Below are 57533 nucleotides of genomic sequence, written 5' to 3'. Positions count from 1 at the left end.
AGCTGGCGCACGGCCTGCCGGACGGCGCGGTCGGCGGCCGAGGAGTGGGGAGCCGTCGTGCGGTGGTTCGCGGCGGCAGCCGCGGTCGCATCGTGGCCGTCGGGTGCGGCGGCGAAGGCCGGGCTCCGGGGGACAGTAGGGTCGCGGCGACGGTGGCTGCACCGAGGGTGGCGGCAATCCACCCGGCACGGGTGTGCTTCGGGCGCGCCAGGGTGCTGGTGGGACTGGTCAAGGGGTTTCTCCCGGAAAGCGGAGGGGATCTCAGCCGGTTGCGGCTGATCGCTGTGGCACCAGCCTCCGTGGTCTCCGGCTCCGGGAAGTCGTCCACTCGGACCGGCTTTCCGCTCCTCCCCAGGGCGGAGGGCAGCGTACGGCTCCGCCGGTCGGACGAGCCCGGGCCGGGACGCGTGGTCTCGGTTCGCAGGCGGCTGGCCGGGGACCGGACGGTGCGGATGCTCGGACGGGCGGTCGGAAACAGCCGCCCAGCCGGGCGCGTAGCTGCGCGAAGACATTGCGGCTCATGCGGCCACCGGCAGGTCGCTTCAGTGCCTGCCGCGGCATGGCGTCGTGTGTAGTGCCGCCGTGGGGAGCGGCGACGGGTACGGGACGTGAGGGCGGCGAAAGGACGGGCCGCGAACGGTGTGGCGGGGGCGGCGCAGGCGGCTGCGAAGGGAGCGCAGACGGTAGGACGCATGGAGAGGTCCCTCGAAGGCAAAGGAGGCGGCTCAAAGGCGACGGGGCAGACCTGGTGCCCGCCCAGCCTCGACGGCGCAAGGTGACCGTCACTTCACCGTTCGGGGGAGGTGAGGCAGAGGCCGAACCGATCCCCGGACGGAACGCCTCGGGAGGCTGCTGGCCACCCGGAGTGGGTGGCCCCTGTCCGCGCGCCACCGGATACCTGGCGCGCCACGCACGTAGTGTCGGAAATTCTGCTGCACAGGGAGTGGTCATGGGTCTGGCGGACGCCTCGGCTCGGGCACCGGATGGCGGGTGGTGCCCCTGGCTGCCTGACGCGGCCCGCGAGTTCGCACTGACGACCGTTCTGATCTTCTGCGTGGTCACCGGGGTCCGGTGGTTGGTGGCGCCCGACTCAGCGGTGGCAGTCGGCGACGCAGCTGCGGCCGCCGCTGCCAACGGCCTGCTGGTGGGGCTGGTGCTGGTGGTGCTCATCACCTCCCCGCCCGGGCGTCGCTCCGGCGCCCATCTCAACCCGGCCATCAGCGTGGCGCTCTGGCTGATGGGAGCATTTCCCGGACGCATGGTGACACCGTACGTATGTGCCCAGCTCGCCGGGTCGGTGGCGGGAACAGCACTTGGGCGGCTGGTGTGGGGGTCCGTGCTCTCCCGGCTGCCGGTGAACTATGCGGCGGTGCGCCCGAGGGCCTCATGGAGCACCTTGGTGCTCGCGGGCACGGAGTGCGGCTGCCTGCTGATCGTGGTGCTGACGGTGGGCTTCTTCCTGGCGCATACGGCTCTGAGCCGCTGGCTGCCTTACATCGTCGGAGCCCTGACGGCATCCATCGTCACCGTCCTGAGTCGGTACAGCGGCGCCTCGGCGAACCCCTCGCGCCAGTTCGGCCCGGCACTGCTCGCCGGGGAGACCCGATTGCTGTGGGTCTATCTGCTCGCGCCCCTGCTGGGTGCGGTGCTCGGTGCCGGCGTGCACCGGCTGTTCCAGCACTGCCTCCACATTCGGCGGCCCGAGGGCTATCGACTGTGCGGCCAAGACAAGGCCGGTGCCTGAGCGAGTCAACGGGCAGCGGCCTTATCAGGGCATCGCCGGCGCCGGACCGCTGCCGGCGCTGCCCGTGCCGGTCACCGATCTGAGGCAGATCGCCCGCCTCGACATACGACGACACGAACGCCTCGGCTGTGAGTGTGGGCCAGTCGGCCGACGTGGTCCTGTGCCTCACCCGCCCCACCGAGCGTAGTCAGACCCGCCCCCGGCGCGTGTTCCGGCGCCATGGCCCGTCCACCGCAACGCGGCTTCCGTCCTTGTCGCCGCCGACGAAGACGCGGCCCTGCCCCTGTGTGCATGCTGCTCCCGCGCCTCGTGCCCCGCGCTCCCGGCGGAGATGACATGGGCGGGGCGCCCCCGAGAGACACGACATCCTGGAAGGGGTCAGCGCCATGAAGGAGACCACGACGACGGTCGGCGGTCCGCCCAGCGGGCACAACGGGGCCCAGACCGGTCCCGAGGAGGTGCGGCGCGCCATGGCCGAGGCGTTCACGGCGGCCGGATCCGCGGGGTTCGTCCACGCCGTCGACATCGACAGCGGTGTGCAGTTCGAGTACGGGGCGGACGACCCGGTGCTCCTGGCCAGTGTCTGCAAGATCCCGGTCCTCGTGGAGCTCCACGCCCGGGCCGACGAGGGCACGATCGACCTGAGCAGCCGGATGCTCCTCCCGCAGGCAGGCCGGTCGCCCGGTCCGACCGGGTTGTCGGTCATGGTCGACCCGGTCGAGGTCTCGCTGCGCGACCTGGCCTACTGGATGATCAGCGTGAGTGACAACGCCGCGACCGACGTCCTGTGCGAGCTGCTCGGCATCGACGCCGTCAACGCCCGGATGGCGGGGCTGGGCTTGAAGGAGGTGCGTCTGGAGGGAACCTGCAAGGACATCTACGACGCGTTCGACGAAGTACTGGGCGGCGCCGATGTCACCGAGCTCAGTGCTGCGGAGATCGAGCGGCTGCGGGGCTCCCGCGCGCTGGACATCCCGTCCGGCACCCGCGGGACGGCCCGCTCGCTGACCGCCCTGCTCTCGATGATCTGGCAGGACCAGGCGGCGTCGGCCGAGTCCTGTGCGGCGATGCGCCGCATCCTCGGGCTGCAGGTCTGGCCGCACCGGCTGCGCAGCGGCTTCCCGGACGACTCGGTGACCGTCGCGGGCAAGACCGGCACCCTGCCGTTCGTCCGCAACGAGGTCGGCGTGGTGGAGTACCGGGACGGCGGCCGGTACGCGGTCGCCGTGTTCACCCGCCCCGATTCGTCGGCGTACGCGAACCCGCCGGCCGACGCCGTGATCGGCACCGTGGCCCGCATCGCCGTCGACCACCTTCGCGGCTCGCAGTCGACCGGCTGACATCCCGACACCTCGCGCGACAGCCGGCCCCGCCCGGGGCCGGCTGCCGGCGGTGGGGGCCCGGGGCGAGGCCCCCGGCTCGTGAGACCTATCGCAGGGAGTCCAGGGTCACCCAGTGGCTCGAGACCGTGACCTCCTCCAGAACGTCCGGCAGGATCTCGACGCCGAACCCCGGTGCGTCGGGCACCTCCAGGTGCCCGGCGGACAGGACGAAGGGGGCGGTGATGTCCTGGGCGTAGAACCGCGCGGACGCCGAGGTGTCCCCGGGCAGGACGAAGCCGGGAAGAGCGGCCAGCGCCACGTTGGCGGCCCTGCCGATCCCGGTCTCGAGCATGCCCCCGCACCACACCGGGGCCCCCATCGCGGCACAGACGTCGTGGATGCGCCGGGCCTCCAGGTAGCCGCCGACCCGGCCGGGCTTGATGTTGACGATCGAACAGGCCCCGGAGGTCAGTGCGTCGGCCGCGGCACGCGCCGAGGTGATCGACTCGTCCAGGCAGACGGGCGTGCGGATCCGCTTGGCCAATTCGGCGTGGCCGCGCACGTCGTCCTCGGCCAGCGGCTGCTCGACCAGCAGCAGACCGAACGGGTCCAGTCGGGCGAGCAGCGGTGCATCGGCGAGGGTGTACGCGGTGTTGGCGTCGACCTGGAGCAGCAGTTCGTCGCCGAAGCGCTCGCGTACGGCCCGGACGGGCTCCACGTCCCAGCCGGGCTGGATCTTCAGTTTGATGCGCAGATAGCCCTCGTGCAGGTACCCGGCCACCGCGTCCAGCAACCGGTCGACCGAGTCCATGATCCCGACGGAGACACCGGCCGGGACCCTGTCGTGCACCGCACCCAGGTAGCGGGCGAAGGGCACTCGGGCGGCCCGCAGTTCGGCGTCGAGCACCGCCATCTCCAGGGCCGCCTTCGCCATGCGGTGTTCCTTGACCGGCGCGAGCAGCGGGGCGACGTGCGCGGCCGTCACCTCCGGAGCCGCGGCGAGCCGGGGCAGCAGGAAGCGCCTGACGACGTGCTCGGCACCGTCGAGGTACTCCGCCGAGTACAGCGGGTCGCTCATCGCCACGCACTCGCCCCAGCCCTCCGCCTCGGGGGTGGCGATGCGCAGGAGCAGCACCTCGCGGGCGTGCTGGGTGCCGAACGACGTGCGGAACGGCTCGACGAGCGGCAGCCGTATGCGCCGCAGTTCGCATCCGGTGATCTTCACGAGGGGTTCCTCCGGGTGAGTAGGTAGTGCCCGGACCGGGTGCAGGTCCGGATCGCGTAGCCCTCGGCGAGGGCGCCGGTCAGGGCCGTGCGCAGGGCGAGCCGCCACGCGGTGGCGCGGGCCGGGTCCTCGCGGCGTACGGCCTCGATGTCCGGGGGTATCCAGACCAGCTGGGCCTCCGCGCCGGTCGGGTGCGACTCGGGGCCGCCGTCCGCGCCCTGCGCCAGCCGCGGCTCGGCACCAGCGGCGGCACCGGGCTCCGCGGGGCGGCGGCTCGGCACGCCGTCGAGGCGTTCGACGACGTGGGGGGCGAGCAGCGGCCAGGTGAGGTGGAGCCGGTCGCTGTGCTGGCCCGCGTTGATGCCGTCGGTCATGTCGCCGTAGAAGTCGGTCAGGTACTCGGTCGCCCGGGCACCGAGCTTGACCAGGTTGAAGTGGGCGTTGCGCCGTACCAGCGGGTCGAAGGTCCAGGTGACGCTCTCGATCCCGCGGCGGACGGCCCAGTCGCGCTGGTGGAGTTTGAGCGCGAAGCCGATGCTGCGCCCCTGGGCGCCGGCCCGGACGCCGCTGATGTGGGAGTGCAGCGTCGGCCGGTCGCGCAGACCGAGGAAGCCGACGGACGCGCCGAGCAGTTCCTCGCCCTCGAAGGCGCCCACCACGTAGTTGCCCGCGTGGGCGAGTGCCCGCATGAGGTCGGAGTTGAGCGGGGGGCGGTCCGGGACGGTGTTCCAGACGTCCGCGAACAGGCGGGCCGCGCTTCTCAGCGCGGGGAGGCCGGTGAGTTCTCGCACGTCGACTCCGGCACGGGCCTGGGCGGCCGCCGCGGCGGCCGCCGCCCGGTACCGCGCGTCGCTTGCGGCGCCCGTGAGGGGGGCTGAGGGTGAAGTAGCCACCCCCTCACTCTGTTCGCATCCGCCGGCGAGTGCTTCGTCGCGGCAGATCAATCCCGGCCGGGGACTTGGTGCGCGTCGACCACGTGGCGGCCTTCGTCGGCGGCCGTCGCCGCTCGGCCCTCCCCGACCGTCAGCCGCAGCTGCAGCCAGAGCACGAGGCGTTGGTCCGCGTCCCCCAGGTCCACGCCGAACAGCTCGCCGACCCGGCGGACGCGGTACCGGAAGGTGTTCTGGTGGATGTGCAGGCGGTCCGCCGCGACCGTGGTGTCGCCGAAGGCGTCGAGGTAGGCCAGGAGGGTCTCGGCGTACCGGGTGCCCTTCTCGGCGTCGTGGCGCAGCATGGCGGTGACCGAGGCGAGCCGGATCCGCGGGTTGCCGGCGACGGTCTCCCGGAGCTCCTGCAGGATCGCCTGGCAGCGCACGTCCTCGATGGAGGCGACACGGGCACCGCGTGGCCCGGTGGCGAGCACGGCCAGCACCCGGTCCGCCTCCTGACGGGAACGCGGCACGTCCGCGAAGTCGGCCACCGTGGATCCGATGCCGGCTCGCAGCCGGGTCTGCAGCGACTCCTCGCAGCGGCTGACGACGGTCTCGGCCAGTGCCGCCACCCGGGTCCGGGGCATGTCCTCCGGAAGCGGGAGCAAGGCGTACACGACCGGGCCGTCGACGACACAGGAGGCGGCGGAGGCCAGTGTCTCCGCGCAGGCCGTCACCAGGTCCGCGACCTGCAGCCCGAGGACGCCGACCGGGGTGCCGGACGCGGAGGGCAGTTCGAAGGCGAGCACGGTCATCAGGCCGGAGTCGATGCCGAGTCTGGCCGCGGAGGGGGGCCGGCCGGCGAGCAGGGAGCGGAGCAGTTCGCCGCGGGCCCGGCGCTCCAGCTCCGTGGCGCGGCGCAACCTGAGCAGGTGGAGCGCCGCCACCCCGGCGGCGTCGGCCAGTGCCTGCTCCGCCTCGGGTCCCAGCGGGATGCCGGACTCCACCGCCCAGAGGGAGCCGAGCAGCTCGGTACCGGCGCGGACCGCCACGGCGATGCGGGGCAGCGGCGCGGCGTCGCCGATCCGGATGACGCCGGGGGCGCGCCACAACCGCCGGTAGATCCGCTGGTAGTTGTCGTCCCGGGGCACCTGCCGCCCGAGGATGGTGTCGCGCCGCGGGTCGTCGATCGGCTGTCCGGGAAGGTTGGAGTAGGCGAGAACCCGCTGCTGGGGGTCCTCCACGGTGATGGCCCCGCCCACCATCGCCGCCACGGCGTTGGCCAGACCGAACAGGTCGCCGACCGCGCCGGCCGAGGGGAGACCCGGCCCGTCCTGTCCGGCGTTGCCCGCGGCGGCGGTGAGCAGCGCGTCGACGTGCCGCCAGGGAATGACGTCGGCGACGGCGAGCACGGCGACGCCCGCGGCGGTGGCGGCCTGGACCAGCGGGCCGGTGTCGGCCCCGCGGGTCTTGAGGGCGATGGCCGCGACGCGTGCCCGGCCCAGGGCCGGCAGGGCGTCGAGGAGCGCCTCGGCGTCGGGACGCATCCCCACGGCCAGCAGCATCGCCCCCGCGCGGGCCGGCCCCTCGTCCTCGGTGACGTCCAGGACGGTGTGCTCGGTCACCGGGATGTCGCAACCCGCTGGTGCGGTCAGCAGGCGGGCGGCGGAGGTCCCGAGCAGGCCGAGGATCCGTGCCAGGGAGGGGTGTGCGCCATGGTTCGTCACGTTCGGTCCTTCCAAAGCCCATACGGTCGCACGCCCGGCCCGGCACGGGTATGTGCGGGGCCACATGGCCGCCGGGCGGGATTGGTCGCGGAGGACGAGGTGGGGGTGGTCGACGGCGGCGAGACTGCCGTCGCAGGCAACCACAGTGGGGAGAGATGGCGTGTACGACCTGAAGTTGTGCGGGGGCACCGTCCACGACGGCCTGGGATCCCGCGGAGTGCGGGCGGACGTCGCGGTGACGGGCGACCGGGTGGTGGCGGTCGGCCGCGGTCTGGGTCCCGCCCGGCGGGTGATCGACGTCGCTGGGCTGGTGGTCGCGCCGGGGTTCATCGACCCTCACAGCCACTCGGACCTGGTCCCGATGATGTCCGAGCCGCAGCCTTTCAAGCTGTTCCAGGGCGTGACGACCGAGATCGCCGGCAACTGCGGCTACTCCCCGGCCCCGATGGACGACGCGGCCGCGGGGGAGGCCCGGGCCCTGTTCGGCGACCTGGCGGCCGGCACAACGTACCGGGCGCGTTCCTTCGCCGCGTACCTCGACGACATCGAGGCCGCCGGTCCGACCAACCACATGGCCGTACTGGTCGGCCACCACACACTCCGGCTGACGGCCAACGGGATGCACCGGCGGCTGGCGCCGGGGGCGCTGGAGGCCATGTGCGCGCTGGCCGGCGAGGCGTTCGCGGCGGGTGCCGCCGGTCTGTCCAGCGGGCTCATCTACACCCCGGGTGCCTATGCCGACGTCGAGGAACTGGTGGCGCTCGGCAAGGTCGCCCACCGTTGGGGGCGCCCGTACGCTACCCACATGCGGGACGAGAGCGACGCCCTGGAGGACGCCCTCGACGAGGCGATCGAGATCGGCCGGCGGGCACGGATCCCGGTGCAGATCTCGCACTGCAAGGCGGCCGGCCGGCCCAACCATGGCAAGTCCGCGGTGCTGCTGGAGAAGCTGCGCGCGGCGCGGGCGGCGGGGGTGGACGTCCGCGGCGACCAGTATCCCTATCTGGCCGGCGGCACCATGCTGCACGCCCTGCTGCCGCCCGAGGCGCTCGCCGGCGGCGCCGAGGCGCTGCTGGCACGGATGGCCGATCCGGCCGAGCGTGCCCGGCTCCGTGCCAGGGCCGAGGATCCGGCGCAGGCGGTGGCGGCGGGGCTGTGGCGCCAGGTGTCACCCGCCGACGTGCTGATCAACCGTCACCGGGACGCCCGAACCGTCGGCCGGACCCTGGCGGGGATCAGCGGCGCGGACGACGCGTGGGAGGTGCTGTGCTCCCTGATCACGGCCGATGTGAACGCGATGATCGTGCCGACCATGATGGCCGAGTCCGACCTGCGCGCGATCATGGCCGATCCGCTGGTCGGCATCGGTTCGGACAACGGCATGCCCACCGGACTCGACCATCCCCGCACCTGGGGCTGCTTCCCGCGGTTCCTGGGCCGCTACGTACGGGAGGAGAAGGTGGTCGACTGGCCGGAGGCGGTCCGCAAGGCGACTTCGGCGAGCGCCGCCCAGTTCGGCCTCGCCGGGCGCGGCTGGGTGGGGCCGGGCGCCGTCGCCGACCTGTGTGTCCTCGACCCGGAGACGGTCGGCCACGAGGGTACCTACGCGGTGCCCGACGTCAGGCCGACGGGCATCCCGTACGTGGTGCTCGCCGGAGAGGTCGTGGTGGACTGCGGGGAGTTCACCGGCGGGCGGCGGGGCCGCGTGCTGCGCGCGGGCCACGGCGAGCGGGCCGCCGGGAAGGCGGTGGCGCGGTGAGGCGCGCCTCGCTGCTCGCCGAGGCCGCCGCGCACGCGCCGCGGATGCGTGCCGAACTGGCCGCGCTGGTGGAGCGGGAGTCGTACTCCTCGGACCTGCCGGCGCTGCACTCGTGTGCGGACCTGGTCGCGGAGCTCGGCACCCAGGCGATGGGGAGCCCGCCCCGGCGCCTGGAGTCGGCGGGCCGGCCCCACCTGCTGTGGCCGGGATCGGGCACCGGCGATGTGCTGGTGCTCGGCCACTTCGACACGGTGTGGCCGACCGGCACACTGGCCCGCTGGCCGTTCGAGGTGGACGGCGAGCTGGCGACCGGCCCCGGTGTCTTCGACATGAAGGCCGGCATCGTGCAGCTCTTCGCGGCCCTGCGGCTGCTGCCCTCGACCGAGGGCGTCGCGGTCCTGCTCACCAGCGACGAGGAGCTCGGCTCCCCGTCCTCGAGGGCGCTGATCGAGGACACCGCCCGCGGCTGCCGGGCGGTGCTGGTGCCGGAACCGAGCGCGGACGGGGCGCTGAAGACCGCGCGCAAGGGCATCGGCACCTACCGGCTGGACGTCGGCGGACGCGCGGCGCACGCGGGACTGGAGCCGCACAAGGGCGTCAACGCCACCGTGGAGGTCGCCCGCCAGGTGCTGCGCATCGCCGCGCTGGGCGACTGCGCGGAGGGCACCAGCGTGACCCCGACGGTGCTGTCGGGCGGGTCCTCGATGAACACGGTTCCCGAGCACGCCTCGGTGCGGGTGGACGTGCGGGCATGGTCGGCGGCCGAGCTGGAGCGGGTGGACGCCGCCCTGCGCGCGCTGGAGCCCGTGGCCGCCGGTGCCCGACTGGAACTGGACGGGGGCATCAACCGGTACGCGCTGGAGTCCGCGTACTCGGCGCACCTGTTCGCCTCGGCGGTGCGGGAGGCCCGGGCGCTGGGACTGGGACCGCTGCGCGGAGCGGCGGTCGGCGGCGGCTCGGACGGCAACCTCACCGCCGGGCTCGGGGTGCCCACCCTGGACGGCCTCGGCGCGGTGGGCGACCATGCGCACGCGCCGGGAGAGTACGCCGACCTGTCCGCGATGCCGCAACGGGCGGCGCTCCTGGCGGCGTTGATCGGCCGGCTGCTCGGCACCGGCCGGGGGACCGGCCGGTAGGGCCCGAGGGCCGGCCCCTGCCGGACCGCGGCCGCCCTGCCGCCGGACCCGCACCCGGGTCCGGCGGCAGGGCGCTTCGTGTGTTCAGCCGGTCTTGGGCGTGGCGCGGGCACCGAGGTGGACGTAGCGGGAGCCGTCGCCCAGGGTGTACAGGACGACGGGTGTCCACGCGGTGAAGTCCTGCTCCCGCGTGACGAAGAGGCCGGCCTGTGGGTCGACGGCGGTCAGCGGCATCCGGTGCGGCGGTTCCTCGAGGCCGGGCAGCCCTTCGGTGAAGTTCAGGGTGAGTTCCGGCGTGCCGTCCTCGCGCGGGGCGAGGTCCAGGCGTACGCCGTGGCGCTCGTAGACCCCGTACCAGTCCGCGAGATCCACCGCGACGGGCTCCGCGGGCGGCTGCGGCGGCTCGGGCATGCGCAGCCCGGCGATCTCGGGGAGTATCTCGTTCGCGACCGCCTGGAAGAGCTCCCGGGTGCGTCCGCCGTTGGTGAGCAGGACCAGAACGGCCTCCTGGTCGGGGAGGACGCGCAGGAAGGCGCTCTGGCCGACGGTGCCGCCGTCGTGGCCGTACAGGCTCCGGCCCTCCCAGGTCGGCAGGAACCAGCCCAGGCCCCAGTGGCCGGCGACGGTCCAGCGGTCCGGCACCGCCACCTGGGGCTCGCGCATCGCCTGCGCGGAGGCGGCGGACAGCACCCGGGTGCCGTCCGCGGCGAGGCCGTCGGCGAGGTGCATGCGGGCGAAGGCGACCAGGTCCCCGGCGGTGGCGACCACGGCACCCGCCGGTCCGGCCGAGCGCGGGACGCCCCAGCGTGGGGCAGGTCGTGGCCAGTCGCCGGCTCCGCCCTCCGGCACCGGCAGGTGCCCCATCGCCGCCCGGAAGCGCAGCACGTCCTCGGGCAGGGTGAAGGTGTGTTCCAGGCCCACAGGTGTGAGGAGCCGCTCGCGCAGGGCGGTGTCCCAGACCTTGCCGGTGAGCACCTCCACGACCCGGCCCGCGACGGCGAATCCGGTGTTGCAGTACGACTGGGTGGCGCCGATGGGGTGCGACTGGCCCAGCAACGCGCACCGGGCGGTGAACCGCTCCAGCACGTCGTCCCCGCGGCCGGTGTCGGTGAACACGTCGCCCTGGATGCCGCTGGTGTGGGTGAGCAGGTGGCGCATGGTCACCGAGGCGGTCACATCAAGGTCGGCCACCCGGAACTCCGGCAGTACCTTCACCACCGGATCGTCGAGGTCGAGCAGCCCCTCGTCGACCAGCTGCATCACCAGGGTGGTGGTCAGGGTCTTGGTGATGGAACCGACCTGGAACAGCGAGTCGGTGGTGGCCTCCACCCCGGTGCCGCGGTGGAGCACACCCGCCGCCGAGTGAACGGTCCGGCCGTCCGCGTGCACGGCCAGCGAGGCCCCGGGTACGCGGTACTCCCGGGCGAGCTCTTCGAGCCGTCGCCCCAGTTGTGCCTGGTCCAGTGTCAAGGGTGCTCCTTCGTCGCGGTCTCGTCATCGGTGGCGGCCACCGCGGCGAGCGGGGTGCGCCCGCCGCCCGACGGGCCGTCGGGTTCTTCCGCCCTCCGGGGGCCGACCGGGGCCGAGCCGTTCGCCACGGGGCCGCCGGTCGCCAGCGGTTCGCCGGCGAAGTGACAGGCGGCCCGGTGGGGCCGCTGGTCCGCGCCGGACTGCGGGTCCAGGGTCAGACACACCGAACGGGAGGCGTCGGCGCGCGGCCCCACGGGGCAGCGGGGGTGGAACCGGCAGCCCGTCGGGGGGTGGTGGGGGTCGGGGGCGTCCAGGTCGCCCGCCGGTGCGTCGATCTCGCGCCAGGAGCGGCCGAGTCGCGGCACCGCTGCCAGCAGGGCCCTGGTGTACGGATGGCGGGGCTCGGCGAGCAACTCCTCGGTGGGTGCGGCCTCCACGATGCGGCCCAGGTACATCACGGCGATGACGTCACTGACGTACCGGACCACCTCGAGGTTGTGCGAGATGAACAGCAGCGAGGTGCCGGAGCGGGCCTGGATGTCGCGGACCAGGTTGAGCACCGCGCCCTGCACCGAGACATCGAGGGCGCTGGTGATCTCGTCCGCGACGATGACGTCGGGGCGCACCGCGAGCGCCCGCGCGAGGGCCACCCGCTGCCGCTGGCCGCCCGACAGGCGTCCCGGGAGCGCGCCCGCGTGCTCGGGGGACAGCGCGACCAGATCCAGCAGCCGGCCGGTCTCCCGGCCGCGCTGCTCACGTGTCAGGCGCGCGCCCGGGCGGGTCCGCAGCGCCTCGTCCAGGGTCCCGCCGACGGTCATCCGCGGGTTGAGCGAGGCGTACGGGTCCTGGAAGACCATCTGGATCCGTCGGCGGGCGGCCGCGTCCGATGCGATGTCCCGGCCGTCCAGCAGGACCCGGCCCGCGGTGACGGGGGCGAGTCCGACGACGGCGCGGGCCAGGGTCGACTTGCCCGAGCCCGACTCTCCCACCAGGCTGACGATCCTGCCCGGGGGCACGGTGAGGCTCACCCCGTCGACCGCTGTCATGGCCCGGCGTCCCCGCCCGAACCGCACGGTCAGGCCTTCGATCCGCAATCCGGTCATGCCTGCTCCGTCGTGGTGGTCTCGGTCTCGGTACGGTCGGCCGGGAGCGGGGGCCGCGGGTGCCAGCAGGCGATCCGCCGGCCGTCCCGGATCTCCAGCGGCGGCTGCTCCCCGCGGCACCTGTCCGAGGCGAACCGGCAGCGCGGTGCGAAGGCGCAGCCCGCCGGCCGCTCGACGGGCTGCGGGGGCCGGCCGGCAATGGTGGCCAGCGGCCGGTCCCGGTCGCTGCCCATGTGGGGCACGGCGGCCAGGAGCGCCTCCGTGTACGGATGGGCGGGGCCCGCGAGCAGGGTGTCGGTGTCGGTGTCCTCGACGATCCGGCCGGCGTACATCACCACCACCCGCCGGCACAGGGAGGTGACGACCGAGATGTCGTGGGAGATCATCAGGATCGCCGCTCCGGTGTCCTCGTTGATCCGGCCCAGGAGCCGCACGATCTGCTCCTGGACAGTCACGTCGAGCGCGGTGGTCGGCTCGTCGGCGATGATCAGTTCGGGTTTCCCCATCAGGCCCATGGCGATCATGGCGCGCTGCCGCATACCGCCGGAGAGCTCGTGCGGGTACTGGCCCATCCTGATGGCCGGGCTGGGGACACGTACCTGGCGCAGCCGGTCCTGCGCGAGCCGCACGGCCGCCGCGCGCGGCAGGCCGAGGTGGACCTCGCTGGCCTCGGTGAGCTGGCGGCCCATCCGCAGTGCGGGGTTGAAGGAGCTCAGCGGGTCCTGGAAGACCACCGCGGTCGTCGAGCCCAGCAGCCTGCGCCGCTCGGACGTGCGCAGGGTTGCGGGGTCCCGCCCGGCGATCTCCATCCGGCCGGCGGTGACCCTGCCCGGCTCCGGGACGAGCCCCGCGATCGCCATGGCCGTCAGCGTCTTGCCGCTGCCCGACTCCCCGACGATGCCGACCGTTTCGCCGCGCCGGACGTCCAGGGTGACCCCCAGGACGGTGTGCAGCGGCCCGGACGGGCCGGGAAAGACGACGTCGAGATCGTGTACGCGCAGGGCGTACGCGGCGGCGTCGGCCACGGGCCCGCCGGTCTCCCGTCCGGCCGTCGCGGCCCGCGCCGGGCCCGCCGCAGTACGGCGCGTTGCCCCGCGGGACACGCGACGGCCGATGGTTTGGGCACCGGCGGCCGGTTCGGCGCGGACGAGAGCGGCCGCGGTCTCGCCGAGGGCGTTGAAGACCAGCCCGGCGACGACGATGGCGACGCCGGGCGCGAGAGCCGCGGCGGGGGCGGTGTAGATGCGGTTGAGGTTCTCGCTGAGCAGGCGGCCCCAGTCGTAGTCGGGCGGCTGGACCCCCAGTCCCAGAAAACTCAGCGCCGACAGGGCGACGAGCATGCCGCCGACCTGCAGGGTGGTGGTGACGATCAGCGGTTCGGCGATGTTGGGCAGGACGTGACGAAGCGTCAGGCGTGACCGCCGTACGCCGAGGATCCGTGCGGCGCAGACGTAGTCCGAGCCCGACACGGACGAGGCGAGGGTGTAGGTCAGGCGGGCGTACGGAGGGGCGGTGGCCACGCCGAGGGCCAGCACCGCCCCCTTCGCTCCGACGCCCACCACGGTCGCCACGGAGAGCGCCAGCAGCAGCGCCGGGAAGGCGATCGCGGTGTTCATCACCGACTCCCACGCCCGGCGGCCCCGGCGGCCGAGGACGGTGGGGAACGCACCGAGCAGCACCCCGGTCACCGAGCCCAGGAGGGTCGCCAGCACCGCGAGAACCAGGGAGAGACGGCTCGCCGACAGGACCCGGGCGAGCATGTCCCGGCCCAGGGCGTCGGTGCCGAGCAGATGCTGCGCGGAGGGTCCCTGCTGGGCCGCGGCCACGTCCAGGTGCGCGGCGTCGGCGCCCCAGACGACCGGGCCGAGCACGGCCAGAAGGACCAGGAGGAGCAGGCCGAGGGCGCCCGCCATTCCGGTGGGACCGATCCGGGGGACGGGCCGGCTGCCTTGCTTGGTCACCGTTTCTCAGCTCCTCGTGAGGGTCGAGCGGGGGTCGAGCAGACCGAGGGCCAGGTCGACGACGAGGTTCACCACCAGCACCACCGCGCCCAGGAGCAGGACGATCGCCTGCACCAGCGGGTAGTCCTGGGCCACGATCGCGCCCACCACACTGCTGCCGAGACCGGGCCAGGCGAAGACGTTCTCGACCAGGACGCTGCCGCCGACCAGCGCGGCGAACAGCAGGCCGCCGACGGTGAGTCCCGCCGTCAGCACATTGGGCAGCGCGTGGCGCAGGTAGAGCAGCCGGGCGGGTAGGCGCTTGCTGCGAGCGACCCGCAGGTGGTCCTGCCCGAGGACGCGGGTGGTCTCGGTGCGGATGATGCGCGCCAGCTGGCAGCTGGGGCCCAGCGCCAGGGCGAGCACGGGCAGCAGGTAGGAGGCGGGTGTGTCGGCTCCGGCCGGCGGCAGCCAGGGCAGGGTGACCGCGAAGACGAAGACCAGGCCCACGCCGATCAGGAAGTCGGGGATGGTGGTGAAGACGCCGGTGACGCCGGTGAAGGCGAGGTCCGCGCCGCGCCGGCGCCCGCCGTGGGTGGCCACGGCCATCCACATGCCGACCGGGAACGCCGTCAGCGCGGTGAGCAGGACGGCCAGGCCGGCCAGCTTCGCGGTGGCCGGCAGCCGCGTCGCGATGACCGACGACACCGGATCGCCGCTGATGATCGAGGTGCCGAGGTCTCCGCTGACGACGCCGCCCAGGTAGTGCAGGTACTGCGTCAGCAAAGGCTCGTCGAGGCCGAGTTCGGTCCGCCGCGCCGCCACCACGGCGGGGTCGGCCGTGATGCCCAGAGCGGAGCGCACCGGATCCCCGGGGACCAGATGGACGATCAGGAACGAGGCGGTGACGACGACGAACAGCGAGACCGCGAGGCGCACCAGTCGTCCGATCAGGAACCATGCCCGGGGGGAGGAACGCCGGATGTCCTCCCCCCGGTCCACCGCGCCTTCGGGGACCTCCCGCGAACCGTCGCGCGGGCCCGTCGCGGGCCCCGGGGATGGCTGAGTCATGGGGTGCTGTCTCCTCAGTGGGCGCGCAGCCGGATGCTGGTCGGGAGGGGCATCTCGCCGGAGATCTCGAAGGTCGCGCCGCGCCCGAAGTAGCTGACGTACTTCTGGGCGATGGGGACGACGTCGGCTCCGGCGAACAGCGCCTTCTCGGCCTCGGTCCACAGCGCGCAGCCTGGCCGTCCGGGGGTCTGCACCGCCTGGGCGACCAGCTGCTCGTACGCGGTGTTGCGGATGCCGGCGAAGTTCGATCCCTTGGGGGAGCCGGGGCCCGAGAAGAAGCTGACGCTCTGCGACGGCAGCTGGGTGGCCAGTGCGATCATCGGGGCCACGTCCCAGTTGTCGCCCTGGAAGATCGCCTGCAGGAAGGCGGCCGAGGTCAGGGTCTTCACCTTGACCTCGACGCCCAGCTTCCGCCACGCGGCGGAGAACAGCTCCATGCCCGCCGGCAGGTTCGGCCGGTCGGAGGCGTACAGCGCGGTGAGGCTCAGCCGGGTGCCGCCCTTCGCCCTGATCCCGTCCGCGCCCTTGGACCAGCCGGCCGCGTCCAGCGCGGCGGCCGCGGCCGTCTCGTCGAACGCCGGGATGCCCGCCGCGGCACCGGAGTCGTCGCAGATCAGCGGCGGCACGCCCATGGTGGTGTCACCGATCTTGCCCTGCCGGTCGGTGAGCACGGCGGCGATCTGCCCGCGGTCCAGGGCCTGTGTGAGCGCCTTGCGCACCACGGGGTCGGCACCGGGGTGGCCCTGGTGCTGGTTGAACACCGCCAGGATCCCGCCGGCTTCGAAGCGGTGCTCCTTCATGGTGCGCACCAGTCGCTGCCGGTCGGGGCCGTTGACGACGCTGCCGTTGAGGCCGCCGCTGGTGAGGAGGTTGGCCGCGGTGGTGTCGTTGCCGACGACCTTCAGGACTACCTTCTTCGGGGCCCCGGGCACATTGATCCGGGCGCCGTTCGGCCCCCAGGCGTACTCGTCACGGCGGACCAGGGTGTAGTGGTCGTTGGGGACGGCCTCGGTCAGCCTGTACGGGCCCGATCCGCTGGTCTTCCCGGCGAGTGCGGTGGGGTCGGCGGTGCCGCTGCCGCACACCACGTAGAAGGCGGACAGCGACTGGAGCAGCAGGCCGTCGGGCTTGCCGGTGGTGATGGTGACGGTGCCCGCGGCGTCGTCGGCCCTGGTGGTGTAGTCCTTGTTCGGCAGCACGATGCCCAGCAGCGGTGAGGCGGCCTTGGGGTCCTTCAGGTACTCCAGGTCCTTGCTGACGACACTGGGGGTCACCGGCGATCCGTCGGAGCACGTGACGCCCTTTCGGATGGTCAGGGTGACCGACGACGGGGTGACCTCCCACTTGGTCGCGATGCCCGGGACCGGGTTCCCCTTGTCGTCCAGGACGACCAGCGGGTCGTAGGCGAAGGACAGGAGGTTGTTGGCCGCGGCGACCACGGTGTGATACGGATCGAGTTTGCCCGGGTCCTGGGCAAGGGTCGCCGTGAACGTCCCGTTGCGGACATAGGCGCCCCGGCCCTCGCCGCCCGGGCCGGAGGCCCCTGCGGAGCAGGCCGTGGCGGCGAGTGCGATCGCGCACAACACCGCTGTCATGGTTCGGTGCAGTTTCATCAGGAGCCTCCAGCAGCCCACCGTGGCGGTGAGGGATGCGGAGGAGCATCCAGCCGGCACGCCCCGGCCGTCTTCGTCGACGGCCACCAGACGGACGCCCCGTGTTCGTCGCCGGGGCCCAAGGGGCCGGATCCGCGGGCACGGGACCGGGGCGATCGCCTCCGGCCCCGCCGGGGTGCCGTGGACCCACACCGACGGGCGTGGATCGTCTGATCCGCACAAGTTCCGATGCGGCGTTGTGCGCGCCCGACGAAGCGGCGCGGTGCGGCGGCCCGGATGCTGTGGCGGATCCTGTGCCGAGGGTGCGGGGCCGCCACGACACGAAGGGCAGACGGATGCAGAACGTCGCAGCGAAGCAGGACCCGCTCGGGCACGAGTGGTTGGTCATCCGCCGCGGGCCGCGATCCGGTGCGACGCTCATCGTCGCGGTGCACTCGACGGTCCTCGGCCCCGCGGTCGGCGGGTGCCGGATGCGGGCCTACCACAACTGGCAGGACGGACTGACCGACGCGCTGCGGCTGTCGGAGGCGATGAGCTACAAGTGCGCCGCGGCCGGTCTTGCCCACGGCGGCGGGAAGACCGTGATCGCACTGGACGAGGGCATCGATCCCGCAGGCGTCGACCGGCGCGCGGTGCTGCTGGACGTCGGCGACCTGGTCGCGGAGTTCGGCGGCCGGTACAGCACCGGGCCCGATGTCGGCACCTCGGCCGAGGACATGGTGGTGGTGCGGGAACGCACCTCGCACGCCCTGTGCCTGCCGAAGTCCCACGGCGGCTCCGGATCTCCCGCGGCGCCGACCGCGACCGGGGTGCTGGCCGCGCTGCGCGCGGTGTCGGCGCACCGCTTCGGTACCACGTCGCTGGCCGGGCGCCGCGTCGCCGTCAGCGGACTCGGCGCGGTCGGCGAGCGGCTGGCACGGAGCATCGCGCAGGAGGGCGCGGAGCTCAAGGTGTCCGATGTGGATGAACGCAAAGAGACGCTGGCCAAGGAACTCGGCGCGGAATGGGTCGAACCAGGGGAGGCGATCACCACCGACACCGAGATCCTCGTTCCGGCCGCGGTCGGCGGCATCCTGCACGGGGCCGTGGTTCCCCGGCTGCGCTGCACGGCGATCGTCGGGCCGGCGAACAATCAACTCGTCACCGACGACGTCGCCGAGGACCTCAGGAGACGGGACATCCTCTGGGCCCCCGATTTCGTGGCCAACGCCGGAGGCGTGATCTACGCCCTCGCCCGCGAGATCGAGGGCATCGGGCACCACGAGGCGATCAGCCGGGTGCAGGACATCGGAACCGTGCTCGCCCGGATCCTGACGGCCGCCGAGCGTGCCGACCGGACGCCGCTCGCGACCGCGAACGACCTCGCGGCCGCCCGGCTCGGGACGGCGCCGCGCGCCGGCCGCATCCCGGCTCACCGGCCCTGAACGGTCCGCCTTCGGCCGGGCGCGAGGCGAGCGGTGACCACGCACCCGCAACGAGCGTTCCCCTGCCTCGCCGGCCGCCGGAACGTCGCCACCATCGCGGTGCCACGGCGAGGAAGGTCATGCGGCCGGCCCGGATGAACGGGGGATGGTGTCTTGTTCGGAGAGTAGCTCGTACTCGATCGGGGTGCGGTAGCCCAGTGCTGAGTGGCGCCGCTGTCGGTTGTAGAGGCCGGGTGCCGGCAGTGGTCGTCGGCGGCCAGGTGGATCTGCGTGGTCAGCCCGCCGCGGGACCGCCCGAGCGCGTGGTCGGCCGGTTCGCCGGCCGGGGCCCCTATTTGACAGGCCCCGGCCGCATGCCGGTGGGCTCGCACGATCGTGGAGTCGACCGCGACGACACGGTCCAGGTCGCCTTAGGTGTCGGCCTGGGCGAGTCGCGCAGTCAGGATGCGCTGGCAGATGCCTCCGGCTGCCCAGGTTCGTAGCCGGTCGTCGACACCCTCCCACGACCCGAAGTGCTCGGGCAGATCCATCCACGACGTGCCGGTTCCGTCCTGGGCGATCGCGTCGATTATCTGCCGGTGACCCCGCCACCGCCCACCGGCTTCGGTGTCCGGTGGGGAAGCAACGGCTCCACACGAGCCCACTGCGCGTCAGTCAACGACACACACCAACCAACGATCAGATGATGTGAGGAAACCCTGCTCGCGGTGGGTCAGTGGTGGCCGTGGCCACCGTCACTACGACGACGCTGGAGCGTGAACTTCTCGAAGACCGACAGCTCACCTGTGGGCGTGATGATGTTGTAGTAGGTGACGTGGATGCGGGTCATGTCACCGGGGTGACGGCCCGGGTCGACGGAGAACTCGGCGAAGCCGTACGGATGCTCCGCGTCGCGGACGCCGATCCAGACCGCCGTCTCCTTCTCCTTGACCGAGTTGTACTTGCCGACGTGCTCCATCTGGACGTATGCCGAGTGATGCCCGTGACCGTCGGCGTCGTCGGTGGTGAAGCTGTTGTTGGTGATGCCGGACACGCCGCCACCGCCGAGAACCATGTGCGTCGTGCCGTGCTCGCTCTCGATCACGTCGAGTGCGCTCTGGCTCGGGTTGGGCGTGAGGGTGACGCTGCCGGGGACGACGCCACGCACCGCCAACGAGCGCTCGTAGTCGTGCTCGTGGCCGCAGACCACCAGGTCGACGCCGTACTTGTCGAACAGCGGGCCGTACGCCGCGCGCAGCGCGAGATCGGCGCCGTTCGCGGCGGTCGCCGAGCTGATCATCACCTGGTGCATGCAGATGACGATCCAGTCGATGTCCTTCGAAGCCCGTGCCGACTTGAGCTCCTTCTCCAGCCAGGCGAGCTGTCGGCCACCGGAGTAGCCCTTGATGTAGATGTCGCCGCCCTCCTGCAGGGCGATCTCGTCGTTCTGCAGGGTGATCACCTTCACCGAGCCGACGGTGAAGGAGTACCAGAGGTTGTCGAGTTCGGGCTGGGTCTCGGTCGAGGGCAGCTCGAAGTAGGTCTGGTACGCGTCGAGACCGAGCTTGCCGTTGCCCAGCTCGATCTCGTGGTTGCCCGCGGCCGGCATCCACGGACGGAATCGCGCCGAGCGGCTGTTGTTGGTGAGGAAGTCGCGCCAGACGCGGACGCGGTCGGGCCCGGTGTTGGCGTAGCAGAGGTCACCGTTGAGGAGGTGGAACAGCGGGCCGACCTTCTCGATACCGGTGACGATGTCGGCTGCGGCGGGCGTGGCGTTGGGCTCGAAGTCCCGGCCCGAGGCGTCGGCCGGGTTCGCTCCCGTCTTCCACGTCACGCTGGGCGCACCCTGGTCGCCGAAGCTGGTGAAGGTGAACGGAGCTCGGCCGGACGGCGCCGTGTGGAAGGTGCCGGCGTCGGGGGTGGCGCCGTCGTGCTGGGCCGCGTACAGGTAGTCGGTGTCGGCCTTGAGCTTGCTGATCAGCGCGTGATGGACCCAGACGGTGCGCCCGGAGGTGCCGTCCACGTAGGTCTTCGTCCTCGCGTGCGCTGTGGAGCCGAAGCCGCCACTGAGAGTGCCGTAAACGACCCGCGGGTTCTTGACGGCCGCGTCGGTGACCCACGAGACAACCATCTGGCTGCGTGGGTCGGCGCCGAAGGTCAGGTGCAGGCCCTGGACGGGGGTGGTGGCCGATCCGGTGGTGAGACCGGTGACCTCTGACTTCGCCGGGACCGCCTCGGCGGTTCCGGCGCCGAGGACCAGCGGCCCGGCGGCGGCGCCGGACACTGTCGCGCCGAACAGGCCGAGCGCGTTGCGACGAGAGATTCTGGTTTGCTTGGGTTCTTCGGACATTCCAGGGGCCTTTCGCGTCGTCGGGTGCAGTTGCACACCGACCGTCCAGCAGCGCTTCGAACCTGACAGCGGGCTGCGGCAGGTCAGCGGCGCGCACTCACGGACGCTAGGAAGCACAGTCGACCGGAGCGGTGAGACGGGTATGAACGCCAGATGGCGGTCACCGCAACGGACGGCACTTCCCGCGGTGGCCTCGCCCTGTCTTGGCTGATGCCGTGGTGGGGTTGGGATGTCGCGCGGTTCCAGGTCCTCGCCTCACGGGTGGAGTGAACCGTTCCGGGTTCGGTGCAGAGCGCTGAACCTTGGAGGGATGCGCTCATGTTGGCGCGGAGGAAGTACTCAAGGGCTGTCCCGCTATTAGCTCAGCCGCACCCCGCTTGAGCGGCTGACAGGCGGCTGACTGGCCTGATCTGCATGACGAATCCGTTTGGGCCCGCCCGCGGACCGCGCGTAGTCTTCTGGAGCATGTGCTACCACGCGTTCAACGGCGCTTCCCGGCACTACGTGTGCGTTGCGTGCCGGCTCTCCTTCAAGGGCAGCACGTGGCCGATCCGGAAGCGCATCTGTCCTGGATGTCGTGAGCAGCTCGTCTTCGCCGGCTACGACTTCGCCGCGCCCCGACGATGCGACACGAAGGCATGGTCCGTCGTTGCTACCGTGCTCGCAGAGGGGCTGACCTACGACCACCGCCCGGGCTGCGGATGCTCGCCGCTCCCCTCGTTCCGCCCCCGGACACGAGCACAGGTGCGTGTCCGCCGACGCGCGGCCGAGCGGCTGGGGCTGCCTCTGTCGGTGGCCCTCGCCCGCCGCGATGCCCTCACCCCGGAGAGCCGCGATGAGTATCCCCCTCACCGTTGGCAGCCAGGCCCGATAAGAGCTGAGCGTCACGACGGGACCGGAAGGAACAGGGTGTAGCAACGGGAGTCAGGGGCACTGGGGCAGCGATGTGATGATCTTGACGTGACATGTGTGATCACGGAGCCCGGCGACGTTCCTGCACTTCGTCAGCGTCGGCGCCGGCCAGGGCACAGGAGTCGACGACCTCGTCTTCGCGGTTGTTCTGCGCGGCAAGCACCTGCCAGCTCTGCGGGCCGGGCTATCAGCCCACCATCGAGCTGACGCCCCCTGCGGGCTGGGAGATGGCAGGAGACTTGAAGGGCGACCTGTTCTTCCTCGCGCCACGCTGGGACACCGCCACCTACGTCACCCGGGCGGGAGCCGCCGTCTTCAGCTACCTGGCCACCTTGCAGTACAGCTCCACGGCCGGCGCCCCCGAGAAGGCGGTCGCCGACCACATGAAGACCGCCTACACCAAGCCCGCCACCACCAAGCCCACCAACGCCGCCAAGAAGCCCCCCGGCCAAAGCGCCGACAACCCGCTGCACCGTCTCTTCCACGACAAGACGCGGCGCGAGAAGAACCGCAGCGAGGCCATCCGCAACTGCCGCCAGTACTGGGGCACCAACTACGCCGCCGGTGGCAAGGAATGCGACGAGTTCCCCTTCGCCGTCACCTACGAAGGCTGCGCCCAGGCGCTCCCCGCCTATGAGCCGTCCAAGCCGAAGAACAACTACTCGGTCCTGCCGCTGCCCAAGCCGGACAACGGAGCAGCCGGCACCCTGCTGGCCGGATTCCTGCTGAAGAACCGCCTCGTCGACGGCCAGGACGACGCCTTCATCGTCCAGATCACCTGACGCAGCCGGTGGGCGGGAGGCGTGCACCCGGGTGCCTCCCGCCCATCTGCGGTCAGGCCGCGGGCCAGAACTGCACCAGGTACCGCTCCACGCCCTTGGGGACCTCCAGCTGCGCCAGGCGGCCCACCTCCGCACGCCCGGTGCAGTACACCCGCACCTGCCACTGGGTGTCGGTGGCGCCAAGCTCCAGGGACTCCCCGATCGGGCCGCCCGCCACGCCCCAGATCCGCAGTTCACCCGACTGGGAGAACAGCGGGGCCTGGCCGCTGGCCTCCCACGGCTCACGGGTATCGGCCGGTGGCTCGGCGTCGAAGACTTCGGCTCTCAGGTGCGCGGTGTGGGTGTGGCCGCCGCTTTCGATGTCCAACCGCCTGGGGCGTGCGGTCAAGAAGGGTTCACCGATGCTCTCCCGGCCGTCCGGATACATCTCGGGAACGAACTGGTCCTCGGCTTCCTGCAGGCAGAACCCATAGAAGTCCACATCGACCTCAACCTCCTGATGCCGTAACAGCACAACCACCGTCCCTGCACATCGACAACGGCGTGAGCCAGTCTGCCCGAGGTACTCACCAGACCATGCCTCGCCTCATCGGCGGCGGGCCGCTCAGGACCGCGACACCCCTAGCCTGCAGCCGCATCCGCGTTGGTGCGCCTGTCCACGCTGGGCCGTGGACGTGGATCAGCCGTACAGGGCATCGTCGGTCCACCAGGGTGCTTGCTCAGCCGCGCTTTCCGGTTCGACCGTCTGCGGCGTTCCGTCGCCCCTGCCGAGACCGCTTGCGCCGAGCCGAGCGTCGCTCGTTGCTCTCTGGGGTTCACCAACGGCCGCGGCGTGCCGTGTGGCGGCCGCGCAGGCGGGGCACGCGTCGGCGACACGCCAGATGCGGCCGCACGCGCTGCGTGTCAGCAGCAGTGCGATCGGCCCGTCGCACCCCCGGTGTCGTTGATGCCACTGGCAGCCGTGTTCCTCGCACCGGCACGTCCGAAGGTGACCAAGGTAGCGGTTCGGAGCGTGCATGCTGCGCCAGATGCCGGACCACCACGGCCTGGGTGGCGACCATTTCCGCAGAGGCTGGTAGCCGGTCGCAGTGCGGGCAGATCAGGTCCGTCCCGCCAGGGCTGGGACGGACCGGGAGTGTCCAGGTGCGCATCACCGGCTGGGGGAGTGCCCGTGCCCTATCGCGAGCTGTCCTCCCTGCTGTATGGCGAGTGGTTCGGCCGGCGGCCCCCGCGCAGTAGGCGACGGATCAAGGTCATCGAGACCCTGGAACGGCCTGAATCCAGGAATGCCTGGACTGTCAGATTGGCCTTGGGATCGGCCGACGCTCGGGGTCCTGGCCGTATCGATGCCGAGGGTGAGGTCGGGAGCCTCTCTGCATACAACAGAGCATGCGGGTAATTCTCGACGGGCTACTCCGGTCCCGCACTTCGGGTCGTGCAGCGTCGTCGGTCCGCAAGGGGTGGGGCCGGGTTCCCGGCCCTCCCGCACCGGCGCCAGTGCGGCGTCAGGTGAACAGGGCCGCCTTCGGGGCTGCATCGATGTGCTGCGTGTCCAGGGCGATACCGGTGAAGACGATCTCGTGATGGCGCTCGCCGTAGTGGTCGTGCCCAAACCGCGAGGCGACTGTGCGCCGTTGGGTCGAGGCACCATCCCAGGCGTCCGGCATCTCGTACAGCCGGCCATCGGCTACCTGTGCGGTCGGATGTGTGCTCGAGTTAACGCCGGGTGATCACAGCATCGGCACGGCTGAACAGCTGGGGGTGTGGTGTCGTCGAGCGATGTATTTCGCCCGTCCCGCCGGTCTCCCCGTCCCATTGCCGCGGACGCGAGTCTGGAGCGGCCACTCGCGTGCGAGGGCCATTACCCGAGATCTTCCTTCCGGAAGATTGTCGATGAAGCGCGCTGTGCGCAGGGGATCCCGGGCCGGTTCTCTCCGTCCGGATGCGGTTCAGAAATGTCGGAGAAAAGAACGGACCGCGTTCCTTGAAATCCGTGAAGCGTTCTTTCGTAATCCGCGATGGAAACCGTTGTCGAATTCGCGGTGTGAAAGTGACCGTTTGCCGGCGTGTGTTCTCTGTGGCAATCTTGCCTGCGGGGAAGAAAGCAGAAGCGCGGTCGGATGCTGCCGCCTCCCCCAAGCGGTGGCCTGAATCCATGGAGATGGGTGACGTGACACCTCCCCTGAAGCATGAGCCGCACCCCGGGCATGAACACACGCACGGTGAAAGTTGCGGGCACGTGGCAGTTCCTCATGGTGATCACGTGGACTACGTGCACGATGGGCACCTTCACCGAGAGCACCAGGGGCACACGGACGAATGCGAGGTCGGCGAACACCAGGAACACGCCGGTCATGCCCACTCGCACGGGGCGGGCTGCGGGCACGCGGCGGTACCGCACGGTGATCACACGGACTATGTGCACGACGGCCACCGGCATGCGGCGCACGACGGTCACTGGGACGACCACTAACCGTTCTTCGTGCTGGTCCGAAAAGAAAATGCACCCCAATCCGGGGTGCATTTTCTTTGTGTGCTGTCGGCCTGGTGGCCGTGCCGTTCGCCTGCAACGATCGGAGTTCCGGCCGTGACCCGGAGGGGTCACGGCCGGACTTTCTTCTTCGGGACGCGCACCCGGAATTCAGGGCAGGTGCAGGAGATTGAGCCGGTAGCCCTCGGCTTGGGGGAGCCGCTGCGCGGTGAGTGCGGACACCATCTGCCGGTAGGGGAGCGGTAGTTCGGCCAGCATGGGATCGGGCAGGCTGGTGAGGGTGTGCGACGCCAGCACACCGGTCCCCGGACGCCATTCGGCCCGCTGGGCCGGCTCGGGGCAGTACCACTGCATACGGGCCTCGCCCTTGCTGAGGGCGTCGTGCGGTTCCTGGGTCTCGAAGAAGCCGGGGCCGGCGGTGTCGAGGGCCGGCAGAGCGCCCCGGAAGCGGTCGGCGAGGAGATCGACGACCCGGCGCACATCGCTCTCGTGCAGGTAGGGCAGTATGGCCTCCGCCACGAACAGGTACGGCCCGTCGGCGCGCGAGGCCACCTCGGCGGCCCATGCCCCGTCCGTTACCGAGGCCGCGATCATCGTCCGCCGCGGGGTGTCCGTGAAGAAGTTCCCGCGCAGGCCGATCACATCGGGCAGGTCGAGGTCGAACCACCGGGCGCGGCCGTTGTCGACGCGTTCGTAGCGCGTGTTGAGTCCGGTGCCGATCTCGACCGCGGTTCCCTCGGGGTGCGCGGACAGGAAGTCGGCCACCCACCGGTCGAACAGGAGGGTGCTCAGCAAGGCGCCGGTGAGGCTGGGGAGACCGTCGAAGCGCGCGAAGTCGTAGTCCAGCGAGGCGACGAGTTCCTCGGCCCGCGGGTCCCGCAGCAGGGCGTGTTCCTTGTGGTTCTCCACCGCGCGGGCGTACAGCGGGATGAGGAGCGTTTCCTGCACGGTTCCCAGGCGCGGCTTTTCCCTGTCCGTGAGCGGCCTCCCTGACACGGATCGTGGGCCGGGCCGGACGGTGCCGTGGCTGCGACCACCGTCCGGCCCGGAGTCTCAGTGCCCCGTCGCCGCCGTGAGGGGGTCGTGCTCGTGCTCGCAGCTCTCGTCGAAACCGAAGGTCTCCCAGGCGGGGAAGGGGTCGGAATCGGGCCGAGCCTCGCCTTCCCGCATGAGGCAGTCGGTCAATGCCGCCCGCAGTGACTCCGCGGCCAGGTGGGTGCCGATGAAGACGAGTTCCTGGTTGTAGGGGCTGTCGGCGTCACGCGCGGAGGACGGCTCGAAGCGCGCCACCGAGCCGGCCTGCGACCACAGCCCCGTGACACGAGGCCGGCTGGAGAGAGTGAAGAAGCCCTTGGACCTGAGCACCTGCCCGTAGGCGCCGCTGTCGAGCGCCTCGGTCACGAAGGTCCACAGCCGCCCGGGGTGGAAGGGCCTCGCGGAACGGAAGACGGTGGAGGAGATGCCGTACTCCTCCGTCTCGGGAACATGGTCGCCGTTGAGTTCCCTCACCCAGCCCGGAGCCTGCTGCGCCCGCTCCAGATCGAAGCGGGAGGTGCCCAGGACCTCGCTGACAGGGACGTGGCCCCGCACGGCCGGCACGACATGGGCCGCCGGGTTGAGCCGGGTGAGGGTGGCCCGCAGCCGTGCGGCGGACGTGGCGTCGACGAGGTCGAGTTTGTTGAGGACGATCACGTCCGCGAACTCGATCTGGTCCATCAGCAGGTCGCTGACCGTGCGTTCGTCGTCCTCGTACTGGTCCAGGCCCCGTTCGGCCAGTTCATCGCCGCCGGCCAACTCGGGCAGGAAGTTGGCGGCGTCCACGACCGTGACCATCGTGTCCAGCCGGGCCAGGTCGCCGAGGGTGGCGCCGTCGTCGCGGGCGAAAGCGAAGGTGGCGGCAACCGGCATGGGCTCGGAGATGCCGGAGGACTCGATGAGGAGGTAGTCGAAGCGCCCCTCGCGCGCCAGCCGGTCCACTTCTTCCAGCAGGTCGTCGCGCAAGGTGCAGCAGATGCACCCGTTGGTCATCTCGACCAGACGCTCCTCGGTGCGCGACAGCGCTGCCTCGCCGCCGCGCACCAGGGCGGCGTCGACGTTGATCTCGCTCATGTCGTTGACGATGACGGCGACGCGCAATCCCTCGCGGTTTGCGAGGACATGGTTGAGCAGGGTGGTCTTGCCGGAGCCGAGGAACCCCGAAAGGACGGTGACGGGAAGGCGGCGCGCGGGGGCGTGTGTCATGTGGGAATCAGCCGTCGGGGCGGAGCAGACCGCGCTCGTACGCCTTGGCCAGCCGCTGGGGGACCTGGTACGGCACGCCGTCCACCGTGACCGTCACCAGCTGAGGCGTCGTGGCCTTCCACTGCGCGCGACGGTGCCGGGTGTTGCTGCGCGACATTTTGCGTTTGGGTACGGCCATGGGGACCTCCAGGTACGAGCGGTGAACGAGGTAGACGATACATGAAAATGGATTTCATTACGACATCCGGTTGCCCCGGTATCGACTGGCCCTGATGATCCGAGTCGGCCCCGTTTCGGGGTCGGCAAGGTCAGCAGGCGCAGCGGCAGTCGCGATTGTTCGCCGCCACGCGGCTGGTGGTCCCCTCTTCGGCCCACCGCTTCTCGGTGGCGGCGAGGAACTTGGGATCCTCGATCGAGGGCCGGTTGTTCTCCAGGGCCTCGCGCTCCCATTCGGGACCGAACTGCCGGGCGTGGCCGGGGTCGGCGGCCCTCATCTCGGTGATGACCGCCGGGGTGGTGACGCGTCCGCGGAAGAGCTGGGGGTGATCTCGCCGATGAGCATCTTCGCCCACGGGTCCCGCGGCTGCCGTTCGCGCTTGACGCGGTTTGCCTTCGTGCGCCCCATCGGCGCCTCCTTCTTCTCGTGACGGGGGCCGAGAGTGACACCGGCCCATGGCACTTGTCCATCATGACATTCATTTCCATATGGTCTCGACCGCCCGGTGCCGGATCGTGCGGAAGAGCGGTGGGAAGAGGGGCGTGGCCGCCCTGCCGGCTGAGGATGGGCACCGGGTCAGCCGGAGACGCGGCGTCCGTGACCGGTGGGGAAGCTGACGGGCGAAGACCGATCTGGTGCTCCGCGGAGGATCAGCGACGAGCTCGCCGGAGAGGTGATCGATCGTCAGGACGCCGGAGAAGGGGCGGTGCGGGGCCACGCACTGGTCAACTTGACCCGGCCCTGAAGGACCGGGCTTGCAGGTAGGTACACGACTGGCTGTCGTGTGCTCTCCCGCATCTGAGCCCCTGCTAGGCAGGGGCTGGGACGCGTGACGCACGCCCCGCAAGCCACGCAGCCTCGCCCTTACGGGCGATGTTGCGGGAAGCATTCAGGTCAGCGTGCGCAACGACGCCGCACGACCTGCACTCGAACCGGGCCTGTGAGGCCCGGTTCTTCTTGTCTGTGTACTGGCACTCTGAGCACTGCTGGCTGGTGTACGCGGGATCCACGTACACCAGGGGCACGCCGTGCCGGCGTGCCTTGTACTCCAGAAACTGCCCGAGCTGGGCGAACGCCCAGGAGTGCACCGCAGCCCGTTGGGGCTTTCTCAACCGAGCCCTCTCACGGATGCCACCCAGGTCCTCCAGGGCGATGCCGCGCGAGGTGCGTTCAGCCTCAGCCACGATGCGCTTCGAAATGGTGTGGTTCACGTCCGCGGCGAACCGCCGCTCGCGGCGGGCCCGCTTCTTCAGCAGCCGCTTCGTCGACTTCGTGCACTTTCTTTGCAGCTTGGCTCGCAGTGCCGCCTGCCGTGCGCGGTACCGGTTCAACCTGCGGCCGGCGAGGACATCGCCGTCGGACGTCGTTGCGATGTTCACAATGCCGAGATCCACGCCCAGGAACCCGTCCGGGTCCTCGTTGAGCTCCGCCTCGGGGACCTCGCACGTTGCGAGAAGGTAGAAGTCCCCGTCGCGTTCGACCAGGTCAGACTCGCCCTTGCGGTGATCGCGCAAGACCTTCAGCTGGTCTGCGTCGCCGACAAAGCGCATGCCCTTCAGCCGGCCGGAGGTCGTCCAGATGGACACAGTCCCAGCATCAAACTGCCAGGTGAGGATCCTGTCGTCGTACGGCTGCGCCGCCACGGCCCGGAACGTGACCGGCTTCGACTCTGTCTCTACACGCCGCTTCGAACCCGGCTTCCCGAGGTTCCCCGCCTTGATGTTCGCGTGCAGAGTTGTGTATGCGTCGCTGACCTTCTTGATCGTACGTATCGCTGCCTGGGCACCCAGCCCAGCGGCCTTCAGGTCCGCATAGACGAGCTTCTGCAAGCCGAACTTCGAAAACTCCCGCTTGGTGAAGGCAACCTCGGCAGCCCGGTCAGCGCCGGCGTTGCATGCGTGCAGCGTCGACCGCAACGCGACCGCCTGCTCGGCGGTCGGCAGCAGCTTGGCTTGCACGACAATCTTCACGCCCACGACCAGTACCGTATTCGGCCGGACTGACAATCGCCGCCGTTGACGGCCGACTTGAGGCGCAGCGAGGTCTGGGCGTTTCACGCCCAGGCGTTCAGGAGCCGATTCCTCCGGGGGGCTGAAGCCCCGGGCTTCCTCGGCAGAACACGGTGAAGAAGTCAAGGGCCGCGGTGACCATGTCGCGATCGGCAGCCCCCGGATCTCACGGGCCTCGGCCTCAAGCCGCAACCGGAGGTCCCCTCGAAGCGTCTGAGGACCACCGTTCATCGAGAAGGTCCGCGACGTGGTGGGGCTGTATCTGCGGCTTCTGGAGTCGGACGTCCACCTGGTGTGGGCAACGCGTCCACCCACAAGACCCTGGTCACCGGGAAACGTCCGGTCGTCCGCCCGCGGTCGCCCTCCCGCCGGCCGTTCTTCGGCTGAACCGGGTCGGGCGGTGACTGGCGCTGGTGACGGCTCCGCAGCCACCTCGAGGCGTGCGTCCGTGACGGGCCGGCCGGCGGGTGAGTTCGCGCAGAGGTGCCGCGCGTGGGCGGCGGGTTGATCAACTGGCCTCACGGGGCTCGGGCGGGTCGGCCGGGACAGCAGGCACGGGCCCTCCGGTGATCACTGAGCGTGGAGAAGCCCGTGATCACCCAGGCCCGTGCCTGTCTCGTGCCAGAGCGTCCGGCCGCCGGGAAGCTCACCGCTTGCCGGTCGGTCCTACGATGCCGGCGGGGGGTGGGGCGGTCACGGCAGCGACCGCCCCACCTCGGCTGGACGTTCGGATCTCAGTGTTCGACGCGTCAGAACTGCAGCGCCCAGGAGTCGATCCTCCCGGTGTCGAGGTTGGCGTTGTCGCTGACCCGCAGCTTCCAGGTGCCGTTCGCGACCTCGGAGGAGGCGTTGACGGTGTACGTGGTGTTGATGTTGTCCGAGCTGCCGCCCGTGCCGTAGCCCTTCAGCGTGTAGGCGGTGCCGTCAGGCGCGATGAGCTGGACCTGGAGGTCGCCGATGTAGGTGTGCACGATGTTGACCGGGACCTGGAGGGCGGACGGGGCGTTGCCCGCGATGCCGCTGACGGTGACGGGCGACTCGACCGTGGCGTTGTCGTTGATCGTGTAGTCGGTCGTGTTCTCGAACCTCGGGCCGGGCGGGGGCGTCGTGCCGGTGCCGACGTACAGCAGCCGGTTCGGTGACCCGCTGCCGGGGTTGCCGACCACGTTCGGCGTCGCCGCGGTGGTCAGGGCGGAGGAGACCTGCGCCGGGGTGGCCGTGCGGTTGTTCGCCAGGTAGAGCGCGGCCGCACCGGCGACGTGCGGGGTCGCCATCGAGGTGCCGGAGATGGTGTTGCTGGCGCTGTCGCTGGTGTTCCAGGCCGAGGTGATCGACGAGCCCGGGGCGAAGATGTCCAGGACGCTGCCGTAGTTGGAGAAGCTGGAGCGGGCGTCGGTGCTGGTGGTGGAGCCCACGGTGATCGCCTCGGTCACCCGGGCCGGGGAGGTGTTGGCGGCGTTGGCGCCGTCGTTGCCCGCCGCGATGGCGTAGGTGACGCCGGAGGCGATCGAGTTGCGCACGGCGGTGTCCAGGGCGGAGTCGACGCCGCCGCCGAGGCTCATGTTGGCGACGGCCGGCTTGACGGCGTTCTGCGTCACCCAGTCGATGCCCGCGACGACCTGCGCGGTGGTGCCGGAGCCGGCGTTGTTGAGGACGCGGACGCCGACGATCCTGGCCTTCTTGGCGACGCCGTAGGAGTTTCCGGCGACGGTGGCGGCGACGTGTGTGCCGTGGCCGTTGCCGTCCTGGGCCGTGTTGTCGTTGTCGATGGCGTCGTAGCCGTAGGAGGCCCGGCCGCCGAAGTCGCTGTGGGTGATCCGCACGCCGGTGTCGATGATGTAGGCCGTGACGCCCTCACCCGCCGGATCGGGGTAGGTGTAGCTCTGGTTGAGGGGGAGCGCCCGCTGGTCGATACGGTCCAGGCCCCAGGACGGGGGGTTCGGCTGGGTGCCGGAGATGGTGAAGACGCGGTTCTGCACGACGGACTCGACGGCCGGGTCGGCGGCGAACTTCTTCGCCTGCGCCTCGGAGAGTTCGACGGCGTATCCGTTGAGAGCGGCGGTGTACGTCTTCTTGATCTTGGCTCCGTACTCCGCGGCGAGGGCCTTGCCCGCCTTGGAGTCGGCGTCGGCGGCCGAGTCGTCGAGGGTGACGATGTAGCTGTCGGCGATGGCGCCGGGCGCGTCCTGGTTCTGGATGACGCCTTCCGGGGCTGCCTCGGCGGCGGAGGCGGGAAGGGCGGACGCGGTGCCGAGCGCGAGGGCGGCGACGGCTATCGCACCGATGGCGGACAGTCTTCGCCGCGAGTTGCGCATCACGGACATGTGGGGGGTCCTCCTCAATGGTGGTGCGCTGATGTGGGGGGCCTTGCCGGCGGTCAGGGGCATGTCAATCCATGTCCACTGGCTCGTGGTGGCGCCGAGATATCGGCGGGGTTGACGTGCCGCTGCCGTCCGAAAGATTTACCGATCCTTGGGATTCCCACAAGAGGGCCTTTCCGGACGCTGTCCGGTTGAGGCTGTCCCGCGTCACCGGCCGGCACGGGCCCTCTCACGCCTGACCACCCCGCAAGTCCGGCTGACTGCAGGTTGTGCTCTGCAGAGTGCTCGCGTTCCGCTGTAGGCAGCACGTCAACGCCTGCGTGGGACGCGGACCGAGGCCGTGGGAACCCGGGTCTCCGAACCTGGTGAGCCTCCTGCCCGGGTACGCCGGTGGGCGGGGCCGCTCGTCGCGGTCCCGCCCACCGGGTGTGCTGCCGGGGCGTCAGCGCAGGCCGAAGGCCCGGGTGATCGTCTGCGAGACGGTGTTGTCCGCGTTGTCCCGGGCGGTGACCCGAAGTGTGGCGAATCCGGCGGACTTCGGGGCGCGCAGGCCCGTCCGCCAGCCGTCACCGCTGCGGCCCAGTTCGGTCCGCTGCCAGGTCTTGCCGTCGTCGTAGGAGACATCGAGCGAGGGCTTTGCGATGGCGGCGGTCGTGCCGGGCAGGTGGGAGGCGGTCACCGTCAGCTTGGCGTGCCGGCCGGCCCGGCCGGCCTTGTCGGTGTCCACGCCGTAGTCGAGCTGGATCAGCGGCAGGGCCTCCGCCGACTCGCTGCCGGTGACCGCGGACGTGAAGTTCCACTCGGTCAGGGTGTGCGTCGAGTACGGGTTGGCCCAGGCGCCGCGGTCGTTGTCGACGACCAGCCGGTAGGGCAGGCGTTCCGCGCCGAGTCCGGGGACCTGGAGATATTCGGCGTTGCCCCAGTCGAGTTGCCGGTCGCCCTGGTAGAGCGACATCCAGTCCTTGACGTCGAAGTTCGCATGGGCCTCGCCGACGTGGCCGGACCCCGAGTCGCCCCAGCCGGGGGCGGTGATGTACATGGTGTCGAGGTAGCGCACCGGCTGGTAGTTGATCGGGCCCATGCGGGGCCGCTGGATCGGTCCGAACCAGCTCACCTTGGCGGTCTTGCGGGCCGGGTAGGTCAGCGGCTCGATCGCGTGCTGCCCGGTCTCGCCCAGGATGAAGGCGTCGTCCAGCCACGTGGTACCGGCAGTCACCCAGTCGGTGCGCTCGCCCTGGGCGGGCGCGGTGAGCTGGTTGCCGACGGCCCAGCCGCGCCAGACGTCCGGTCGGAACTCCATCGCCTTGCCCTGCCGGTGGTTCCGGAAGGAGACATTCACGCGTCCAAGGGTCCTGGACTCCTCACGCCAGGTCGGGTTCGCCGGGACGGCACCGGTCCAGTGGTGCACCACGTCGTAGACGTAGTCGGTCGTGGGGTGCGAGGTGACCTTCAGCGGGACCGTGCCGTGCCAGAGCGTGCCGATCAGCTTGGCACCTTGGTCGGCGGTGAGCGTCGCCACCGTCACCGGAGCCGGGCTCTGCGGGCTCCAGGGGTTCTCGTCCCAGGGCTGAAGGCGGCCGACGCCGTCGTGGACGACCAGCAGCAGCCGGGCGCCGGCAGCCGCGGCGGCCTCCGCCTGGGCCTTGATGCCTTCCGTTCCGGCGCCCCGCACCACGACGCCCTTGCCGCGCACGTGTCGCTTCGCGAGCTCCGCGGCCGTGCCGTCGCCGGCGAAGACCGCCGTCAGCTGACGGGTACCGGCGGGCAGGGGTGTGGCCGCGCGCTTGACCAGCGGGTCGTCGAAGGTCGTCGACTTCGTCGCCACCGTCAGCGCGGGCTGCTCGAGACGGAAGCGGGCGCCGAACTCGAACTCGCCGTCGGTGACCTTCTTTCCGGTCGGGAGAGCCCAGATGCTGTCGTACGACGGGTCGGGCAGCATAGAGGTCGCCACCAGGCTGTCGGTGAAGGACCGGTGGGCGTCCAGGCGCGGCGCGACGGCGGTGGTCCGCTGCGGCACCCGCGCCAGAATCCGGCGAGCCTTGCGGCCGTCGAGGGTGACGGTGCGGTCCTGGTCGAGCTTCACGTCGTTGAAGGCGAGCAGTGCCATGCCACGTGAGTGCGCCCCTTCTGCGCCCCGCACGTCCCCGGTGAGCCAGCCGCTGTAGCTGCCGACGGGCAGCCGAGCCGTGCCGGTGCCGGACTCATCGAGGTCGATCGTCGTGAACAGGCCTTCGGCGGTGAGCATGACGCGGCCGGCCAGCGGCTTGCCCGAGCGGTCCTTGGCGACGACGGTCAGGTTCTGCCGCCGGCCTTCGCGGGCGGCGCCGATCAGGGTGCGGGCGCGGACGACGCCGCTGCCGTCCGTGCCGGTGATCACGGCGCTGATCGACTGGTCGCCGGCGAGCTTGTCCAGGTTCGCGGTCAGCGTGGCCGTGGCGGTGCCGCGCGCGGGCACGGTGACGTGGTCGGACGAGAGGCTGAACAGCCCTGCCGGCACGGTGCCGTCGACCGCGAGGGCGAGGCTGACCGGCGCGTCACCGACGTTGGTGTACGTCACCGTCCGGACGTCGGTCTCGCCGGGCTTCGGGGGCCACGTGTGGATCCCGGAGTAGGCGGTCGTGGTGGCGAAGAGCGTGGTGTGCACGGCGGCCGGCGCGTCGAGCCGGCCGGCGCCCGCCTGGTAGGGGGTGTACGCCGGGGTCGCCTTGGCACTGCTGACCAGTGCTTCCTTGAGCCGGGCGCCGGACCAGCCGGGGTGCGCGGAGGCGAGAAGCGCGGCGGCGCCGGCGACGTGCGGGGTCGCCATCGAGGTGCCGCTCATCGTGGTGTAGTAGCCCGAGCCCCGCTTGTAGTGGGAGCGGGCCGCCAGGATGTCGACGCCGGGTGCGGTGATCTCCGGCTTCAGCCCGCCGTCTCCATCGCGCGGGCCGGTGCTGGAGAAGTCGGCGAGCCGGTCCGCGGAGTCCACGGCGCCGACGGTCAGCGCGGAGTCCGCGGCGCCGGGGCTGCCGATGGTGTGGGGGCCGCTGTTGCCCGCCGCGATGACGAAGAGCGCGCCGGTCTCGTCGCTGAGCTCGTCGACGGCCTGGCTCATGGGGTCGGTGTGGTCACCGCCGCCGCCCAGGCTCATGCTGATGATCTTGGCCTGCTGGTCCCGGGCGGCCCATTCCATGCCCGCGATGATCCAGGACTCCTGGCCGCTGCCCTCGCTGTTGAGCACCTTGCCGACGGCCAGCCGTGCACCGGGGGCGACTCCCCGTTCCTTGCCGTCCGACGCGCTGCCGGTGCCGGCGATCGTCGAGGCGACGTGCGTGCCGTGGCCGTTGTAGTCGGCGATGTCGTCCTCGCCGGGGACGAAGCTGGCGCTGTCGGCCACCTGTCCGGCCAGGTCCGGGTGTTCGGCGTCGGCGCCGCTGTCGAGCACCGCGACCTTCACGCCCTGGCCGGTGTCGCCCTGCGCCCAGACCTTGTCCGCGCCGATCTGGGCGGTGGAGTCGGCCAGGTCCGCCTTCACCTTCCCGTCCAGCCAGACCTTGGCGACGCCGCCCGCGAAGGACGGTGTGGCGGACCGGGCCGCGGCGCCGGAACCCCCGGTCAGTGAGGACCAGAACTGCGGTGCCTGCTCGTGGTTCTGCGCGAGAGCCGCGCCCTGGATGCTGTCCAGGCGGCGGACCTCGGTAGAGCCGGCCATCTTCGCCCGGGTGCGGGACGTGGCGGCGGCATCCGTGTAGCGCACGATCAGCGGCAACCGGGAGCTGTGTGCGTCGTCGTACCCCTCGGCGATCAGCCGCGTCACGTTGAAGAGCTGCTTGTCGCGTTTCCCGGCGCTCACGTACGGCAGGGCGGCGTCGGGGTAGACGTAGGTGGCGCCGTCCACGACCGCGCGGTGGAAGCCGGTGGTGGCGGCTCCGTCCGCGGCCTGGAAGGAGCGCACGACGGTGCCGTCCGCGGCGGTCCCGATGGTGACCTTGTCACCCGTGATCAGGGTGACGGTGTGCGTGCCGCTGCTGCCAGGTGACCGTTGTGCGGCTTGGGCACCTGGTACCTGAGCGCTGTGGCCGGCGGGCACGGCGGCAGTGGCCGGGACGACGCCGGTCGCCAGGACGGCTGCGATGGCGACGACGGTCGGACCGGGTCTGGGGACAGGGATACGGGACATGAAGGAGCTCCGGAACATGTTCTGGCAGTGAGCTGCCTCGAAGAGGCGACTGCGGCCTGATCGAGGGGTGAAGACCGGCCGCCTGTGAAGGACATGGCCGGCCACCGTTGAGAGGCGGACTTGGGATAAGGCACGGGTTCGGCTGTGCGTGGCCGATGGCTGTGGCGGGGCGTGCGCGTTGACGCTCGTCGGCATGGTGACGGGCCGGAGCGCCGTATCGGGGTGCTCCGGCCCGCCGAGGCCTGCGGGTGTCAGCTGTTGAGGACCTGGAAGGTGAACTGCTGCGCCCCGGAGGAGACCGTGGCCCCGGTGGAGGCGAGGACTCCGCTGACGTTGAAGGTCACCGTGTAGGTGCCGGGTGCGTCGAAGCCCCAGTTCGCGTGGGTGTGGACGCCCGCGTTGACGTTGAGCGTGTCCGGCAGGCCGTTGCCGCTGTCGAAGAGCACGGTGGGCGTGCCGCCGGACGCGGTGTAGATGCTGAATCCGGCCGGGCCCGTGACGTTGGTGAGCTGGAACGACACGCGGTTGTTCTGGAAGACCCCCGCCGGGACCTCGGTGGTGTTCCATCCGGCCCACAGCAGCCCGGAGGCCTGGGTCTGCGGGAGGATCCAGGCCGTGCCACCGGTGCCGAGGAACGACCACGCCGGGGTGCTGGGCACGTTGGTGTGCTTGGCGGCCAGGGGAACCCGGAAGGTCACGTCGCCGGGGGATCGCTCCACATCGGTCGAGCCCGTGCCGTCCAGAACGTTCACCTTGAGTGCGCCGTTGGCGTAGTCCACGTCGACGACGTCGACGTGCCCGCTGGTGAGGGTTGTCGCGGCCTGGGCGGGCGACGCGACCAGACCCAGGAGCGCGGCCGCGGCGGCAATGGGCCCCAGGATTCTGAGAGGGGTGCGCATGGATGCTGCTCCTTTTAGTTCAGGACCTTGACGGTGTAGGTCGCGGTGCGGGACTGCACGGACTTGCCGTTGGAGGCGAGGTGGCCGCAGAGCTTGACGCGGATCTTGTAGGTTCCGGCCTTGGTGAAGGCCCAGTTGGCGTGGGTGTGGTCGCCGGCGTGCAGGGTGACGGTGTCGGGCAGGCCGTCGCCGCTGTTGACCAGGACCGTCTCCGGGGAGCCGAACACGTCGTCGGTGTAGACCGCGAGCTTGCCCGGGCCCTGCAGGGACAGGAACGTGGCGTCGACGGTGTCGTTCTCGAGTACGCCGGACTCGAGTTCCTCGGCACCGAAGCCGGCCCACAGCAGGTCCGGGTTCTGGGTCTCCGGCAGCACCCAGACGGGGCTGCCCGCCTTGCCCAGGAAGGCGTGGGCCGGGTCGGCGGGAACGGTCGTCTTGGCGGCGGGAAGCGCGTGGAGCTGGACGTCCTCGGGGGCGTACTCGACTTCCTCGCCCGAGCTCCCGTCGTGGACGGCGAGTTCGAGCTCGCCGTCCTCGTAGGCCACGCCGATCACGTCGACGTGCCCCTTGCTGAGTACCACCTGGCCGGCTGCCTGTGCCGGTGCTGCGGCGATCAGGGTTCCGGCCGTGACGCCTGCCGCTATGAGCAGGCGAACAGGATGGCGCACAGAAGACTCCTCTCCGGTGTGGTCCCTCGCGGACCACGCAGGCAATACGATAATCATTTTCATAAACTTGGCAAGCGTGGCCCATCCAACCTCCCTTCGGCGAGGGTGATTTGGGAGGTTCGAGTGCTGAGTGCGCTTCCGCCCGCGCTACGGCGACCACCTGGCGCGACTGCCGGTGAGGCGGCGATCTTGTGCGAGAAGGCCGGGTCATGCGGCCGTCCCCCACGTGACCTGGGCGCGGGCGCGGACCCCGCTGACCGGGGTGACAGGGTGGCGCCGTGGGTAGTCGACGCCATCGCGAATGCCCGCGGTGACGCTCACTGCTGGTGAAGCCGCTGGGCAAGGGGACGTGGGCCTGCGGTGAGGACGGTTCGGGTGAGGAGCTGCCGGTGGCCGCCGCGCGGCCTTCTACCGGTTCGAGTAGGGCAGCAAAGCCATCTCGCGAGCGTTCTTGATCGCTCGTGCCAGCTGTCGTTGCTGCTGGGCGGTGACGCGGGTGACGCGGCGGCTGCGGATCTTGCCCCGGTCGGAGATGAACTTCCGCAGCAGGTCGGTGTCCTTGTAGTCGATGTACGTGATCCCGGCCGCGTCGAGCGGATTGGGGCGGGGCTTGACGGCCTTGCGGGGATCGTGACGGCGAGCCATGGGTTTCCTTGTCGGTGATGTGCCGGGCCGGGTCAGTGAATGGGGTCGAGGAGAGCGTCGAATGCGGCCGGCAAGCGCTTCCAGGCCTGTGGCCCCGCGGCGTACTCGGCGTCGGTCAGCAGACACGACTCCAGGAGCTGTACCAGCCCTTCGCCGTCCAGTCCGGGTGAGGTGAAGACCAGGTGCTGGCAACGGTCGCCGTGTTCGGCGTGCCAGTCCAGGGCGGCGGCGGCCCTGCGTACGGGCGGGACCATCTCCCAGGCGGCATCGGGAAGCGAGGCCAGCCAGGGCCCGGTTTCCTCCACGCACAAGGCGCCGCCCGCGGCTTCCCACGACAGGAGGGTGTCCGGCCGGTCCGCGAGCCAGAACCGGCCGCGGCTACGGGCGGACGCACATGACAGGTCCTCCAGCGCCTGGTACAGGCGCTCGGGATGGAAGGGGCGTACGCGGTGCCACACCAGAGTGGAGACGCCGTGCTCGTCCGCCTCCTGCGGCAGCAATGCGCATGCGGGGTGCTGCGCCGCGGCCGCTGCTTCGACGTCGAACCCCGCCAGTGCCGCGGCGGCGAGTTCTCCCGAATCGGCGTCCACGTGACGGGCGGTGGGATGGAGCTGCGTCAGCAGCGCCGCGTCCTGTTCGTCGGCCTCCTCGCTGTGGACGAGTGCGAGAACCGGGGCGTACTCCAGCTGCCGGACCCAGGTGTCCCCGACGGTGCGCTCGTCGGTGGGGGCGGCCTGCAGCCCGGCCTCCGCCAGGTCGTCGCCGTTGGCGAGGTACGGCAGGACCAGAGCGGGGTCAACGGCGGTGATGACGCCGGTGACTTCCATACTCAGGCCCGCGTGCTCGCAGATCACCTCGGCCATCGCCTTGGGTTCCACGGAGTCCCACAGCTCGACGATGGCGAGCCTGGTCAGACCGCTGCCGGTCAGCCGTTCCAGCTCCGGGAGCAGGTCCTCGCGCAGGGCGCAACAGGCGCAGTCGTTGACCAGCGGGGCGGTACCGCTGTCCAGTTCGCCGGATACGTCACGCGCGATGCGCCGTACTGACCCCTCCCGTGCGGTCGACAGGTCGTGGTGCAGCGCGACGCTTCCCGGCACGGCGCGCAACAGGCGGTCCACTACGTGCCGGCGGGCGTCCGAGTGCATGCCCGCGACGATGACCACGGGCAGTCGGTGGGTCCGCTCGCTCACCGCGCCTCCTCGCGCCGGCCGTAGCGGCGCTCGAATCGCTCGACGCGCCCGGCGGTGTCCAGGACCCGCGCCGTGCCGGTGTAGAAGGGGTGGCTGGCGCTGGAGATCTCGACGTCGACGAGGGGATAGGTGTGGCCGTCATCCCACAGGATGGTCTTGTCGCTGGTCAGCGTGGAGCGGGTCAGGAACGCGAAGTCGGCGCTGCGGTCGCGGAAGACGACGGGGCCGTATGCGGGGTGGATCCCGGGCTTCATGGGTTTGCCTCCTGGTTGAGGGGTCAGCGTTCTTCGCGGAAGTCGACGTGCCGTCCCGCGACAGGGTCGTACTTGCGCAGGACCAGGCGGTCCGGGTCGTTGCGCCGGTTCTTGCGGGTCACGTAGGTGTAGCCGGTCCCCGCGGTGGAGCGGAGCTTGATGACGGGGCGGAGTTCGCTGCGTGCCGTGACGCGTACTATATGGGAATGGTTTCCATTATCGAAACGCGGTCGTCCGCAGGAAGCAGGTAGTCCCTTGTCCGCCCACTGTCAGCTGACCGGCGCCAAGCCCGGCTTCGGCAACCGGATCTCCCATTCCCATCGGCGCACCTCGCGCCGCTTCAACCTCAACATCCAGACGAAGCGCTACTGGCTCGCCAGTGAGGGGCGGCATGTCCGCCTCACGCTGAGCGCCAAGGCGATCAAGACCGTCGACGTGATCGGTGTCGAAGCCGCCGTCGCCCGGATCCGAGCCCGAGGGGGGAAGGTCTGATGGCCAAGAAGAGCAAGATCGCCCGCAATGAGCGGCGCAAGGAGACGGTGGAGCGCTACGCGGCGCGGCGTGCCGCCCTGAAGGAGATCATCCGCCGCCCGTCCAGCACGGAAGAGGAGCGGCGGGGCGCCCAGGCGGAACTCCGCCGGCAGCCGCGCGACGCCAGCCCCACTCGCGTCCGCAACCGCGACAGCGTGGACGGCCGCCCTCGCGGGCATCTGCGCAAGTTCGGCCTTTCCCGGGTGCGGGTGCGCGAGCAGGCCCACGCCGGATTTCTGCCCGGCGTCACCAAGTCCTCCTGGTAGCAGGGTCGGGTAGCCGGCCTGGCCGGTGGCGGGTCGCACTCCTAGGGGGTGCGACCCACCGTCATGTGCCGTCGTCCGTTTTCGGGTGCCGGGGGATCGTGTGCACTTCGGGCCGGCCTCGGGGGCTGCCCAGTTATTGAAAATGATTACCAGTGCGTCTAGTGTGTGCTGCGACCGCACCGGAGGGCTTCTCTTCCTGTGAACGGTCATGCCCAGGTGCCCCTGGGGGCTCAGGTACAGCGCACATTCCCAGGGGCAAGTGCCCATTTCTGCCGCCCGCTTACGGCGGTGCGGCCTCTTGAAGCAGATGAGGGGCGATGAGATCGACTACGCGGTCCGCGTACGTGACAGGAGTGCTGGCCCTGGCTGCGGCCGGACTCGTCTCGGTGGCGCCGGCAGGTCCCGGCAGTGTCACGACTCACAGTGTTCCGGCGGCATTTGCGGCCGAAGCGGCCGCGAGTGATGTCATCAACGAGCGTGTCGTGATCGACACGGGCCACGTCGATGCGATCGCGCCGCGCATGGTGGACGGAGAGTTCCGCACGCTGTTCAAGGACAGCCGGACCGCCAGCGCCGTCTGGCGCGAACCGGGGTCGGTGATCATGCACTTGACTTCCAAGGGCAAACAGACCATCCCGGACCCCGCCGACGGACTGTCCTTTCTCGGCAACGCCGGCGATACCTACTACATGATTCCGCAGACCCAGGACCCTGAAGTGCTGTGGGCGGGCTGGAGCACCGAGGCGTTCCAGAACAGCGAGACCCAGGGCAACTTCACTCTGTCACTGGACAAGGTGGAGGGGCCGGGTGGGCTGCTGCTCTTCGAATGGACGCCCTTCGGCGAGCCGATGATGCGCTACGACAGCCGTGACGGTCTCCCCGACGCCTACGAGGTACCGGCACGTACCCACGAGCACGCCAACTGGGTCTTCACCAAGGAGGGCGTCTACCGCATGACGTTCACCTTCAAGGCCACACTCGCCTCCGGGCAGGAGGTCTCCGACAGCCAGGTCTTCACCATGGCCGTGGGCGACATCAACCCCGACGACGTCACTCTGCCGGGAGATGAGGATCCCGGTGGGTCGACGGACGGCGGTTCGACGGACGGTGGCACGACCGATGGTGGAACCACCGACGGCGGTTCGACCGATGGTGGAACCGCGGACGGCGGTACGACCGATGGTGGCACGACCGATGGTGGAACCGCGGACGGCGGCACGACCGATGGCGGCACGACCGATGGTGGCACCACGGACGGCGGTTCGACCGATGGTGGCACGACGGACGGCGGTACGACCGATGGTGGCACGACCGATGGTGGGACCACGGACGGTGGTTCGACCGATGGTGGGACCACGGACGGTGGTTCGACCGACGGCGGTGCGACGGACGGTGGCACCACGGACGGCGGGACGTCTGGCGGCGGGCTGGCGGAGACCGGCGCCGGCGCCGCCATCCCGCTGGGGCTGAGCGGGGCGGCTCTGCTCGGGGCAGGCGCGGGGACGGCCATATACCTGCACCGCCGAAGGAACCGTGGCGTGTCCGAGACCACTCAGGACGCCACGAGCTGACGCCGGCGAGTGGGAGAAGCGGCCGCCCGGGTTCACGCGTGGCCCTGTGATGAACCCGGGCGGACCTCTCCTGTCCGACCCGCCACGAAGAGACCTACGCGAGACGCGCCTGGAGCGATGTGTCGCTGAACGAGGAGAACTCACCCCCATGGCATCAGCCAGGAACACACGCAGGACGACGGCCGGGGCGCTCGGATCCGTCGTGCTGGCGGCTGCCCTGTCACCCGCGGCTTTCGCCGGCACCCCCGACGACGGGGATCGGGCGCTGCCTGCCCACGACCCTCAGGTCGTCGTATCCCTGAAGGCCGATGAGCTGTCGCTGGAGCTGAAGGACAGCAGCGGAACCGCACCTGCCGATGCCGGTGAGCCCGCGTCGGCGGACCTCGAACTGGGACCCGACACGGAGACCGTCATACCGGCAGGGGAGGAGTACGCGTTCCTGGGACACCCCGGTGAACCGATATGGGTGCTGGACGGAAACGCCTCCCCGCAGGGGACCGCCACACAGAACCCGCGGTGGGACACCACCGGCGTGCCGGCGCAGAAGCTCGCCGACGGCACCGTCGAATGGGCCTTCACCAGCGTCGAGGGCCCCGGTGACGCGGTGCTGTTCGCACCACCCGAGGACTCCACGCCCGACGCGCCCGCCACGGCACCGCGCGTCCTGTTCGACAGCGCCGACGGCTTCCCCGACGCGCAGCCGTTGCCCGCCGCTGACACGGGCGACGTCGCCTGGGCCTTCACGCGGCCCGGCACGTATCACCTCACCTCGCGGGTCACCGCACGTCTGGCCGACGGCAGGACCGCGACGGCCGCCCGGCAGTGGACGGTCCGTGTCGCAGGGGACACGCCGGCGCAGCCCTCCAGTCCCGCTTCGGTCACTCCCACGCCCACCAAGACCAGGCCCAGCGGTTCGGACCCGGCCGGTTCTCGCGGCAACACCGAGGGATCCCGGTCTGCGCTCTCGAAGGCGGCCGCCGGCACGAGCATCGCGACGCAGAAAATCGTCATCGATGACGGCCACGTGGACGCGATCGCCGGGAAGATGGTGGACGGGAAGCTGCGCACGCTGTTCAAGGACAGCCGCAATCCCGGCAACATCATCTGGCGGGAGCCGTCCTCGGTGGTCGTCCATGTCAGGCAGCAGGCCAAGGAGAAGGTACCCACCAACAGCTCCTACGCCTTCCTCGGCAAGGCCGGCAGCGATTTCTGGCTCATCCCGCAGGTCCAGAAGCAGGGCGTGGTGTGGGCCGGGTGGAACACCGAGGCGCTCGGCAGCGGCGACCTCAAGGGGCCGCTGGACATGAGGCTGACCAAGGTCAGCGGACCGGGAACACTCGCCATCTGGGAGACCGCCGGCCTGGGTGGGGCTCAGGTCCTCTACAACAGCAGGGACGGCCTTCCCGACTCCCGGAAGGTCAACCTCGGCGTCCACGTCCACGGCAACTGGGGCTTCGGCAAGCAGGGCGTCTACAAGCTGACGTTCCAGCTCAGCGGAACGCTGGCATCGGGGAGGGCCGTGTCCGACACCCGGACGTACACGTTCGCGGTCGGTGACGTCGACCCCTCGCGGGTCACCCCGGGTGGCGGCAGCGGTGACGGCAACGCCACCGGGTCAGGCGGGTCGACCGGTGGATCCGGATCCGACAAGGCCGGGTCCACCGGCGGCTCGTCTTCGAGCGGCTCCGGTTCCCCCGGTGCCGACGGCAGCCTGGCCCACACCGGTAGCGGCCCGACGGAGGCTCTTGCACTCGGTGCCGGGGCGCTCGTACTGGGCGGCGCCGCCGTCTTCGGTATGAGCGCCACGGTTCGCCGCCGCATCGCCGCGTCCGGCCCGCGCGGCACCGGCCGGCCATGAACGGGTGCCCGCCACACCTTCGGCGGCGGGCACTCCTCTCCGGGCGGCGCCGGGCCTGCGTGTCCCCATCACCCGGCGCCGCCCCCTGTCTAGGGAGTCCTCTTCTCATGCCATTGCCCCGCCCGATGACCCGGGCCCTGGTCGCCGCGGCTGTCCTCGCTCTGGCCGTGACCGGATGCAAGGGAAACGCCCGGCCTGCCGCCGACGCGGACAACCCCAACGCGGCACTGCGCGTGGTCACCACCACTGAAATCCTCGCCGACCTCGTACGCCAGGTCGGCGGCGACCGGGTCCAGGTCGACTCCATCGTGCCGCCCGGTGGCGACCCGCACTCCTACGAGCCCACGCCCAGGGACGCCGACGCGGTCTCCAAGGCCGACGTGACCTTCACCAATCACCTGCTCCTGGAAGAGCACGCCCTGATCAAGACGGTCGACGCCAACGCCCGCAAGGGCACGCCCAACGTCTCCCTCGCCGAAGCGTCGGAAACCTACGGCGCGAACGTCATCCCTCTCGTGGAGAACATCGGACTGGACGTGATCTGGCTGGGCCTGCGGGTTCGGGGTGAAGGAGAGGCACGCGGCGGCAGCCGCTCCTCCGACATCCTGCTGTCGGCCACCGACGTCCAGGGTCCCGGCGACCTGGTGGCCTACCTCACGGAGTCCCTGGGGCAGCCGAAGATCTACTTCAACTCCGCCGACGGGTTCACCGCGCAGGACACCACCACGTTGCCGCCGGCCGCCCACACCCATCTGAACTGGGCCTTCACCAAACCTGGTGTGTACAGGCTCACCCTGGAAGCCAAGCTGAAGAACCCCGGGAACACGTCACCACAGCCGGTCGGCAAGGGCACCTTCACCTTCGCGGTCGGCGTCGACCCGCACACCGCGGCCGGACCCGGAGACACGATCCTGGACGACGGCCACACGGATCTGACGGTCAACATCGACACCGGGCAGATGTCCGCCTTCACCGACCTCCGTACCGAAGGCAAGGCCCAAGAGGAGATACCGCCCGGTGACGTCGTCATCGACGTACCCAACCGGGCCCTGGACAAAGTCCCCGCAGGCAAGCAGTTCTCCTTCCTCGGCCACCCCGGTGCCGAGGTCTACCAGTTGCCCCAGGCCGTCCTGGGCAAGCACGCGCACGGCGAGATCGACCCGCACCTGTGGCAGGACGTCCAGAACGCGAAGGCCTACGTGCAGTTGATCCGCGACACCCTCAAGAAGCAGGACCCGGACGGCGCCTCGGCCTACGACGCGAACAGCCGGCGCTACGAGGAGCAGCTGGACTCCCTGGACGGCTACGTACGTGATCAGATCTCCAGGATCCCCGCCGACAAGCGGCAGCTGATCACCACCCACGACGCCTTCGGCTATCTCGCCGACGCCTACGGCATGACCGTCGCGGGCTTCGTCGTCCCCAACCCCGCCCAGGAACCCAGCGCGGAAGACGTCGAGAAGCTCTCCCGCACCATCAAGAACCTCAAGGTCCCGGCCGTGTTCATGGAGCCCAACCTGGTTCAGCGCGCCACCGTGCTCACCCAGGTCGCCAAGGACCAGCACGTCAAGGTGTGCGTGCTCTACGGCGACGCCTTCGACGAGCACGCCTGGCACTACACCGACATGATGCGGCACAACGCCGACGAGCTCCGTACCTGTCTCGGAGGCAGCGAGCAGTGAACACTCCCCGTACGCGCAACCGTGCCGCGGCCATCGCGATCGCGGCCCTGCTGATGTCGACGAGCCCCCTGACCGCCACGGCAGCACCCGCGCAGTCCCCGACCCCCGGAGCGGAGTCGGACGCGGCCCCGGAGACCGGCCGCGGTCGCACCGTCATCGGCGACGGGCACATCGACATGGGTCCGCGTTTCGACCACGGACGATGGACGGTGCAGATCCGGGACGACACCGGCAAGCCCGCGGTATGGCGCGACACCGACGACGTGGTGCTCCAGGTCAAGGACCTGGCCAAGGTCGAGGTCCCGCAGGACAAGGCGTTCGCCTTTCTCGGGAAACCCGGCAGCCACGTCTGGCTGCTCCCCCAGGTGCAGCAGGACGGCGTGCTCTGGCCGGGCTGGAACAGCCAGGAACCCAAGGTCGCCGCCACCGTGGAACGTGAGGTGACCTGGCAGCTCACCGACGTGAACGGTCCCGGCGACTTCATCCTCTTCCTCAACGGCAGCTTCGGCACGCCCGGCGTCATCTTCGACGGACGCAAGCGGCTACCCCAGGAGACGGGTATCGAGGTCAACAGCCACGTCCACGGCAACTGGGCCTTCACTCGTCCCGGCACCTATCTCATCCAGGTGCGGATGAGCGCGAAGACCAAGGACGGCGGCAGCCACACCGACACCCGCACGCTGCGGTTCTCGGTCGGCCCGCAGGACCCGCGCAAGGCCTTCGCCGCCAAGACCGCCAAGACCGTCAAGACCGCCCGGACCTCCGACGCCGTCGAACCGGCGGGACCGTCCACCGACGCATCCTCCGCCCCCCTGTGGTGGGGAGTCGGTGCGGCCGCGGCCGTTGCCGCGTTCGCGGCATCCGTGGTCTGGCGCCGTGGTGCCCGCCGGCAGAACACGCCCGGTTCGAGCGATGCCGTCACCGAAGGGGACGCGAAGTGACCGACACTCCCGCGCTGAAGGTGGAGTCCGTCTCGGTGGAACTGGGCGGGCGCCTGGCCCTGCACGACGTCGAGCTCACCGTACGCACCGGTGAACTCGTCGGCCTGATCGGACCCAACGGAGCGGGCAAGACCACCCTCCTGCGCGCGATCCTGGGCCTGCTCACTCCGCACAGCGGCGTCATCCGCCTCGACGGGCGGCCCGCCGAGCGTGGACGCGGCACCATCGGATACGTCCCCCAGCGCCACGAGTTCGCCTGGGACTTCCCTCTGTCGGTGGAGAAGGCAGTCCTCACCGGCCGCACCCACAAGATCGGCTGGCTGCGCCGGCCCGGCCAAGCAGACCGCGAGGCCGTCCACGAGGCCCTGGAACGCGTGGCCATGACCGATCTGCGGCGCCGTCCGATCGGCGAACTGTCCGGAGGTCAGCGTCAGCGCGTCCTGGTGGCGCGCGCCCTGGCGCTGCGCCCCACACTCCTCCTGCTCGACGAGCCGTTCACCGGCCTGGACGTGCCCACCCAGGAACTGCTCACCTCTTTGTTCCGGCAGCTGCGGCAGGAGGACAAAGCGCTTCTGATGACCACGCACGACCTGCCGGGGGCCGCGGACATGGCCGGCCGTCTGTGCCTGCTCAACAAGACCGTGATCGCCGACGGTTCGCCCGAGACCCTGCGGGACCCGGCGGTATGGCTGCGGGCCTTCGGCGTGGCCAAGTCCGACCAGCTCCTGACCTCTCTGGGGGTGACCCGATGAACGCGATCACGGACTTCCTCACCGGCCCGTGGGAACACCTCTTCATGCAGCGGGCCTTCGCGGTCGCCGTCATGTGCGGGATCGTCTCGGGCGTCGTCGGCGCCCATGTCGTCCTGCGCGGCATGGCCTTCATCGGCGACGCGGTCTCCCACTCCGTCTTCCCGGGCGTCGCCATCGCCTTCGTCTTCCAGTTCAACCTCGTCCTCGGCGGCGCCATCGCCGGGTTGCTCACCGCGCTGGCCGTAGCGGTCTTCTCCCAGAACCGCCGCTTGAAGGAAGACAGCGTCATCGGCGTCTTCTTCGCCGCTGCCTTCGGCCTGGGCATCGTCATCCTCAGCACCGCACCCGGCTACAGCGGCTCCCTGGAATCCTTCCTCTTCGGGCAGATCCTCGGCATCAGCGACGGCGACGTCGCCACCGTCGCCGTGATGGGCCTGATCCTGCTCCTGGTGGCCGCGGCCGTACACAAGGAACTCGTCACCGTCAGCCTGGACCGGGAGACCGCCAAAGCCGCGGGCCTTCCCGTCTTCGCCCTCGACATCGTGCTGTACGCGCTCGTCACCGTCACCGTGGTGATCTCCCTGCAGGCGGTCGGCAACATCCTCGTCCTCGCCCTGCTCATCACGCCCGCGGCGTGCGCGCGGCTGCTGACCGACCGGATCGGCGTGATGATGGTCCTCGCCCCGGCGATCGGCGCGGGATCGGCCGTCGTGGGCCTGTACCTGTCCTACGCCTACAACCTGGCGGCGGGCGGTCTGATCGTCCTGGTCGTCACGGCCGTATTCATCCTGTGCTGGCTCTTCGCCCCGCGCCACAGCCTCCTGGCGGCCAGGCGCGGCCGGAAGAGCCCTGACGGCGAACTCCCGCAGGCAGGGGTACCCGAGCCCCGGCCCGGCCCCGACCGGGCGCCGCTCGAGGAGTCGGCGGCGTCGTGACCACGGGCTACCGCGTGCTGCGCGGGGCAAGTGATGCCGCACTGACACTCGGTCTGCTCCTGGTGCTGTTCGCGGCCTACCTGCTGTGGTGGACCAACCACACCGCCCAGGCGCAGGCACGCCAGGAGGTGCACCGGCTCGAACAGCAGTGGGCCCGGAACGACCGGGCCGGCGTTCCGGGCCCGGCCGGTGAACCGGCCGGGGCCGAGAAGAACGACACCTCCCGTCGGCCGGATCCCGGTCGCCGCCCGGCGGGGGGTGTGCCTGCGGCGCTGCGGTCCTTCGCGATCCTGCGGATCCCGCGGCTCGCTCTGAACGTGCCGGTCGCCGAAGGCGTGGACAAGCACAGGATCCTTGACCGGGGGTTCGCCGGACACTACCCCGGCACGGCACTGCCGGGCCAGGAAGGGAACTTCGCGGTCGCCGCGCACCGCAACACCCACGGTGAACCCTTCCGGTATCTGAACCGGATACGCCCTGGCGACACGGTGACCGTCACCACCGCCGACGGCGACTTCCGGTACCGGATCGACTCGGTGCTGCCCCAAACCTCGCCCCGGGACAGTGCCACGATCGCGCCGGTCCCGACCACATCGCTGATCCAGCGGGCAGGCGGCGTCGGTTACGACACGCCCGGCCGCTACATCACGCTGACCACCTGCACCCCGGAATTCACCTCCCGCTACCGGATGGTGGTCTGGGGCCACCTCGTGGGAAGCCACTGAATCCGGCCGGTGGCCGGCAGCGAGTACCACCGTGCCCCTGCGGCCACCGCCGGCAGCGCGCTGGGACGGCCCGCATCAGGGGGACCGTGCTGTATGACGACAACGACGACCGGGGGACAACAAGGGCCCGTCCATGTCGGGAAGGCGCTCTCGTGGCCCGGTGCGCTCATGCTGCCACGCCGACCGCACCATCACTGCACCGCACATCGTCTTGCCGCGCGTGAGCATTCTCCCGGCCCTCCCGGGGAACCGGACAGGACCAGGATCCGACTACGTGGGGACGTGCCGCATCGCACGGGTTGCTCCGTAGACCGGCTACGCGGCCCGGTGCCTCCTCAGCCGGGTCGTCTCAGAGGTCGTTCTCTCCCGTTGCTCTATCTCGTGATGCGGGCTTGATGTGGTGATATCGGGTCGCGCCAGGAGATGGTGTTCTCGCCGGTGAGGCGGCGGGCCCTGAGGTCGGTCATGGCGAGGTGGATCATGGCTTCGGAGCTGGCGGGGAGGGTCTCGTAGCCCCGTGCCAGGCGGCGGTGGAGCATGAGCCGGCCGTACGTTCGCTCGACCGTCCAGCGTTTCGGGATGGGAGTGAATCCCCTGGCGCCGGGGGTGCGTTGGCGGATTCGAGGTCGACTCCGAGGGTGGCGGCGTACTCGACGAAGTGTTTGCGGTAACCGTTGTCGACCCGGATCTTGCGGATCGGGGGATGGGCCGCGGCCACCCGGTCGATGAGGGCCTGACCTGCGGCGGAGTACTGGACCCTGGCCCCGAACCTCCCTCACCGGCACGGGAGACGCGCGTGTGGGGCCCCAGTGCCGCGGGCGCCCCCACACGCATCCCCGACGGGCTCAGCAGTCGCGGAACTCCGGCGACTGGTTGAGCACCTGGGACCGTACCGAGGTGAAGCGGGCGTGGATCTCGCCGCCCCGGTCCTCGGGCCGGAAGACGGCGACCCGGTGACAGTTCTGGAAGGCCAGCGTGACCCCGAAGTGCCGCTCCAGGCTTCCCCGGATCGCGTCGCTCGCCAGTGCCCGCAGCAGTTGGCCGCGTTCCGTCTCCGACGGCGGGGGAGTCTGGTTGTCGGCGAAGGCCGCGCTTCCGGCTCGCAACCGGTCCACGAGTCCGGAAATCAGGTTGTACGCGTACGGCAGTGAGATGCGCACGGTGTCCACGAAGTCCTGCGCGTCGACGTCGTCGCGTTCGGCGTCGGCGAGCAGTTGGGGCGAAACATCCAAAGACATGGTGGGTCCCTGTCGGGTAGGGGGACTGATGGTCGGGGAACGATGACTGGCGGTCTTCAGACCGCAGATGGCGTCAACGCGGTGGGGCCGTGCCGGAAGTCGGGGTCGACCTGCTCGGCGAGGTTGCTGCCGGTGGCCTGGTTGGCCCAGGCGGCGGCGTTGCGGAGGTGGAACTCGACGGCGTGCGCCTGGAAGACATCCCAGTCCTTGGAGCGGGCGTCGAGGGCGGCCCGCAGTTGGCGCAGGGTGTGGAGATTGTGCGGCTCGATTTCTCCCTGGCTGCGGCCCTGTTCCCTGGCCCGGATCCAGGAGGAGTGTTCGCAGTAGGCGAGCAGGTCGTCGCCGACGTGCTCCTTGAGGAAGAGCAGGTCGTCCTCGTCCTGCACCTTGTTGCCGACCACGGCCAGGGGAATGCCGAATTCGGCGGCGTGGTCCCGGTACTGCCGGTATACCGATACGCCCTTGCGGGTGGGCTCGGCGACCAGAAACGTCATGTCGAAGCGTGTGAACAGGCCCGAGGCGAAGGCATCGGCGCCCGCGGTCATGTCGACGACGACGTACTCGCCGGGCCCGTCGACGAGGTGGTTGAGGTAGAGCTCCACGGCGCCGAGCTTGGAGTGGTAGCACGCCACGCCCAGGTCGCTCTCGTCGAAAGCGCCGGTGACCATCAGCGGCACGCCGTTGACCGACTGGACATGCCGGACGTGCACCGGGTCGTCGCCGAGGTGCCGCAACAGGCGTGAGCCCCGCCCGGGGGGCGTCGTCTTGATCATGGCCTCGCGGGACGGGATCCGCGGATTGGTGCCCCGCAGATGGTCCTTGATGTCGCCGATGTGGGCACCGAGAGGCGGAGCGGTGAAGGAGTCGTCGTCCCGCAGCCCGAGCGCGTGCGCCAGGTGCTGGTTGATGTCCCCGTCGATGGCGACGACCGGGGCACCCGACTGAGCCAGGTACCGGGCGAAGAGAGCCGACAGGGTCGTCTTCCCGCTGCCACCTTTGCCGACGAATGCGGCGCGCACCCTCACCACCACCTTGTGAAAATGGATGTCATGTTCCAAGAGTCTTCAGCGTGGAGGGCGGTGTCAAATCGCCCCGCTCAACTGCCCTTGGCTGTACAGGAGTTCGAGGTGTTCGGTGAGGCGGGTGCGTGCCGGGTTGTGGCGAATGCGGCGTCGAGGGGAGCTGCTGCATCATGGTGACGTGCTATAAAAATGGAAACCATGTTCATTAGGGAGTGGGTGTGGAGCGCGGATCGTTCAGCCGGCGGAGTCAGCCGTTCATTGTGATTGCCTGCACTGTGTGCCGGCCTGCGGAGCCGGGGCGGATGGTGGATCGCCTTCGTCAGGCGGTACGGGACTGCCCTCACAGCATCATGATCGCCACCGGGTGCTTGGAGCGGGTGTTGCAGTGCACCCCGTCCCAGGGTCTGCATGCCGCGGCTCAGCCCTGCAGCAGCGACCGCAGACCCATGGGCCACATCAGGGGTCTGGGGCCCATCACTTCCGACGCCGATGCCGAAGCGGTTGCCGAATGGCTGTCGGACGGCCTGACCCCCGGCGGTCTGCCGCGTCATCTGCGTGCCGCCCCGGCTCCTGGGCGCGCCACCGATCCGAACTGAGGGGAAAGCCTGTGCCAAAAGGCCATCTGACAGTGGTGATCGGCAACACGCCCGCATCCCGGGGCGACGTCGTGGACCAGCTGTCGCGAGCGCACCCGGATGCCGTGCTCTTGGCCGTGTCTGTTCACCACCGCGGCAGCGACTACCCCTTGGTGCAGCGGTTCACGGCCGGCACTCACCGCGGCGCCGGCCCGTCCATGCCTCGAGGTGCCACCGGAGACCCGGCTGTGATCGTCCACCAGGACCTGATGGCTCTGCGCGGGGCGTTGGGGCACCCGCACGTCGTCCTCGCCCTCCCCTGTGAACTGGACGTTCTGTCATTTGTGAGGGAGCTTTGGCGTCCCCGGGTGGGCCACAGTCCTCTGGAGGACCACTACGAGCCCGGCCCCATCGTCATGGGGCTGGATCCCGGACCGTTCATCTGCGACTTGACGTGCGTCCACCAGGCTCGAGCGCTCTGGGACGGCGGCGACGGACCGGCTCGAGTGACGTCCGCCGAGATCGCCGCCCGCCAAGTGGAAGCCGCCGACCACGTGGTCATGCTCGGCGACCCGCACAGCCGAGCGGGCGCCGGCGGTGCCGATGTGCTCGTCCGCCACTTGAACCCTGCCGTGGTCGTGCACGAGGGGGAGGTCAGGGGCGTCGGCGGCGCGGTTGCCGGAAGTGCCGCGCCATGGCTGCTCTTGGGCGCGTGGCGGCAGCGCCTGGAACCGGTACGAGTGATGCGTGTCTACGGTGCCCCTGGTCACGGCATCGATTCCTTCGTGTGGCGGGCCCGGCGGCCTCTGCACCCGCAGCGTCTCTTCGACGTACTCGGGACCGTCATGTTCGGCGTGCTGCGCAGCCGCGGTCACCTGTGGCTGTGCAGCCGTCCCGAGTCCGTGGTCGGCTGGCGATCTGCCGGTCCCCACCTGGAAATGGCGGAATCCGGGCGGTGGCTGCAGGAGGGCGATGCCCCGGCATGGCGGGCGGCCTCTGCGCAGCGCAGGACCTTGGCCTCATGGTTCTGGCATGAGCAGTTCGGTGAACGCCGTAACGAGATCGCCTTCACGGGGACCCTGCTCGACCACCGCCGTATTCGCACGGCTCTGGACGCGGCAGTACTGGACGATGCCGAACTCGCCCTGGGTCCGCGGAGTTGGGCGTCGGTTCACGACCCGCTGCTTCTCGGGCCCGGCCGGTGACCCGTGGGCCGCACCGAAAGCCGGACGGCACGCGCAGTACCTTCCGGGTGTCACTCGCCACAGGTCCGCGATTTGCCCGAAATATACTCACTTTCCGATGGTGTTCATGGTGAAAAGATCGAGCAGTTCCCGTGTTCGCTGCGGAAGTAGATGGTTTTGAAATTCGTTCTCACCTAGAGTGTGGGTGTCCTGAGTTCCTCGTCGTGGGCCCAGCGAGTGTTGAGAGAGACCTTCCGTCGTGATCGCCGCCATAGCCCAGCCCATCCACCGCCGGGTGCTCCTCGATGGCCCCGATCTCCTGTGACGTCCGTCGACAAGCAGGCCGGCTCCGTCGAGTGCGGCCGGTCAGGTGCCGCCCCGACCTGGAGGCCCGCATGACAGCCGCCCCTCGCGAAGGGGAGATCATCGTGCTGGGGGGCCGTCGTACCCCTCGGCGGAAATGGGTGCTGAACGCTCTGATCGACAGCAATGGCTTCGTCAGCGCACAGGCCCTGTACACGCGCCTGGTCGGTATGGGCAGCCCGGTGGGGCTGAGTACCGTCTACCGGACCCTCAGAGTTCTCACCGAGAGCGGCCGCGCCGACATAGTCCGGGACAGCAACGGCGAGCGGCTCTTCCGCTACCGGCCCTCCGCAGAGCATCAGCACTACATTCTGTGCCGTCGCTGCGGACTCAGCACTGCCGTCGAAGCCGCGGCGGTCGAGGCATGGGCCAAACGCGTCGCCACATTCTCGGGCTTCGCCGAGGTCGAGCACACAGTCGAACTCAGTGGTCTGTGCCCGCAGTGTCGCGGTGGCGGGTAAGCGCCGGCAACATCCGCGGCGTCCACGCCCTGTGTGGTCGTCGGTTGGTTCATGCCCGGCGCCGGACGTTCCAGGGCGTCGGGAGGAGCCGCACGCAGCCTCGACCAACCGCCACGCATGGTGCAAATAACGCAGTTGTGACGCCTGAGGTCGCTAGTCTGGCCGGCACAGCTGGAAGGTGGCGGTGTGGCTGAACACGACAGCGTCTTGGCGCCGCCAAGGCCATCCGAACAAGAGCACGGCCGGTTACCCGGTGCGGGAACCCCGGTCCGATGGGCGGCCGTGGGGGTGCGGGCCGTCCTCGTCGCCGGTTTCGCCGGGTGCGCGGCGGCACTGGTCGGCATCACGGGGATCCTTCTCGGGCCCGAACTCGCACTCTGGCTGAACAGCGGTCCCGTGGCCGCCTGGCGGACCGTGTTCATCGCGATCGTCGTCCAAGGAGTGCCGTTCCTCCTGCTCGGCACCTTGGTCTCCGCAGCCATCAGTGCCTTCGTACCGGCCCATGTCTTCACGCGCGTTCTACCCCGCAACCCTGTGCTCGCCGTGCCCGTCGCCGGAGCTGCGGGCGTCGTGCTCCCGGGATGTGAGTGCGCGTCGGTTCCCGTCGCGGGCAGCCTGATGCGACGCGGTGTCACCCCGGCCGCCGCTCTCGCCTTCCTGCTGTCCGCCCCCGCCATCAACCCGATCGTGCTCGTCGCCACCTACGTCGCCTTCCCCGGCAGCCCCGAAATGGTGGCCGCGCGCCTGGCAGCCTCGCTGGCCACCTCCGTTCTGATGGGCTGGCTCTGGCTGAAAGCCGGCCGCACCGAGTGGCTGCGGCTTTCCAAGGGGCCGACCGGTCACGCCCCGGGGGCCGGCCGGCTGGAGGAGTTCCGCCTTTCCCTTCAGCACGACTACCTCCACGCCGGAGGGTTCCTCGTCCTGGGCAGCGCGGCGGCCGCCACCTTCAACGTCGCTGTCCCGCACTCCGTGCTGAACCTCTTCTCCGACAACCCGTGGCTGTCGGTCCTCCTGCTCGCGCTCCTTGCCGTCGTCCTGGCCGTCTGTTCCGAAGCGGACGCCTTCGTCGCGGCCTCCCTCACCGGATTCTCCCCGACCGCACGGCTCGCGTTCATGGTCGTCGGCCCCATGGTGGACCTCAAACTCATCGCCCTCCAGGCCGGCACCTTCGGCCGCGCCTTCGCCTTCCGCTTCTCCGCGGCCACCTGGATCACGGCAGTGCTCTGCAGCGCGGGCGTCGGATGGTGGCTGCTGTGAAACGCAACGTCCAGATCCTGCTCCTGCTGCTGACCGGCGCGGGCCTGCTCCATATCACCCTGTTCACCGACCTCTACCTGCGCTACGTACAGCCCGGTCTCAGGCCGCTGCTCATCGCGTCGGCAGTGGTGCTGACCGTCCTCGGTATCGCCGGTGCCGCACGGGACGGCTTTCCGTTCACCCGCCGGAACACTCACGACGACCACCACCACGACCACGGCCCCGACGCCGGTCAGGGCCACTGTCACGACCACACGACAGGTCCCCGCATCGCGTGGCTGCTGTACGTCCCGGTGCTCAGCCTGATCTTCTTCGCGCCGCCCGCCCTCGGCTCGTACACCGCCGGCCGTGACGACGCCCGGGCGGCCTCGACGGCAGCCGCGGGGAGTTTCCCGGCCCTTCCCGGTACCGGGACGATCGACCTCTCCCTGAGCGAATTCAGCTCTCGCGCCGTGTGGGACACCAGCGCCACCCTGCGGGGACGAACCGTGTGCCTCACGGGCTTCGTCACCCCCGGCGAGGATGGCACTTGGTACCTGAGCCGCCTCATCGTCTCCTGCTGCGCCGCCGATGCCCAGGCTCTCAAGGTGCGCGTCCACGCCGCCCCGCCACCGCCCGCCGACACCTGGGCCACGGTGACGGGCACCTGGCACCCGGAAGGCGAACTGGGCACCGACTCCGCGACCCCGGCCCTGGATGCCGCGCGGGTCCAACGGATCGACGCGCCCGCGAACCCGTACAAGGACGTCCCCAACACCCGGACGCGTGACTGACGTAAGGGAGACGGTGACACCGAGCGCGCCCTGACCGGGCGGATCGGCGCGCCGCATCGTGTGGCCATGCGAGCCGGCCTCCGGTCTCGGCAGGGCCGCGTCCGCAGGCCCGGACCGGCCTGAGAGGAATCCGGCAGACCGATCCGTCCATCGCGCCGTGGGCCGGGCCGGCCCTTCACCGCGCCAGCCGATCACAGGGCGTAGCGACCTTGGGGAAGCTCTTTACCTACCCCATGTCGAAAGTGGCATTCGTTTTCATCTAAGCTGCCGTGTGCAGGTGGTCGTATGCCCGCCTCGAACAGCTACCTCTCGTGGCCCTTGGAGGCTTCGCTCATGTCCAAGTCCCTCTCCCGCCTCGCCGTCCTGGTGGCCGGCGCCGCATCGCTCAGCCTGCTGACCGGCTGCGGAAGTTCCTCCGACGATGCCGCGAGTGGAAAGAGCAGCGGCGCTTCCGCGTCCAAGGTCGCCGTCGTCGCCTCGACCAACGTCTATGGCGACATCGTCGAGAAGATAGGCGGCGACCGGGTCGAGGTCTCGTCGATCATCAGCGACCCCGAGCAGGACCCGCACTCCTACGAGGCCAGCACCCGCAACCAGCTCCTCCTGTCCAAGGCGAAGATCGTGGTGGAGAACGGCGGTGGGTACGACGACTTCGTCGACCGGATGCTGGGGAGCGGCAATGCCTCCGCGGAGGTCGTCAACGCCGTCGAGGTCTCGGGCCGCACCGCGCCGGCCGGAGGGGAACTCAACGAGCACGTCTGGTACGACTTCCCCTCGATGGGCAAGATCGCCGACCGTATCGCCGCAGCTCTGGGCAAGGCGGACCCGGCCAATGCCGCCACCTTCACCAAGAACGCCGCCGCCTTCAAGAAGAGCCTCACCGCGCTGGAGGGCAAGGAAGCCGCGCTGAAGTCCGCGCACGACGGCGACGGGGTGGCGATCACCGAGCCGGTACCGGTCTACCTGCTCGAGGCGTCCGGCCTGGTCAACAAGACGCCCGGGGAGTTCAGCGAGGCGATCGAGGAGGGCGACGATGTGTCAGCCAAGGTCCTCAAGACGACGCTGGACCTCTTCTCCGGCAAGAAGGTCAAGGCTCTGGTCTACAACGAGCAGACTTCCGGCGCCCAGACGGAGAAGGTCAAGTCGGCGGCTGAGGCGGCCGGTGTGCCCGTGGTGCCCGTCACCGAGACCCTGCCCGAGGGCAAGGACTACCTGAGGTGGATGAACGACAACGTCGACGCGCTCGCCGACGCCCTGAACAAGTGACCCGGCAGCCCTCGCCGTCGGTCCCCGGGCCCCGCACGGGGAACGCCGACGTTCACGGCCGGCCGGCGCCGTTGATCCGGATGAGGAAGGGCGGTCTGCGGTACGGGGACCGCACCCTTTGGAAGGATCTCGATCTGGCCGTGGCGCCCGGGGAGTTCTGGGCGGTCCTCGGACCGAACGGTTCCGGTAAGACCAGTCTGGTCCAGGCCCTCCTGGGACGCCGGCCGCTGTCCTCCGGCAGCCTGAGCGTGCTCGACGACGAACCCCGGCGGGCCGCACGCCACATCGGCTACGTTCCGCAGCAGGGAACGGCCCGGGCCAACGACATGGTGCGGGCCCGCGATCTGGTGGGCTACGGCCTGGACGGGCACCGGTTCGGGCTGCGCCGTCGCGACGCCGACACCCGGCGGCGCATCGACGCCATCCTGGACGCCGTCGGCGCGTCGGCCTACGCGAACGCGCCCCTCGGCTCCCTCTCGGGCGGCGAACGGCAGCGCGTCCGCATTGGCCAGGCCCTTGCCACCGACCCCCGTCTGCTGCTGTGCGACGAGCCCACGCTCTCCCTGGACCTCCACCACCAGCGGGCGGTGACCGAGCTCATCGACCGCCGGCG

Annotated in this window: 50 protein-coding genes and 2 pseudogenes (1 of these 52 running past the window's edge); 22 read left to right on the top strand and 30 right to left on the bottom strand. The window is 70.5% G+C overall.

Annotation, left to right across the window (positions count from 1 at the left end; translation table 11 throughout):
• Positions 1–11, bottom strand: partial view of a serine hydrolase domain-containing protein gene (locus tag AB0F62_RS26400; protein WP_361803990.1) — the beginning only. It extends 1009 nt beyond the left edge of the window; 11 of the gene's 1020 nt are visible here — the first part of the coding sequence; it begins with the start codon at positions 9–11; its stop codon lies beyond the left edge, outside the window.
• Between the two features lie 938 nt (positions 12–949).
• Here AB0F62_RS26400 and AB0F62_RS26395 point away from each other — a divergent pair.
• The gene (locus AB0F62_RS26395) at positions 950–1744 is read left to right on the top strand and encodes an aquaporin (RefSeq protein ID WP_361803987.1); all 795 of its coding nucleotides are present in this window, start codon (positions 950–952) and stop codon (positions 1742–1744) included.
• A 470-nt stretch (positions 1745–2214) separates the two neighbouring features.
• Complete coding sequence (locus AB0F62_RS26390; RefSeq protein ID WP_361804041.1) at positions 2215–3084, top strand: serine hydrolase; 870 nt, start codon at positions 2215–2217, stop codon at positions 3082–3084.
• 88 nt (positions 3085–3172) lie between these two features.
• On the opposite strand, the gene menC is transcribed toward AB0F62_RS26390, so the two are convergent.
• From menC to AB0F62_RS26375, 3 genes are read right to left on the bottom strand one after another with little or no spacing between them, the layout of a single operon-like run.
• Positions 3173–4291, bottom strand: a complete 1119-nt coding sequence (menC, locus tag AB0F62_RS26385; RefSeq protein ID WP_361803984.1) for an o-succinylbenzoate synthase — start codon at positions 4289–4291, stop codon at positions 3173–3175.
• Positions 4288–5184, bottom strand: coding sequence for a GNAT family N-acetyltransferase (locus AB0F62_RS26380; protein WP_361803981.1), 897 nt, complete (start codon positions 5182–5184; stop codon positions 4288–4290). Before AB0F62_RS26380 ends, menC begins: the two co-directional genes overlap by 4 nt.
• 47 nt (positions 5185–5231) lie before the next feature.
• Positions 5232–6887, bottom strand: coding sequence for a helix-turn-helix domain-containing protein (locus AB0F62_RS26375; protein ID WP_361803978.1), 1656 nt, complete (start codon positions 6885–6887; stop codon positions 5232–5234).
• Positions 6888–7047: 160 nt separating this feature from the next.
• Here AB0F62_RS26375 and AB0F62_RS26370 point away from each other — a divergent pair, with 160 nt between their 5' ends.
• Positions 7048–8646, top strand: coding sequence for an amidohydrolase family protein (locus tag AB0F62_RS26370; protein ID WP_361803975.1), 1599 nt, complete (start codon positions 7048–7050; stop codon positions 8644–8646).
• Positions 8643–9782 carry a M20 family metallopeptidase gene (locus AB0F62_RS26365; protein WP_361803972.1) on the top strand — a complete coding sequence of 380 codons (1140 nt, stop codon included), beginning with the start codon at positions 8643–8645 and terminating at the stop codon, positions 9780–9782. Before AB0F62_RS26370 ends, AB0F62_RS26365 begins: the two co-directional genes overlap by 4 nt.
• An 84-nt stretch (positions 9783–9866) precedes the next feature.
• On the opposite strand, the gene AB0F62_RS26360 is transcribed toward AB0F62_RS26365, so the two are convergent.
• The 5 genes from AB0F62_RS26360 to AB0F62_RS26340 are packed head-to-tail and all read right to left on the bottom strand — an operon-like array spanning position 9867 to position 16979.
• Positions 9867–11252 (bottom strand): serine hydrolase domain-containing protein, encoded by a 1386-nt coding sequence (locus tag AB0F62_RS26360; RefSeq protein WP_361803969.1) that lies wholly within the window; start codon positions 11250–11252, stop codon positions 9867–9869.
• On the bottom strand, positions 11249–12355 hold the full coding sequence (locus AB0F62_RS26355; protein ID WP_361803966.1) for an ABC transporter ATP-binding protein: 1107 nt from the start codon (positions 12353–12355) through the stop codon (positions 11249–11251). Before AB0F62_RS26355 ends, AB0F62_RS26360 begins: the two co-directional genes overlap by 4 nt.
• Complete coding sequence (locus AB0F62_RS26350) at positions 12352–14316, bottom strand: dipeptide/oligopeptide/nickel ABC transporter permease/ATP-binding protein (protein ID WP_361803963.1); 1965 nt, start codon at positions 14314–14316, stop codon at positions 12352–12354. Before AB0F62_RS26350 ends, AB0F62_RS26355 begins: the two co-directional genes overlap by 4 nt.
• A 6-nt stretch (positions 14317–14322) precedes the next feature.
• Complete coding sequence (locus tag AB0F62_RS26345; protein ID WP_361803960.1) at positions 14323–15366, bottom strand: ABC transporter permease; 1044 nt, start codon at positions 15364–15366, stop codon at positions 14323–14325.
• A gap of 14 nt (positions 15367–15380) precedes the next feature.
• Positions 15381–16979, bottom strand: a complete 1599-nt coding sequence (locus tag AB0F62_RS26340; protein ID WP_361803957.1) for an ABC transporter substrate-binding protein — start codon at positions 16977–16979, stop codon at positions 15381–15383.
• Positions 16980–17314: 335 nt separating this feature from the next.
• Between AB0F62_RS26340 and AB0F62_RS26335 the strand changes: the two genes are divergently transcribed.
• The gene (locus AB0F62_RS26335; protein ID WP_361803954.1) at positions 17315–18403 is read left to right on the top strand and encodes a Glu/Leu/Phe/Val dehydrogenase dimerization domain-containing protein; all 1089 of its coding nucleotides are present in this window, start codon (positions 17315–17317) and stop codon (positions 18401–18403) included.
• 245 nt (positions 18404–18648) lie between these two features.
• On the opposite strand, the pseudogene AB0F62_RS26330 reads toward AB0F62_RS26335, so the two are convergent.
• The 3 genes and pseudogenes from AB0F62_RS26330 to AB0F62_RS26320 all read right to left on the bottom strand — a co-directional run.
• Positions 18649–18795: pseudogene (locus tag AB0F62_RS26330) on the bottom strand (IS5/IS1182 family transposase); the annotation flags it as partial.
• Between the two features lie 18 nt (positions 18796–18813).
• Complete coding sequence (locus tag AB0F62_RS26325; RefSeq protein ID WP_361803951.1) at positions 18814–19047, bottom strand: transposase; 234 nt, start codon at positions 19045–19047, stop codon at positions 18814–18816.
• Positions 19048–19115: 68 nt separating this feature from the next.
• Positions 19116–20732, bottom strand: a complete 1617-nt coding sequence (locus AB0F62_RS26320; protein ID WP_361803948.1) for a metallophosphoesterase family protein — start codon at positions 20730–20732, stop codon at positions 19116–19118.
• A gap of 1139 nt (positions 20733–21871) precedes the next feature.
• On the opposite strand from AB0F62_RS26320, the gene AB0F62_RS26315 reads away from it, so the two are divergent.
• Positions 21872–22426: a hypothetical protein gene (locus tag AB0F62_RS26315; protein WP_361803945.1), complete on the top strand. Its 555-nt coding sequence runs from the start codon at positions 21872–21874 to the stop codon at positions 22424–22426.
• A gap of 52 nt (positions 22427–22478) precedes the next feature.
• On the opposite strand, the gene AB0F62_RS26310 is transcribed toward AB0F62_RS26315, so the two are convergent.
• Positions 22479–22907 (bottom strand): hypothetical protein, encoded by a 429-nt coding sequence (locus tag AB0F62_RS26310; protein ID WP_361803942.1) that lies wholly within the window; start codon positions 22905–22907, stop codon positions 22479–22481.
• A 1024-nt stretch (positions 22908–23931) separates the two neighbouring features.
• Positions 23932–24093: a hypothetical protein gene (locus tag AB0F62_RS26305; RefSeq protein WP_361803939.1), complete on the bottom strand. Its 162-nt coding sequence runs from the start codon at positions 24091–24093 to the stop codon at positions 23932–23934.
• 494 nt (positions 24094–24587) lie between these two features.
• On the opposite strand from AB0F62_RS26305, the gene AB0F62_RS26300 reads away from it, so the two are divergent.
• The gene (locus AB0F62_RS26300) at positions 24588–24899 is read left to right on the top strand and encodes a hypothetical protein (RefSeq protein ID WP_361804038.1); all 312 of its coding nucleotides are present in this window, start codon (positions 24588–24590) and stop codon (positions 24897–24899) included.
• A 168-nt stretch (positions 24900–25067) separates the two neighbouring features.
• On the opposite strand, the gene AB0F62_RS26295 is transcribed toward AB0F62_RS26300, so the two are convergent.
• The 13 genes from AB0F62_RS26295 to rpmG all read right to left on the bottom strand — a co-directional run bounded on the left by AB0F62_RS26295 (position 25068) and on the right by rpmG (position 39720).
• Positions 25068–25865, bottom strand: a complete 798-nt coding sequence (locus AB0F62_RS26295; protein ID WP_361803936.1) for a class I SAM-dependent methyltransferase — start codon at positions 25863–25865, stop codon at positions 25068–25070.
• A 105-nt stretch (positions 25866–25970) separates the two neighbouring features.
• Positions 25971–27158, bottom strand: coding sequence for a GTP-binding protein (locus AB0F62_RS26290; protein ID WP_361803933.1), 1188 nt, complete (start codon positions 27156–27158; stop codon positions 25971–25973).
• A gap of 7 nt (positions 27159–27165) precedes the next feature.
• Positions 27166–27336, bottom strand: coding sequence for a 50S ribosomal protein L32 (gene rpmF, locus AB0F62_RS26285; RefSeq protein WP_361803930.1), 171 nt, complete (start codon positions 27334–27336; stop codon positions 27166–27168).
• 130 nt (positions 27337–27466) lie between these two features.
• Entirely contained in the window at positions 27467–27730 is a 264-nt protein-coding gene (locus tag AB0F62_RS26280; protein WP_361803927.1) for a hypothetical protein, read from the bottom strand.
• 454 nt (positions 27731–28184) lie between these two features.
• Positions 28185–29357, bottom strand: a complete 1173-nt coding sequence (locus AB0F62_RS26275; protein WP_361804035.1) for a transposase — start codon at positions 29355–29357, stop codon at positions 28185–28187.
• A gap of 776 nt (positions 29358–30133) precedes the next feature.
• Positions 30134–31708, bottom strand: coding sequence for a S8 family peptidase (locus AB0F62_RS26270; protein ID WP_361803924.1), 1575 nt, complete (start codon positions 31706–31708; stop codon positions 30134–30136).
• 439 nt (positions 31709–32147) lie between these two features.
• Positions 32148–35864 carry a S8 family serine peptidase gene (locus AB0F62_RS26265; protein WP_361803921.1) on the bottom strand — a complete coding sequence of 1239 codons (3717 nt, stop codon included), beginning with the start codon at positions 35862–35864 and terminating at the stop codon, positions 32148–32150.
• A 251-nt stretch (positions 35865–36115) separates the two neighbouring features.
• Positions 36116–36763: a choice-of-anchor M domain-containing protein gene (locus AB0F62_RS26260; RefSeq protein ID WP_361803918.1), complete on the bottom strand. Its 648-nt coding sequence runs from the start codon at positions 36761–36763 to the stop codon at positions 36116–36118.
• A 14-nt stretch (positions 36764–36777) separates the two neighbouring features.
• Positions 36778–37431: a choice-of-anchor M domain-containing protein gene (locus tag AB0F62_RS26255; protein WP_361803915.1), complete on the bottom strand. Its 654-nt coding sequence runs from the start codon at positions 37429–37431 to the stop codon at positions 36778–36780.
• Between the two features lie 408 nt (positions 37432–37839).
• Entirely contained in the window at positions 37840–38076 is a 237-nt protein-coding gene (gene rpsR, locus AB0F62_RS26250) for a 30S ribosomal protein S18 (RefSeq protein WP_361803912.1), read from the bottom strand.
• Between the two features lie 32 nt (positions 38077–38108).
• Positions 38109–39221 (bottom strand): GTP-binding protein, encoded by a 1113-nt coding sequence (locus AB0F62_RS26245; protein WP_361804032.1) that lies wholly within the window; start codon positions 39219–39221, stop codon positions 38109–38111.
• 41 nt (positions 39222–39262) lie between these two features.
• Positions 39263–39520: a type B 50S ribosomal protein L31 gene (locus tag AB0F62_RS26240; RefSeq protein ID WP_361803909.1), complete on the bottom strand. Its 258-nt coding sequence runs from the start codon at positions 39518–39520 to the stop codon at positions 39263–39265.
• Positions 39521–39543: 23 nt separating this feature from the next.
• Positions 39544–39720 (bottom strand): 50S ribosomal protein L33, encoded by a 177-nt coding sequence (rpmG, locus tag AB0F62_RS26235; RefSeq protein ID WP_361804029.1) that lies wholly within the window; start codon positions 39718–39720, stop codon positions 39544–39546.
• Between the two features lie 55 nt (positions 39721–39775).
• On the opposite strand from rpmG, the gene rpmB reads away from it, so the two are divergent.
• The 9 genes from rpmB (at position 39776) to AB0F62_RS26190 (ending at position 48781) form a co-directional block, all read left to right on the top strand.
• Positions 39776–40012, top strand: coding sequence for a 50S ribosomal protein L28 (gene rpmB / locus AB0F62_RS26230; protein WP_361803906.1), 237 nt, complete (start codon positions 39776–39778; stop codon positions 40010–40012).
• Positions 40012–40317 (top strand): 30S ribosomal protein S14, encoded by a 306-nt coding sequence (gene rpsN / locus AB0F62_RS26225; protein WP_361803903.1) that lies wholly within the window; start codon positions 40012–40014, stop codon positions 40315–40317. Before rpmB ends, rpsN begins: the two co-directional genes overlap by 1 nt.
• A 353-nt stretch (positions 40318–40670) precedes the next feature.
• The gene (locus AB0F62_RS26220; protein ID WP_361803900.1) at positions 40671–41888 is read left to right on the top strand and encodes a choice-of-anchor M domain-containing protein; all 1218 of its coding nucleotides are present in this window, start codon (positions 40671–40673) and stop codon (positions 41886–41888) included.
• 148 nt (positions 41889–42036) lie between these two features.
• On the top strand, positions 42037–43746 hold the full coding sequence (locus AB0F62_RS26215; protein WP_361803897.1) for a choice-of-anchor M domain-containing protein: 1710 nt from the start codon (positions 42037–42039) through the stop codon (positions 43744–43746).
• A 107-nt stretch (positions 43747–43853) separates the two neighbouring features.
• Positions 43854–45428 (top strand): anchored repeat ABC transporter, substrate-binding protein, encoded by a 1575-nt coding sequence (locus tag AB0F62_RS26210; protein ID WP_361803895.1) that lies wholly within the window; start codon positions 43854–43856, stop codon positions 45426–45428.
• Complete coding sequence (locus tag AB0F62_RS26205; protein ID WP_361803893.1) at positions 45425–46369, top strand: TIGR03773 family transporter-associated surface protein; 945 nt, start codon at positions 45425–45427, stop codon at positions 46367–46369. Before AB0F62_RS26210 ends, AB0F62_RS26205 begins: the two co-directional genes overlap by 4 nt.
• Positions 46366–47121: an anchored repeat-type ABC transporter ATP-binding subunit gene (locus tag AB0F62_RS26200; protein WP_361803890.1), complete on the top strand. Its 756-nt coding sequence runs from the start codon at positions 46366–46368 to the stop codon at positions 47119–47121. Before AB0F62_RS26205 ends, AB0F62_RS26200 begins: the two co-directional genes overlap by 4 nt.
• Positions 47118–48056 carry an anchored repeat-type ABC transporter permease subunit gene (locus AB0F62_RS26195; protein WP_361803887.1) on the top strand — a complete coding sequence of 313 codons (939 nt, stop codon included), beginning with the start codon at positions 47118–47120 and terminating at the stop codon, positions 48054–48056. Before AB0F62_RS26200 ends, AB0F62_RS26195 begins: the two co-directional genes overlap by 4 nt.
• Positions 48053–48781 carry a class E sortase gene (locus tag AB0F62_RS26190; protein WP_361803884.1) on the top strand — a complete coding sequence of 243 codons (729 nt, stop codon included), beginning with the start codon at positions 48053–48055 and terminating at the stop codon, positions 48779–48781. Before AB0F62_RS26195 ends, AB0F62_RS26190 begins: the two co-directional genes overlap by 4 nt.
• A 374-nt stretch (positions 48782–49155) precedes the next feature.
• Here AB0F62_RS26190 and AB0F62_RS26185 read toward each other — a convergent pair.
• The 3 genes and pseudogenes from AB0F62_RS26185 to AB0F62_RS26175 all read right to left on the bottom strand — a co-directional run.
• A pseudogene (locus tag AB0F62_RS26185) lies at positions 49156–49544 on the bottom strand (transposase); the annotation flags it as partial.
• Positions 49545–49626: 82 nt separating this feature from the next.
• On the bottom strand, positions 49627–50019 hold the full coding sequence (locus tag AB0F62_RS26180; RefSeq protein ID WP_361803881.1) for an SCO5389 family protein: 393 nt from the start codon (positions 50017–50019) through the stop codon (positions 49627–49629).
• 56 nt (positions 50020–50075) lie between these two features.
• Positions 50076–51038 (bottom strand): ATP-binding protein, encoded by a 963-nt coding sequence (locus tag AB0F62_RS26175; protein WP_361803878.1) that lies wholly within the window; start codon positions 51036–51038, stop codon positions 50076–50078.
• Between the two features lie 946 nt (positions 51039–51984).
• On the opposite strand from AB0F62_RS26175, the gene AB0F62_RS26170 reads away from it, so the two are divergent.
• The 6 genes from AB0F62_RS26170 to AB0F62_RS26145 all read left to right on the top strand — a co-directional run.
• A complete protein-coding gene (locus AB0F62_RS26170; RefSeq protein ID WP_361803876.1) occupies positions 51985–52821 on the top strand; it encodes a GTP-binding protein in 837 nt (278 codons plus the stop codon).
• Between the two features lie 374 nt (positions 52822–53195).
• Positions 53196–53624: a Fur family transcriptional regulator gene (locus AB0F62_RS26165; RefSeq protein WP_361803873.1), complete on the top strand. Its 429-nt coding sequence runs from the start codon at positions 53196–53198 to the stop codon at positions 53622–53624.
• Between the two features lie 342 nt (positions 53625–53966).
• Positions 53967–54881 carry a permease gene (locus AB0F62_RS26160; RefSeq protein ID WP_361804026.1) on the top strand — a complete coding sequence of 305 codons (915 nt, stop codon included), beginning with the start codon at positions 53967–53969 and terminating at the stop codon, positions 54879–54881.
• Positions 54878–55654 (top strand): TIGR03943 family protein, encoded by a 777-nt coding sequence (locus AB0F62_RS26155; RefSeq protein WP_361803870.1) that lies wholly within the window; start codon positions 54878–54880, stop codon positions 55652–55654. Before AB0F62_RS26160 ends, AB0F62_RS26155 begins: the two co-directional genes overlap by 4 nt.
• 333 nt (positions 55655–55987) lie before the next feature.
• The gene (locus AB0F62_RS26150) at positions 55988–56920 is read left to right on the top strand and encodes a zinc ABC transporter substrate-binding protein (protein WP_361803867.1); all 933 of its coding nucleotides are present in this window, start codon (positions 55988–55990) and stop codon (positions 56918–56920) included.
• An 80-nt stretch (positions 56921–57000) separates the two neighbouring features.
• Positions 57001–57533, top strand: a 533-nt coding sequence (locus AB0F62_RS26145; RefSeq protein WP_361803864.1) for an ATP-binding cassette domain-containing protein, incomplete at its 3' end; no start/stop codon positions are given.

Source organism: Streptomyces sp. NPDC026673 (assembly GCF_040638135.1).
Lineage (GTDB): Bacteria > Actinomycetota > Actinomycetes > Streptomycetales > Streptomycetaceae > Actinacidiphila.
The sequence above is the reverse complement of the archived record's forward strand: the minus strand, read 5'-3'. Positions and strand labels throughout refer to the sequence as shown.

Excerpts from the sequence above, each read along its gene's own strand:
- AB0F62_RS26195 (WP_361803887.1), top strand. The coding sequence starts at position 47,118 with ATGAACGCGATCACGGACTTCCTCACCGGCCCGTGGGAACACCTCTTC.
- AB0F62_RS26320 (WP_361803948.1), bottom strand. The coding sequence starts at position 20,732 with ATGTCCGAAGAACCCAAGCAAACCAGAATCTCTCGTCGCAACGCGCTC.
- AB0F62_RS26395 (WP_361803987.1), top strand. The coding sequence starts at position 950 with ATGGGTCTGGCGGACGCCTCGGCTCGGGCACCGGATGGCGGGTGGTGC.
- rpsN (WP_361803903.1), top strand. The coding sequence starts at position 40,012 with ATGGCCAAGAAGAGCAAGATCGCCCGCAATGAGCGGCGCAAGGAGACG.
- AB0F62_RS26340 (WP_361803957.1), bottom strand. The coding sequence starts at position 16,979 with ATGAAACTGCACCGAACCATGACAGCGGTGTTGTGCGCGATCGCACTC.
- AB0F62_RS26305 (WP_361803939.1), bottom strand. The coding sequence starts at position 24,093 with ATGCCGGACGCCTGGGATGGTGCCTCGACCCAACGGCGCACAGTCGCC.
- AB0F62_RS26335 (WP_361803954.1), top strand. The coding sequence starts at position 17,315 with ATGCAGAACGTCGCAGCGAAGCAGGACCCGCTCGGGCACGAGTGGTTG.
- AB0F62_RS26315 (WP_361803945.1), top strand. The coding sequence starts at position 21,872 with ATGGCAGGAGACTTGAAGGGCGACCTGTTCTTCCTCGCGCCACGCTGG.
- AB0F62_RS26265 (WP_361803921.1), bottom strand. The coding sequence starts at position 35,864 with ATGTCCCGTATCCCTGTCCCCAGACCCGGTCCGACCGTCGTCGCCATC.
- AB0F62_RS26180 (WP_361803881.1), bottom strand. The coding sequence starts at position 50,019 with ATGTCTTTGGATGTTTCGCCCCAACTGCTCGCCGACGCCGAACGCGAC.
- AB0F62_RS26390 (WP_361804041.1), top strand. The coding sequence starts at position 2,215 with ATGGCCGAGGCGTTCACGGCGGCCGGATCCGCGGGGTTCGTCCACGCC.
- AB0F62_RS26290 (WP_361803933.1), bottom strand. The coding sequence starts at position 27,158 with ATGACACACGCCCCCGCGCGCCGCCTTCCCGTCACCGTCCTTTCGGGG.
- AB0F62_RS26270 (WP_361803924.1), bottom strand. The coding sequence starts at position 31,708 with ATGTCCGTGATGCGCAACTCGCGGCGAAGACTGTCCGCCATCGGTGCG.
- rpmF (WP_361803930.1), bottom strand. The coding sequence starts at position 27,336 with ATGGCCGTACCCAAACGCAAAATGTCGCGCAGCAACACCCGGCACCGT.
- AB0F62_RS26245 (WP_361804032.1), bottom strand. The coding sequence starts at position 39,221 with ATGCACTCGGACGCCCGCCGGCACGTAGTGGACCGCCTGTTGCGCGCC.
- AB0F62_RS26300 (WP_361804038.1), top strand. The coding sequence starts at position 24,588 with ATGGGTGACGTGACACCTCCCCTGAAGCATGAGCCGCACCCCGGGCAT.
- AB0F62_RS26240 (WP_361803909.1), bottom strand. The coding sequence starts at position 39,520 with ATGAAGCCCGGGATCCACCCCGCATACGGCCCCGTCGTCTTCCGCGAC.
- AB0F62_RS26210 (WP_361803895.1), top strand. The coding sequence starts at position 43,854 with ATGCCATTGCCCCGCCCGATGACCCGGGCCCTGGTCGCCGCGGCTGTC.
- AB0F62_RS26165 (WP_361803873.1), top strand. The coding sequence starts at position 53,196 with ATGACAGCCGCCCCTCGCGAAGGGGAGATCATCGTGCTGGGGGGCCGT.
- rpsR (WP_361803912.1), bottom strand. The coding sequence starts at position 38,076 with ATGGCTCGCCGTCACGATCCCCGCAAGGCCGTCAAGCCCCGCCCCAAT.
- AB0F62_RS26215 (WP_361803897.1), top strand. The coding sequence starts at position 42,037 with ATGGCATCAGCCAGGAACACACGCAGGACGACGGCCGGGGCGCTCGGA.
- AB0F62_RS26345 (WP_361803960.1), bottom strand. The coding sequence starts at position 15,366 with ATGACTCAGCCATCCCCGGGGCCCGCGACGGGCCCGCGCGACGGTTCG.
- AB0F62_RS26150 (WP_361803867.1), top strand. The coding sequence starts at position 55,988 with ATGTCCAAGTCCCTCTCCCGCCTCGCCGTCCTGGTGGCCGGCGCCGCA.
- AB0F62_RS26260 (WP_361803918.1), bottom strand. The coding sequence starts at position 36,763 with ATGCGCACCCCTCTCAGAATCCTGGGGCCCATTGCCGCCGCGGCCGCG.
- AB0F62_RS26355 (WP_361803966.1), bottom strand. The coding sequence starts at position 12,355 with ATGACCGGATTGCGGATCGAAGGCCTGACCGTGCGGTTCGGGCGGGGA.